Here is a 55,760-nt window from a genome sequence, read left to right on the forward strand (position 1 = left end):
CCGAGCCTCATTGGCAAACGCGCCACGCTCACGCCTCTCAATTCGGCCAATCTGTTTTTCACCAAGACGATCGCCACTCGCTATGGCCTTGGCGGCGGCGTCAATTATGTCGGCGACCGTTGGGCCGACCCCGCCAATACGACGGTGCTGCCATCCTATGTGACGTTCGACGCGCTTGCCTGGGCGCAGGTCGGTCCAGTCAGGCTCCAGCTCAACGCCTATAACATTACCAACAAGTGTTACATCATCGCGGGACACGGCACCTCGCCGATCCTGAACCTTCCTGGTGCCCCGCGTTCGGTCATCGGGACCGCACGCTTCAGCTTCTGATGATCGCAAAGAGAGAAGATGGCCTTTTCCGATTCTCGCCGTTTCAACTGGGGTTGCCTCGCCTCGGCGATCCTTGGTGTCATCGTACTTCCTACGCTGTTCGGCGGACTGATGATCGGTGGAGGTGGATGCGAAGGCAGGCCGTCACCCTGTGACGGCGATTACACGCATGTCTGGATCATCATGAGCTTGGCGGTCGCCGGTTTGGCCTTGCTGGGCTGGCTCATCAACAAGCTGATCGCAACGGCAAGAAGGCTCTGAGTAGGGGCGATGAGACTGGTAACAGCGGGGACGCAATGCTGATGCATACATGGTGCGGAACACACGGGTTCGCTCAACCGCCGCATTCAGCCAAGAGCGGTCTCACAAAGCACCGAATTGAGGACAGCCAAATCTTGTTCTTCCCTGCCTACATGGCCTCAACCGCATGGGCTTCGAAAGCGACGCCCAATCGCTTGCGTACCGCACCGAAGATTGCGGCGAGATTGTCCATGCTCGGGTTGCCCTTCTCCGACAGCATCCGGTGCAGGCTTTTGCTCGGACGGTTTGTCTCGGTCGCCAATTCCTCGAAACCGACCGACGCATTAACCAGATCGCGCAGGATCAGCCGCGCCACGTGCGGCTCGCCATTGAGGAACGCGGTTGCGGCCTCGTCCAGCATGGCCTTGGCGAAAGCGGGATCGCGCGCGGCGCGCTCCTTCACCGTTTCCTTGAAATCGCGGGTCAGCACCATCTCGTCACTTCCTGTCTTTCCTGGCCGCTGCCTTGCGGGCCTTGTATTCTCTCAACAGCACGCCGGCCCGTTCGATGTCGGACTGCTGCCGCTTCTTCGTCCCGCCCACGAACAGGATGATCAGTTCATCCCCATCCTGGGCGAGGTAGAGCCGGTAGCCCGGTCCCCAATCGATCCGGTATTCCCCGAGCCCGCCGCCGATCCATTTGACGTTCGACAGATTGCCCAGTTCCATCCGGACGATGGCTGTCGCCACCTTGGCCGAAGCCTGGGAAGCGAGATCATCGAACCATGATCGGAACGGGCTGGAGCCGTCCTCGCGAATATACTCCTGAACGATCAACTCATCCCCTTTCAAGTAACATATACGTTACCAAATGTCCAGTGGGTAGATCAGGCGACCAGACGCAGCCGATCGAGCCTAGCCGCGCCCTGTGCGAGCAGGCGGGCAATCTCGTCCGATGTGCGCCGGACGGCGAGCTTCAAGGCTTCGTCGATATGGATGTAGTCCTGCGTTACATTCTGCGATGCATGGCCCAGCATCGCCCGGATCGTCAGTTCCGAGAATCCGAGTTCGCCGGCGATGCTGCCGAACGTATGTCGCAAGGTATGGGGCGTGACACCGACGAGACCGGCGAGCTGGCAGACTCGCTTGAGACAGGCGCTGACCGCCGTGTACGGACCTTCTGCCGCCGTCGATGGAAACACGTGGGGATTGCCCGCGATCTCCGCTTGCGCGACGACGACCTTGATCGCTTCCGGCCCAATCGCGCGAATCTGTGCATCGCCCTTGGTATCCGGGAAGGCGACGAAGCCGCCCATCGGATTAACCCAGGTCCGTTGCATCGCCTGTGCCTCCTCACGGCGATAGCCTGTGAGAAGGAGCGTGCGGATCACCGCAATCGCGGTGGGATTTTCGCCATTGTGCTCGGCATAGGCCATCGCCTTGCCCAGCGCCTCGATCTCGGCCACGCTGAGGCGCCGCGTTCTCTTCTTCCCCGCCAGCTTCTTCGCACCCTTGGTGGGATGCTCGACGAGAAGCCCTTTGTGCTTGGCATGTCCGAGGATCGCCTGGAGGGTGCCCACGCAGCGCGCCGCCACGCCGGGGCCGCCGGTGGCCTTGCCGCCGCGGCCTCCCGTCCGCGCCTTCTCGGTCTTCCCATTCATGACATCGGTCTGCATCGCCTCGACATCGGCAATCGTCAGATGCCGCGCGATCCGCTTGCCAAGCAGCGGCTTGATGTGCGTCCTGATCCGGCTCTCGTCCATGTCGAGCGATGACCCTTTAATCGGCCGGTTCTTGCGTCCGAGGATTCGGCCGGCCCGTGCTTCGGTCAGATACCAGTCGCAAAGCTCGGCGACATTCATCTCATTGCGGGCGCGGCGCGCTTCTTCCGCCGGATCTTCACCAGCGGCAACCGCCCCGAGCTTGATCTTGGCCAGATCGCGCGCCTGCTCGACCGTGAGGACACCGAAGCGCCCAATCTTGATGCGGCGTAGGCGCCCCTCTGTGTTCGCATATTGGATCACGAAGGTCTTCGCACCCGTGGAGCCGACCCGGACTCCAAAGCCCTTGATCTCGGTGTCCCAGATGAAGTCCTGGCCCGCCTTGGGGGGGACGAGTGCATCAACCGTCCGCTTGTTCAGCTTGGCTTGCGCCATCGGAAGCTCCTCCAATTTATTACGCGGGCTTCGGCCGACCCAAAAGTAATAAGGACGTAATAGAAATGAGCCGTTTCGCAGCGAATTGGAGGATAGGACGTCGCAGATTGAAATCAATATCTATTTGAAATATCGTAGAAAATAGTACAGTCGAAAACGGTGGCGTAGGCGGATGTCAAAGTTGCCAAGGTTGGGGTCGAGGGTTCGAATCCCTTCGCCCGCTCCAGATTTTCGAAGATTTTTAGCAGCATATTTCGCGGTAATGCTCGGGTTCGAATGTCCCGGAATTGCCGTCAAGGATATCCGTGCGCCGGATGTGAAAGAAGCCAGCCGCAGATTCCTCCGCGAGGCGCTTCCTTCGGTATTTAGCCTTATGCCTTCCCGCCCGACGGGGTTTTCTCCACGTGCAAGGTTTTGACTGGCGAAGAACGCCGTCCCGGGACCTGCGCTGATCGCTTGCCTGGGCCGGTAAGCGCCTCCCGTCTGTGTGGGAGGAGGACGCTACCCTATGCAAATACTATGAAGATCGCCACTTCTCGATCTCGATAAGAAATGGCGGACAGTCATATCTGCAACCCCTCACGAATCGCCGCAGCCGGGTGGCGCGTATTTGGGGAAGATCGGACATGACCCGAACCGCAGCATTTGAGTGCCTGCCCCGTCGTTCGGCCGCGCCAGCGCCCGGGGAAGGAGCGTGACGATGCAGGACCTGCTCTGGATTAGCGCACTGGCCGGGCTGTTGGCGGCTACGCTGGCTTATGTCCGGCTTTGCGATCAGGCGTGAGGGAGGCGGGGATGACGCTTGACCTCACTCTCGCGGCGATCACGGCGATCGGCCTTCTTCTGTATCTGGTGGCGGTGCTCATCCGTCCTGAACGCTTCTGACGAAGAGCCCGGACCATGACTATTCAGGGCTGGATCCTGATATTCGCCTTCATGGGCATATTGCTGGCGCTGACCAAGCCGATGGGCGTCTGGCTGTTCGCGCTCTATGAAGGACGCCGGACGCCGCTTCATGCCGTGCTCGGGCCGATCGAAACGGGCTTCTACGAGCTGTCCGGCATCAATCCCGACGAAGAGCAGAGCTGGCGCCGTTATGCGGCCCATATGCTGCTGTTCAACTTCGCCGGGTTGATCTTCACCTATGCCGTGTTGCGGTTGCAGGGGGTGCTGCCACTCAACGACCTAGGCTACGCAGGGATTGGCGCCGACGGCGCGTTCAACACCGCGATCAGCTTTACCACCAACACCAACTGGCAATGGTATTCGGGCGAGGCGGCCATGTCCAACCTCTCCCAGATGCTGGGGCTGACGCTGCACAATTTCCTGTCAGCGGCGACGGGCATCGCGCTTGCCTTTGCCTTCTTCCGCGGGTTCGCCCGGCGCGAGGCGGCGAGCATCGGCAATTTCTGGGCGGACGTGACCCGCGTCACCCTCTACCTGCTGCTGCCGATCAGCCTGGTTTACGGCGTTTACTTGATCGCTTCGGGCGTGCCACAAACGCTAGCCGCTTCAGTCAATGTGACCACGCTGGAAGGCGCCAAACAGGTTATCGCGCTTGGCCCGGTCGCCTCCCAGGAAGCGATCAAGATGCTAGGCACCAATGGCGGCGGCTTCTTCAACGCGAATTCGGCGCACCCGTTCGAAAATCCGACCGCGCTCACCAACCTGATCCAGATGCTGTCCATATTCGTGATCGGCTTCGGCCTTACCTGGTGCTTCGGCAAGGCCGTGGGGAATACCCGGCAGGGCTGGGCGATATTGTCGGCCATGACGTTTTTGTTCCTCCTGGGCGTGGCCGTCACTTACTGGCAGGAGGCGGCGGGCAATCCCGTTCTTCACAATCTTGGTGTTGCCGGTGGCAATATGGAGGGCAAGGAAGTCCGGTTCGGCATCCCCGCCTCCGCCCTTTTCTCGGTCGTCACTACGGCGGCGAGTTGCGGCGCGGTCAACGCCATGCATGACAGCTTCACCGCGCTGGGCGGCATGATCCCCTTGTTCAACATACAGCTGGGTGAAGTCGTCATCGGCGGCGTCGGCGCGGGCATATACGGGTTCCTGCTGTTCGCCATCCTTGCCGTGTTCGTCGCAGGGCTGATGGTCGGCAGGACACCGGAATATGTCGGCAAGAAGATCGAGGCGCGGGAGGTGAAGCTGGCGGTGCTCGCCATCGCCATCCTGCCGCTATGCATCCTTGGCCTGACGGCGGTCAGCGCGGTGTTGCCTGCCGGGCTGGCCGGGCCGCTCAACAAGGGACCGCACGGATTTAGCGAAATCCTCTACGCCTACACTTCGGCCACCGGCAATAACGGGTCCGCCTTTGCCGGGCTGACGGCGGGCACGCCCTTTTATAACGCGCTGCTGGGCGTGGCGATGTGGCTGGGACGCTTCTTCGTCATCGTGCCGATGCTGGCGATCGCGGGCAGCCTCGCCGCGAAGAGGCATACGCCCGAGAGCGCCGGGTCTTTCCCCACGACCGGCGGCCTTTGGGTCGGGCTGCTCGTCGGGATCATCCTGATCGTGGGCGGTCTCACCTTCCTGCCGAGCCTCGCGCTTGGTCCCATCGCCGATCATCTCGCCATGATCCGCGAGCAACTTTTCTAGAAGGGGGGCGCCCAATGGCTCGCGCAACCAGCAAATCCCTGTTCACGGCCGAATTGATCGCACCCGCGATCCGCGACGCCTTTTTCAAGCTTCATCCCAGGCAACTGATCCGCAACCCGGTAATGTTCGTGACGGCAAGCGTGGCTTTACTGCTGACGATCCTGCTCGTCATCGGCACCGATACGCTGGGCGTTGGTTTCAAGCTTCAACTGGTCATCTGGCTGTGGCTGACGGTGTTGTTCGGCACCTTTGCCGAGGCGCTGGCCGAAGGGCGTGGCAAGGCGCAGGCCGCGTCTCTCCGCGCCACCAAGGCGGAGTTGGTCGCCCGCCGCGAGAAGAACGGCCGGGTCGAGGAGATCCCCGCCAGCCAGCTGCGCGCAGGCGACATCGTGCTGGTCACCACCGGAGACCTGATCCCCGCAGACGGCGAAGTGGTCGAGGGCGTGGCTTCCGTCAACGAATCCGCGATCACGGGAGAATCCGCGCCAGTGATCCGCGAGGCGGGCGGCGATCGCTCGGCCGTAACGGCGGGCACCCGCGTCATTTCCGACGAGATCAGGGTCAGGGTGACCGTCGATCCAGGCCAGGGCTTTCTCGACCGGATGATCGCCCTGGTCGAGGGCGCGGAGCGGCAGAAGACGCCGAACGAGATCGCGCTCACCATCCTTCTGGTCGGCCTCACCATCATATTCCTGATCGCGGTCGGCACTGTTCCGGGCTTTGCCAGCTATGCCGGTGGGGCAATCCCCGTCGCCATTCTCGCGGCCCTGCTCATCACGCTCATTCCCACGACTATCGCTGCCCTGCTGTCGGCCATCGGCATTGCGGGCATGGATCGGCTGGTGCGCTTCAATGTACTGGCCAAGTCGGGCCGGGCGGTGGAGGCCGCTGGGGACATCGACGTGCTGCTGCTCGACAAGACGGGGACGATCACCATTGGCGACCGGCAGGCGTCGGAGTTCCGGACGGTGGGTGGCGCACAGCCAGGCCAGCTGGCTGAAGCCGCCCTGCTCGCCAGCCTGGCCGACGAAACGCCGGAGGGTCGCTCCATCGTGGTGCTGGCCCGCGGGAAATTCGGCGTCGGGACAACGTCCCTGCCCGAGGGCGCGGAGGTTATCTCCTTCACCGCCCAGAACCGCATCTCCGGCGTCAGGGTGGGCGGAACGCTGATCCAGAAGGGGGCGGTGGACTCGATCCTGAAGGCCAATCCCGGTCTGGACGAGACCGCCGCAGCGACCGAACTGCGGCGCATCACCGACGAGATCGCCCGGGCGGGCATGACCCCGCTGGCAGTCGCGCAGGACGGCAGGCTGCTGGGCGCCATCGCGCTCAAGGACATTGTTAAGGCTGGCATCCGGGAGCGGTTCGCGGAGCTTCGCCGCATGGGCATCCGCACCGTGATGATCACCGGCGACAATCCGCTGACCGCCGCCGCCATCGCGGCCGAGGCGGGCGTGGACGATTTCCTTGCGCAGGCGACGCCGGAGGACAAGCTGGGCCTCATCCGCAGGGAGCAGCAAGGCGGGAAGCTGGTGGCGATGTGTGGCGACGGCACCAACGACGCGCCCGCGCTGGCGCAGGCCGATGTGGGCGTTGCGATGAACACCGGCACGCAGGCCGCGCGCGAGGCAGGCAATATGGTAGACCTGGACAGCGATCCGACCAAGCTGATCGAGGTAGTGGGTCTGGGCAAGCAGATGCTGATGACGCGCGGGGCGCTCACAACCTTCTCCGTCGCCAATGACGTCGCCAAATATTTCGCGATCATCCCGGCGATGTTCGTTACGCTCTATCCGGGCCTCGGCGTCCTCAACGTCATGGGCCTATCTACGCCGCAAAGCGCGATACTGTCCGCCATCATCTTCAACGCGCTCATCATCCCGCTGCTCGTGCCTCTGGCGCTGAAAGGCGTAACGTACCGCCCCATGGGTGCTGGGCCGCTGCTGGCGCGCAACCTTGCGATCTACGGCCTTGGCGGGCTGGTGGCGCCGTTCATCGGCATCAAGATCATCGACATGATCGTCGGCGGCCTCGGCCTCGCGTAAAGGAACATTTGATGGGCAAGGACATCCTCTCTTCACTGCGTCCGGCAATCGTCATGACGATCCTGTTCGCCATTCTGCTCGGGATCGCCTATCCTCTCGCCATGACGGGTATTGGACAAGCGATCTTCCTCCGCGCCGCCAATGGCAGCCTGATCCGCGATGACAGGGGCCAGGTGATCGGATCGGACGTGATCGGCCAAGCCTTCACCGCCGACCGCTATTTCCAGACGCGTCCTTCGGCGGCGGGCAAGGGCTATGATGGCCTCGCCTCCGCTGGTTCCAACCTTGGCCCGACCTCCCGGGCGCTGGCGGATCGCGTGAAGGCCGATGTCGAAAAGCGGCGCGCCGAGGGTGTTGCCGGACCAGTTCCGGCCGACCTCGTCACGACCAGCGGTTCCGGCCTGGACCCCGACCTGTCGCCTGCGTCCGCCATGGCGCAGGTGTCCCGTGTCGCCCGCGTTCGCGCGCTTGACGAACGGCGGGTGCGCGATCTTGTCAGCCGCAATGTCGAACGCCCGTTGCTGGGCTTTCTGGGTGAGGCGCGCGTCAATGTGCTGGCGCTGAACCGACAGCTTGACCAGCTTGGCGGCAGCACGCGTTGAACCAACGGGATCGGCCTACCCCGGAAGCCTTTCTGCGCGCCGCAGCGCAGGAGGGTCGAGGCAGGCTGAAGATATTTCTCGGCGCGGCGCCCGGCGTCGGCAAGACCTATGAAATGCTGGTGCAGGGCGCGGCCCGGCAGAAAGTGGGGGTCGATGTCGTCGTCGGTGTCGTCGAGACACATGGCCGTGTCGAAACGCAGGCGCTAACGCAGGCATTGGAAATCCTCCCGCGCCGCTCCATCGACTATCAGGGGCACGCCCTGACCGAGATGGACATCGACGGCCTGCTGGACCGCCGACCGGTGCTGGCGCTCGTCGATGAACTGGCCCACACCAATGCACCCGAAAGCCGTCATCCCAAGCGGTGGCAGGATGTCGAGGAACTGCTTGACGCCGGGATCGACGTTTATTCGACACTCAATATCCAGCATGTGGAGAGCCTGAACGACGTCGTGGCCTCCTTCACCCGCGTGCGCGTGCGGGAGACCGTGCCCGACGGCATTCTGGAACAGGCTGAGATCGAGGTCGTGGACATTCCGCCGGCCGAACTGATCGAGCGGCTGAAGGAGGGTAAGGTCTATCTCCCGCAGGAGGCGACCCGCGCCCTTGCCCATTTCTTTTCCAAGACCAATCTGTCGGCGCTGCGCGAACTGGCGCTGCGCCGGGCCGCGCAGGCTGTCGATACGCAGATGCTGGAGGATCTTCGGGCTCAGGCGCTCGGCGGCACATGGGCAGGCAGCGAGCGCATATTGGTTGCCGTCAGCGAATTGCCCGGCGCCGAGGCGCTGGTGCGCGCGGCCAAGCGCATATCCGACGCCGCCCGCGCGCCGTGGAGCGTCGTCCATATCGAAACGCCCCGCGCGCAATATTTCGGCGAGCCGGAAATGCGCCGGATAGCCTCGGCGCTCAACCTGGCCTCCAGTCTGGGCGCGACAGTCGCCACAGTGCCCGCCTCCACGGTGTTCGAAGGCCTCAAAAGCTATGCCGACGAGGCGCGCGCGACCCAGCTGGTTGTCGGTAAATCCATCCGGTCGCGCTGGTTCGAGTTCCGGCACGGCTCGATCGTCGATCGGCTAGTGCGCGAAACGCCGGGCGTGGCGGTCCATGTCTTGCCGCTGGATGAAAGCGCCCCCGCCAGCCCTGCTGGCACACGCCAATTGAACCATTGGGGCAAGCCCGCCGGATATCTCTGGACCGCGCTGCTGGTCGTTGGCGTGACAGCCCTTGGATCGGCTCTTTTCCACATCCTCAACCTGGGCAATGTCGGCCTGCTTTATCTGCTGCCGGTCATGGTCGCCGCCAGCCTGTTCGGCCTGCGCACCGGGCTGTTTGCCGGGATCGCGTCCAGCCTTGCCTATAATTTCTTCTTCCTGCCGCCCACCGGCACGCTGACGATCAGCAATCCGGAAAATGTCATCTCCATCTTCGTCCTGCTGGGCGTGGCGATCGTCACCAGCCAGTTGACCTCCCGCGTTCGATCGCAGGCAGACCTCGCCGCTTCCAGCGCGCGGACCAACGCCGCACTCGCTGGCTATTTGCGGCAACTGACGGCGCTCGGCGACCGGGAGGAAGTAGGGCGAACCGCCTGCCAGGAGATCGGCCGCCTGCTCAAACTCCGCGTGCTTATCCTGGAACGACATCGAACGGGTCTGGTCGTTCAAGCCGCAAGTGAACCGGGCATCAATGTGGAAACGATGGAGCTAGCCGCCGCGCAGTGGGTGCTGGACACCGGCCAACCTGCCGGGCGTGGCACGGGCAGCCTTGCCGCATCGGATTGGCAGTTTCAGCCGCTGCGCGCGGGAGAGCATATTTTGGCCGTCATGGGCCTGGCGCGCGACGATGGCAGCGATCCGATCCGTTCGGACCAGCTTCCGCTGCTCACCAGCCTGCTGGACCAGACCTCGCTCGCGCTGGAACGGCTGCGCCTGGAAAGCGAGATGCGCGATGTCGACAAGGTGCGCGAGCGCGATCGGCTCCGCGCCGCGCTGCTGTCCTCCGTCAGCCATGACCTGCGCACGCCGCTGACGGCGATCCTGGGCGCGGCGGCCGAGTTGCGCCAGCGCAACGGCGATCCCCTGCTCGACACGATCGAGAGCGAGGCCGTGCGGCTCAATCGCTTCGTGGCGAACCTGCTCGACATGGCGCGGGTAGAAGCGGGAGCGCTGCGCCTGCATATCGAGCCGGTGGACCTGACCGACGCAGTGGGCGGGGCAGTCCATGACACGCGCCGATCGCTGGAGGGGCATCCGATCAAGCTTGACGTCCCCCCTGACCTGCCGCTCGTCAATGTCGATGCCCAGCTTTTCCATCATTGCCTGCTCAATCTGCTCGACAATGCCGGCCGCTATGGCGACCCCGGCACAGCGATCACGATCCGCACCGAACTTTCCGGCCGCGAACTCATCCTGTCGGTGCTGGACGAGGGGCCAGGACTTCCCACCGGACAGGAGAAGGAGGTATTCGAGACGTTCAAGCGGCTGGAGGGGTCCGATCGGTCGGTCAGCGGCACGGGCCTTGGGCTTGCCATCGTGAAGGGCTTCGCCGAGGCGATGGGCATGAATGTGGATGCGGGTAATCGGCCAGATGGCAAAGGCGCGCGGTTCAGCCTGCATTTCCCTGAATCCCTCCTCACCCGCGCTACGGAGCAGGACCAGAATATATGAGCAGCCAGCGGATTCTCGTCGTAGACGATGAAGTGCATATCAGGCGTCTGTTGCACGGTACGTTGACGCGCGCAGGCTATGACGTCGCCGAAGCGGTGAACGCGGCACAAGCGCTGGACGAGGCCCGGCGGACCAAACCTGACGCCATCCTCCTGGACCTGGGCTTGCCCGATCGTGATGGTCTGGAGATTGTTCAGTTGCTCAAAGCTGCGGTGGCCGCACCCATCATCGTCGTGTCTGCCCGCGAAGCGACCGAGCAAAAGGTCGCCGCACTCGATCTGGGCGCGCATGACTATGTCACCAAGCCCTTCGATAGCGAGGAAGTGCTCGCCCGCCTTCGTGCCGCGCTGCGCGAGCGCGTGGCGGCGCAGGGCGCCGCACCCGTGGTCCAGTCCGGCCCTGTGGAAATCAATCTTGCCAATCGGCGCATCATGCGTGACGGCGACGAGGTGCATCTGACCCGCAAGGAGTTCGAGGTCCTCACCCAGCTGGCTATGCATCCCGGCCGCGTCGTCACGCATCAGCGGATTCTGGCAGCCGCCTGGCCGCACGATCATGATCGCCGGATAGACTATCTGCGAATCGTCGTGCGCAATTTGAGGCAGAAGCTGGAAAAGGACCCTGCGCGGCCGTCGATGATCGTCAATGAACTCGGCATCGGCTACCGGCTGATGGCGGACTAGGCCCGGCCCGCCCTCCGCCCTCCAAATGCTATGAAAATACTATGGCGATCGGAAATCCGGCCGCTCGAAAGCATATGCGCCGATCCGTAAGTCCCATGCCGCCACGATGGAGGGCGCCATGCAGGCCAGGAAGACAAGCTTACGACAGGATCTGGGCCTGAGACTGGCCGGAATTTCCCTGATTGGCGCGAGCTGGTTCGGCGTCAGGCTCCTGTCCCGAGTGGTGAATCTTCCGCCGGAACATGAGGCGACCATGACAGAAATGGGTGTGGCGGCGGCGAGCTTCCTCGGCGCGACGAGCGGGGTCGCATTGTCGGTGATCGGGGCGCATATCTTCGACCCCGTCCCCCTATCGCCTCTTTGGGTCAGCGCTCCGTATCATGATGTAAAGAATCAGCGACTGCGCGCCGCGCTATTCCCGTCCCGCTCGACGCAGAGACGTACCGATGGCGTCATCTCATCGAAAACGACTTCTGCAAACTCACAGAGTTCACACGCGTTGCCATAGGTCCGGGCAATTCGCGAGAATAAATATTTATTTTCAGTGATTTAGTGGTGCCCGGGGACGGAGTCGAACCGCCGACACTGCGATTTTCAGTCGCATGCTCTACCAACTGAGCTACCCGGGCACGAGCGCCGGGGAGGACCACCGGCGGCGTTGAGAGGCGTGCCTATAGGCATCAATCCGGGGGGTTGTCCACCCCATCATGGTCGCTTTTTTTCATCTCGTCGGCGGCGGGGGTTCCGGGGACGGAATAGCCTTCGGCCAGCCATTGCAGCAGGTCGCGGTCACGGCAGGCCTTTCCGCAGAAAGGCCGCGTGTCGGGATGGGCTGGCTGGCCACAGATCGGGCAGGAGGATGATTTAGGCGACATGGCCCGCCGATATGGCAAGGGCCGGGTCCGCCTTCAAGCTGACGGCGCCGCCACGGCGGCGGGCGAGTTGCTCCAGCCAGTCGGTCGCCTTGTACAGGCGGTCAATGATGGGGGGCGAGGCGGTGATCGTCACCGGCCCGCCATTGCCTTCCCGTTCGGCACGGCGCAGCAATGCGAGAGCCGTCGTTTCGATCGGATCAGCCCGCAACAACTCCATGAGGTTCATCCGCTCGCGGCGGCGGATGACCTGGACGAAGCCGAAGCCGTTCACCGCCGTACGCTCAAAAGGGAGCGGCAGATATTTGTCGATCTGCGCCGAGGCGACAGCGCGCTCATCCTTGTTGTTCATGGTCGGCAGGTCGATACCGATCGACCCGGTCAGACCCATGCGACGGATCGCCTGCGCCGCCAGTTTCGCGCCCTTGGGGCCGAGCTTCGCGGGCGGCAGCGATCCGTCTACGTCGATCAGGATCATCGCGGGCGTCGGGAAGATGCGGAGCGCAGCTTCCTCCGTACCGATCTCGCCGGACACCGCCTCTTCCATCAATTCGCTCCAGCCATGGGCTTCGAAGCGATCCTCGCCATGGGCGGGGTATGGGGTGATGGGCAGGCCAGTGGCGCGCAGGCGCTGGAGGAGGCTGGGGGCCGGATGCACCTTGGAACCCGGCTGGGCGATGCGGGCCTTGGCCAGCTTGGGGCGGCCTTCCTCCGGGATGGCTTCGCGCAGGATTTCGAGAAAGACGGTAGCGCCTTCTGCGGTTTTTGGCGGGATGGGTTCGACCAGCACTTCCTCGCCCGAGATCAGGCGGGCGATGCCGCGCTTCTTGGGGATGATGGTGCGGACGAGCTTGCCCTGCATGACTGCACCGGCGCGGGCGCCATCGCCCTCACGCTCGATCTGCGCCTCGACCAAACGGCCCTTTTCGATCAGCGCGGCGCGGGCTTCGCCAATCCCTTCTTCATAGAGCCATTCGGCCATGTCGGTCAGTCCAGTGGATAGCCCGCTGCCTTGAGCAGCGCGCGGGTTTCGTAAAGGGGCAGGCCCATGATCGCACTATGGCTGCCCTGTATCGCACGGATAAGTCCGGCGGCGCGGCCTTGGATGGCGTAGCCGCCTGCCTTGCCGTGCCATTCTTCACTGGCGATATAGGCATCGATCTCGGCGCGCTCCAGACGTTTGAAGGTGACGATGTTGGTGGAAAGGCGGTGCCTTGCCCTGCCCTCGCCATCGATGAGCGTGATGGCGCTCAGTACGCGGTGGCGGCGGCCGGAGAGCAGCGAAAGACAGGCTCGCGCTTCGTCCTCCGCCTCTGCCTTGGGCAGGATGCGGCGGCCTGCCGCGACGACCGTATCGCCTGAAAGCACTAGTGCGCCGGGATGACGGGTAGCCACCAGCGCAGCCTTTTCAGCGGCCACTCGCGCGGCATAGGCGGCGGGCAATTCGCCTTTCAAAGGGGCTTCATCGAGATTGGCAGGGTCCACAGCATCAGGACGCACGCCGATCTGACCCAGAAGTTCACACCGTCTGGGAGAAGCCGAAGCAAGGATAAGCCGCATCGAAAAAGCGGCTTATTTGAAGCGGTAAGTGATCCGACCCTTGGTCAGGTCGTAGGGGGTCAGTTCGACCAGCACTTCGTCGCCCACCAGCACGCGGATGCGGTTTTTCCGCATCTTGCCCGCCGTGTGGCCAAGGATCTCGTGATCATTTTCAAGCCGGACGCGGAACATGGCGTTGGGGAGAAGCTCCACAACCTGTCCGCGCATTTCAAGCAGTTCTTCTTTTGCCATAATATCCTGGGGAAACCAAAAATCGCGCCGCCATAGCGGCAAAATGCGGAAAATGAAAGTCAGGCTGTTACGCCGAATACATCGCCTGCTTCCGACAAGGCCGCAAAGATGTGATCCAGCTGATCCACATCAGTGCAAAAGGGCGGCATCAGGTAGATGCTGTTGCCCAAAGGACGCAGCAAAATGCCCCGATCAAGGAAGAAGGCGCGGAGGCGGGGAGCGAGGTCGGACAGATAGCCTGCGTCCTGCGCGATGAGGTCGATCGCCACGATCGTGCCAAGCTGCCGGGCATTTTCGAAGGCGGGATGAAGCGCGAGCCTGCCGAGTCGCTCCGTCATATTCTGTTCAAGCGCGGCGATGCGGCCGAGCACATCCTCCTCGCGCCAGATGGCGAGGTTGGCCGCCGCCGCTGCGCAGGAGATGGCATTCGCCGTATAGCTGGACGAATGGTAGAAAAGCCGTGCCCGGTCCTGCGACTTGTGCGCGTCGAATATGCGGGCCGTGGCCAGCGTCGCCGCAAGCGGGACGGAGCCGCCGGTGATCCCTTTTGCAACGGCCATGATGTCCGGCACGACGCCCGCCTGCTCGCAAGCGAAGATGGTGCCAGTACGGCCCCAACCGGTCATCACCTCGTCGGCAATGAAGAGGACATCATGCCGCGCGCAGATTTCCGCCATCTGCCGCAGAATGGCAGGCGAGTAGATCAGCATCCCGCCAGCACCCAGCACCAAAGGTTCAACGATGAAGGCCGCCGGATGCTCCTTGCAAGCCGCTTCCAGCGCGTCGAGCGTCTGTTGCTCAGTACCCGGCGCGGGGAAGGGAATGATGCCGACATCGAACAGCAAAGGCGCCCATGCGGCGTTGTACACGCCGCGCTCGCCAACAGACATCGTGCCGATCGTGTCGCCATGATAGCCATGTTCAAGGACGAGTATGCGATGCCGGGGTGCGGACAAACCATCCAGCGCGCGATTGTGCCAGTAGCCGAGCGCCATCTTCAGCGCGACTTCGACGGAGGTCGATCCGCTGTCGGAATAGAAGACATAGGCGAGTGGGTCGCGTCCTTCCGCGCGGGGGGCGAGTTCGATCAGGCCGCGCGCAACCTCTTCGGCGGGCTCATGCGTGTAATTTGCGAAGATCAGCTGGTCGAGCTGCCCGGCTTGCGCCGCGATGGCCGCAGCGATGCGGGGGTGACAGTGGCCATGCGTCGTCACCCACCAGCTGGAAATGGCGTCGATGAGCGTGCCGCCATCCACCAGATGCAACAACGCACCTTCCGCACGAACGACATGCGGGATGGGCTCGTTAAGGCCGTGCTGGGTGAAGGGGTGCCATATAGGGGAGGTCATGGCGAGACGCTTAGATTAGCCCAAGCTTCAGGCCAAGCACCCTCCCCTATATTATGCGCTCCGCTTACTTGGCCGGGGCGGCCGGAGCAGCAGGGGCGGCTGGCGTCGCCGGTGTCGCAGGCGCGGCGGCCTGGATACGCTGCTGCAACGCCGGGTCGGCGGCTGCGGCCTGGCCGATCTCATTGAACTTTTCCGGTGCGATGCCCGATGCCTGCAATGCGGCGAGCATCTTGGGCTGCTTTTCCGAATCAGCGATGCTCGCGTCGGACTGGATCTTGGTCACTTCGACCGCAGCTGCCGCAAACAGCTTGATGTCAGCATCGCTGAATTTGCCCGCAGCTGCCGAAGGGGCCGCCGGAGTGGCGGGCGTCGCGGGCGTAGCCGGGGCGGCGCCCTGAGCCAGAACTGGAGCCGCTGCCAACAGAGCGACCGATGCCATTGCCGTCTTCAAAACCAGTGATGAACGAAAACCCGTCAACATGCTTCTCCTTGCGATTTGATGTCTCAAAGCTGTGGAAGAGCGCACGAGGTTTAAAGAGTGTTCCGGCGAAGCGTGAGATTTGAGGGATGACGGCGTGGGGCGGCGCAGCTCATCCCTCTCATCATCACGGCTCATCGCAGGACAGAATCGTTACTGATCCTCATCGTTCACCAGATTCTCACCCGATCCTGAGGCGCGAGATAGAGCTTGCTGCCGGGCGCAGGGTTGAAGGCGGCGTACCATTGATCGAAATTCCGCACGGTATCCGCCCGATATTGCGACGGCGAATGCGGGTCGGTCACCAGCCGCTGCCGCAGGTTGGGTTCGCGATAGTTGCGCCGCCATACCTGCGCCCAGCCGAGGAAGAAGCGCTGGTCCCCGGTGGTGCCGTCGATCACCGGCGCGGGCTCGCCGCCGAGCGACGCATGATAGGCGTCTAGCGCCACCGCAACGCCTGCCAGATCGCCGATATTCTCGCCCAGGGTAAAGTCGCCCTTCACATGCGCGCCGGGGAACGGTTCATACGCGTCATATTGCTTTACGAGCTTGCCGGTCAGAGCCTTGAAGGCAGCGACATCAGCATCGCTCCACCACTGGTTGAGCTTGCCGTTTTCATCATATTTGGCGCCCTGATCGTCGAAATGGTGGCTGAGTTCATGGCCGATCACCGCACCGATGCCGCCATAATTCACTGCCGGATCGGCATGGGGGTCGAAGAAGGGCGGCTGGAGGATGGCGGCCGGGAAGACGATCTCCACCATGGAGAAGTCCGCATAGGCGTTGATCTCCATCGGCGTCATCTGCCATTCCCAGCGATAAATGGGTTTGCCGAGCTTCCCCATCTGATAGTCGAACTCATATTGGTTCGCGCGCAGCGCATTGCCGAACAGGTCGCCCGGCTTCGTCTGGAGCCCGCTGTAATCCCGCCATTTTTCAGGATAGCCGATCTTTGGCGTGAAGGCGGCCAGCTTCTTGTGCGCCCGTGCCTTCGCGCCATCGCTCATCCAGCCGAGGCCGTCGATGCGGCGGCCCATGGCGGCGATCACATTTTGGACGAGCTGGTCCATTGCCGCCTTGGTTTCCGGCGGGAAATATCGGGCGACATAGATTTTGCCGACTTCCTCGCCCATCGCCTCTTTCACGAAACCGACGGCGCGCTTCCACCGCTCTTCGCGCTGCGGCGTGCCGGATAGAGTGGTGCCATAGAAGGCGAAGTCGGCGTCGGCGATCCGGTCGGGGAGGTAAGTGGCGTAGCTGTGCAGGCTGCGCAGGAGCAAGGCGTCCTTCAGCACGCCTATCGGTGTCCGCGCGATCAGTGCTGCTTCGCCCGTGATCGCCGTCGGCTGCGCGACGATCAGCGCCTGCGGCTTCAGGCCGTTGGCGGCGAAATAGGCCGGGAAGTCGAAGCCGGGCGCGGCTTTCTGCAAATCGGCGAGTGTCATGCGGTTGTAGGTCTTGTCCGCGTCCCGGCTATCGACCTGGGTCCAGTGGACCTTTGCCACTTCCGTTTCGAACGCCATCAGGGCAGTGGCGCGCGCCTTTGCGTCGCTCGCGCCCGCCAGTGTCAGCATCTGTTCGAGATGCGCAGCATAGGCGGTACGGATGGCCGCCATCTTCTCGTCAGGTTGCAGATAGAAGTCACGATCCGGCAGGCCGAGGCCCGATTGGCGGAGGTTCAGGATGTAGGTGTCGGGCGCCTTGTCATCCTGTCCCACATGGAAGGCGAAGGGTCCGGCGATACCGGCCCGCGCAGCCTCTGCCGCCACTCGGGCATACCCTACCTTATCCTTTACCGCCGCGATCTTCGCGAGCCAGGGCTTGATGGGGGTCAGGCCCTTCGCTTCGACGGTGGGGGCGTCCAGATAGCTGGCATAGGCGATGCCGATCCGGCTGGCGGGGTCGTTCCTCCCCTCCTCCAATATGCTTCGGGTGCGTTCGCGCGACAGGTCGTCAAGGACGTTGAACGCGCCATAATTGGACTTGTCGGCCGGGATCGGCGTGGCCCTGGCCCAGCCGCCATTGGCGTGAAGGTAGAAATCATCGCCCGGCTTGATGGCGGGGTCCATGCCCTTTTCGTCAAAGCCGTAACTGCCATAGGTCGGCTTGGCAGGCGGCGCCTGGTCTGCCTGCGCGGCGTTGGTCGCGAGCAGCAGAGCGCCAATCGCGGCGCTCATCAGAAGATTTTTCATCGAAGCATCCCTTGCTTGATCCGATCATGGCAATTGACCCGGCGCAGGGCGACAAGTCCATGTCATTTGTCGAAAATCGCGCAAAATCGGCTGCGGCCGTCTTCAGGGCAGACGGATATTCTCGGCGAAAGCGGCCTTCAGGCTGGCGGCGTCCAGCGGGTCGAGGCGCGGGAGACGGCCGAGGCTTGGCACTTTGGCAAGCAGAGGGATGATCCGCTCATTCTCCTCATGAGGATCGCCGATGAACGCGATGCCCGCGAGGGACACGCCCCGGTTGCGCAATGCCTCGATGCTCAGCAGACTGTGGTTGATCGTGCCGAGCGCGGTGCGGGCGCAAAGGATGACCGGCAGCTGCCAATGGGCGAAGAGATCGGCCATCAGCAAGGTTTCGCTGACGGGCACCAGCACGCCGCCTGCGCCTTCCACGACCAGCGGCCCGTCCACCTGGGGCAAGGCGAGCTTGTCGAGACGCACTTCAACCCCGTCGACCCGCGCCGCGAGATGGGGCGAAGCGGGGGTGGTGAGCCGGTAGGCTTCCGGCAGGATGTGCGCATTGGGGATGCCGCTTAGCCGTGCGACCGTTTCCTTGTCTCCTTCGGGATCGACGCCCGCTTGCACCGGTTTCCAATAATGCGCGCCGAGGGCTTCCGCGAGCCCGGCAGCGAAGACTGTTTTGCCGATGTCCGTATCGGTCCCGGTGACGACGAAGCGCGTCATGCCATCACCCTTTGCAGCTCTTCGCCAAGAGCCGCCACATCGGCGCGGCCAACATTCAATGTCAGGGAGATGCGCAGACGGCTGGTGCCCGGCGGCACCGTCGGGGGTCGGATGCCGCGCACGTCGAAGCCTGCCTCCTGCAGCGCGGTGGCGGCGGCCATGGTGCGTCGGTCTTCGCCCAGCAGCACGGGGACGATGTGGGTGCGCGGCGCAGGCAAGCCCAGTGGCGCGCAGATGACTTCGGCGGCATCGACGCACAGGGTCTTCAGCCGCGCGCGCAAGTCATCCGCCTGCTCGATCCGATCGAGCGCGGCCGACGCCGCCACCGCCATCAGCGGCGAGGGCGCTGTGGAGAAAATGAAGGGGCGCGCTCGGTTGATCAGATAGTCGATGATGATCTGCGGCCCGCAAATCAGTGCGCCTTCCACGCCCATGGCTTTGCCGCAGGTGTGAAGCGTCACGACATTATGCAGCCCGTCCAACCCGGCGGACAGGCCCCGGCCGCTGGGACCAAACACGCCCGTTCCATGCGCTTCATCCAGGATCAGCATCGCGTCATGCTGCGCGGCCAGTTTTGCGAGATCGGCCAGAGGAGCCGTGTCGCCGTCCATCGAATAAAGCGTTTCAACCGCGATCCATATGCGGCCCTTGCCACCTTCCTCGCGCCAGGCGGTGATCAGGTCGGCGAAGCTCTGCACATCATTATGCCGGGCAAAGATAGTGGCGGCCTTGGACAAACGGATGCCGTCATGGACGCTGGCGTGGATCAACTCGTCCGCGACGATCAGGTCGCCGCGCTGCGGCAATGTCGAAAACAAGGCGCAGTTGGCGGCAAAGCCATTGGCGAGAAACAGCGCCGCCTGCGTCCGGAAAAAGGCAGCCGCCTTCGCCTCCAGCCCTTCATGCTCGGGCGCATTGCCGCGCAGCAGGCGGGAGCCGCCCGATCCTACAGGCACGCCACGCGCCACCGCGTCCGCCACGGCCTGCCCGATCAGCGGATCGGACGCGAGGCCCAGATAGTCGTTGGAGGCAAAGTCACGCCCGGCGCGCGGCACCAGACGGCGCAGGCGGCCGCGCTTTTCAAGGGCCGCCAGTTGCGATCGGAAGGGTTCGCTGGTCATGGCGCGCCCTATAGGCCCGCGAGGGGCAGAGGGGCAAGCTGGAGCGCCGCCGCTTCATCCGTCGGGCGGGGAAAGGCACCGCCCTCCCCCGCTCCGGTGCGAAAATCAGAAGGAAAAGCTCAGCGAAAGCGACGCCACATTGTCGTTGGCGTCGTCGGCATGCGGACGGAAGCCATGCTGATGCAGATAGCCGATTTCCGCATTCACATTCTTCGCGATCGGGGTCGTGATGGCGATCATGTTCCGCATCCGCTCCTCACCCTCGACCCGCTGAAAATTGGTGGTGTTAAGGTCGATGAAGCTTTCATGGCTCAGCACCAGCGCGGTCTTGCCGCCTTCCTTGAAGGGCAGCACATATTTGACATAGGGGCGGAAGCGCCAGGCCGTGCCATCGACGCCTTCGCGCCAGCGCTCTTCAAGGCGCAGGCGGGCGCTGAGCTGGCCGGGACCGATCTTCACGATATTGTCGAACGTCACCTGCTGGCGGCCGCGATGTTCCATCACCGAGAAGTCACCGGCATTGTAATTCGGATCATGGGTATAACCCGCCCAAACCGTCACCTTCTTGCTGACCTTGTAGCCGATAAACGAGTTCATCTCGACCTCGTACAGACCGTCGCGGTCGTTGCTGAACCGGGCGATCACCTCCTGCGAGAAGCGCCATTTGTCGCTCAGTTTCACAGTGGCGCTAACGCCGGTCCAAAGCTGGTCATCCTCCGTGGCATGCGCCACAGCCGGAATGGCCAAAGCCACCAGCGCAGGCGCCAGTTTCAAAATCGGTCGCATCATAGTCTCCCTCCGCCCCATGGCGTCGGGGCGCGACTATGACCTTTATGTGACAACGTCATTTCTCTTTTATGTAATATTTGTGACTATTGTTTCTGTAGCGTGACCGATAGCGGCAACCGTCAAAGCCGATTTGATCGGCCTTCCGACTTCGCATAAAAAATGACCCCGCCCCATGACAGGGCGGGGTCATTATCCTTTTCCTTGCGAAATGCCGTCAGACGCCGTGCGCCAGCGCGGCGAGCAAGAGCAACGCGACGATGTTCGTGATCTTGATCATCGGATTGACCGCAGGCCCGGCGGTGTCCTTGTAGGGATCACCCACGGTATCGCCGGTCACCGCTGCCTTGTGCGCCTCCGACCCTTTACCGCCATGGTTGCCATCTTCGATATATTTCTTGGCATTGTCCCATGCGCCGCCGCCCGATGTCATGGAAAGGGCGACAAACAGTCCCGACACGATCACGCCCAGCAGCAATGCGCCCAGCGCCGCAAAGCCATTGGGTGTTCCGGCAACGGCAGAGATCGCGAAATAGACGACGATCGGAGCCAGCACCGGCAACAGGCTGGGGATGATCATCTCCTTGATCGCCGCGCGGGTGACAAGGTCGACAGTGCGGGCATAGTCGGGCCGTGAGGTCCCTTCCATGATGCCGCTGTTGGTGGCGAACTGGTCGCGAACGTCCTTCACCACGTCGCCCGCCGCGCGGCCGACTGCGGTCATGCCCATTGCGCCAAACAGATAGGGTAGCAGCGCGCCCAGCAGCAGGCCGACGATGACATAGGGATTGGACAGGCTGAAATCGACCGGCTCGGTCAGGCCGAGGGCCGAGTTGTAGAATTTCAGATCTTCCGTGTAGGCGCCGAACAGCACCAGCGCGGCAAGCCCGGCTGACCCGATGGCATAGCCCTTCGTCACCGCCTTGGTCGTATTGCCCACAGCGTCCAGCGCATCGGTCTTGCCCCGCACGCTGTCGTCGAGATGCGCCATCTCTGCGATGCCGCCCGCATTGTCGGTGACGGGGCCATAGGCGTCGAGCGCCACGACCATGCCCGCCAGCGCCAGCATCGCTGTCGCCGCAAAAGCAATGCCGATCAGGCCCGCCAGCTGATGCGCCACGATGATCCCGGCGACGATCACCAGCGTCGGCAGCGCGGTCGCTTCCAGACTGACTGCCAGCCCCTGGATCACGTTGGTGCCATGACCGGTCTCGGACGCGCGAGCGATGCTGCGCACCGGACGATAGTTGGTGCTGGTATAATATTCCGTGATCCAGACGATCAGGCCCGTAACGGCAAGGCCCACCATCATCGACCAGAACAGCGCCATGCCGGTGTAGCCGCCCGCCCCGTCCAGATCGGTGCCAAAACGCACGTTGAGGTCGCCCAGCGTGAACTGCGTGACGAAATACAGCGCGGGGATCGAAAGGATCGCCGTTGTCCAGAAGCCTTTGTAGAGCGCCCCCATGATCGACTGGTTGGAACCAAGGCGCACCATATAGGTGCCTATGATCGACGTGATGATGCACACCCCGCCGACGATCAGCGGCAGCGCCATCAGCCGTTGCAGGAAGATGTTATCGACCCCACTCACCAGCAGTGCCGTCAGCACCATGGTCGCGCCAACGGTGACGACGTAGGTTTCGAACAGGTCGGCCGCCATACCGGCGCAGTCGCCGACATTGTCGCCCACATTGTCGGCGATCACGGCGGGATTACGTGGGTCATCCTCGGGTATACCTGCTTCCACCTTGCCCACGAGGTCGGCGCCGACGTCCGCCGCCTTGGTAAAGATGCCACCGCCCAGGCGCGCAAAGATAGAGATAAGGCTAGCACCGAAGGCCAACGCGACCAGAGAGTCAATCACCAGACGATCGTCAGGCGCATGACCTGCGGGTCCGGTCAGATACCAGAAGAAGACACTGATCGCGAGCAGCGCCAGACCCGCCACCAGCATGCCGGTGATCGCGCCAGCACGAAAGGCGACGGTGAGGCCGCTCTGCAGCGTCGTGCGTGCCGCTTCGGCGGTGCGGACATTGGCGCGCACCGAAATGTTCATGCCGATGAAGCCAGCCGATCCGGACAGGATCGCCCCGATCAGGAAGCCGATTGCGGACGTTGCGCCCAAAAAGAAGAAGACGATCGCCGCAACCACGACCCCGACCATGCCGATGGTCATATATTGGCGGCTGAGATAGGCCTTTGCCCCTTCCTGGATCGCCCCCGCGATAGCTTGCATGGTTTCATTACCGACGGAGGCCGCCAATACCTGACGACTGGTTATCAGGCCGTAGAGCAGGGCTAATAGCCCGCACCCTATGGCGATATAGACAATCTGCATGGATGTTCCTCTCCCCCTGTTTTTGCTGTCATCGGCCGCTCCGCAGGGAAAAACGGGCGGGCGAAAGGCATAAGCGCGCGCGGCCGGAATTCACGCATCCGGCATCAGGCACCGCGTCAATCAGCATCAAGGTTACGCGCATCATGGGCGTCCAACCGGGCTGAGAAAAGGATGGACGGAAGCTACAGACAGGACGGGCGACGTCAAGCCGTTACGAAACGCATCCGAATCAGGGCCTTGCGGCGTCCCGGCTTAGCCATGTTCCCAGCCAAGCCGGTCGGGCAACGGCATATCTGCGCCGTCGATGATCAGCTTCAGCCCCGACCCCGATGAGAAACGACCCACCGGAATGGCCCGTACTGGCGGCTTTGTCGTGGGCGACAGTGCGAACAGCAGTTCATAGTCATCGCCCGCCCGCGCCGCTGCGATCTGAGCGGCAGTGCTGCCGCCGCTCACCAGCTCCAGCGCCGGGGAAAGCGGAACATGATCGATGGTGACAGCCAATCCGCTAGCCTGCGCCATGCGGGCGGCATCGATCAGCAGGCCGTCGGACACATCCATCATCGCATGGACTTGGCCTGCAAGCAGCGCGCCTTCGGTGAGCCGGGGCCGGGGGCGGCAATAAGCCTCCACCAACGGCCCTGATGCGGCGGCGTTCGCGCGGAGCAGTTCAAGCCCCGCTCCGGCATCGCCAACGGGACCCGTCAGATAGAGACGATCACCTGCGCACGCGCCGCTACGGGCGGGCACGGCACCGCTTGTCTCACCAATCGCCGTCAGACTGTAGCTGCGCGGACTGCCGTGCGGCATCTGCACCGTGTCGCCGCCCAATAGCGGCATGGCATGACGGCTGAGCGCCTCGCCCAGCCCCTCAAGAAAGGCCGCGTCCCAGCCATCGTCGCCCGACAGCGCGTAATTGAGCAGGCAACCCACGGGCCGCGCACCCTTGGCGGCAAGGTCGGAGAGGTTCACGGCGGCAAGCTTCCAGCCAATGTCCGCAGGGGGATCGCCGGGGAGATAATGCACCCCCTCCACCATCGTGTCGCTGGTGAGTATCAGGCGGGCGCCGCCCACGTCCAACACCGCCACATCGTCCTGCAAGCCGCGCGCGGCGGGATCATTGGCCAGCAGGCGCAGGAGGGTCAGGAAGCGGGTTTCAGCGGACATAATTGACCGTTACTGGCGCACATCCTTCGCCACGCCATCCAGCAGGCCGTTGACGAAACCCGCCTCGCGCTTGTCGTAAAACGCATGAGCGACATCGACATATTCGCTGATGACCGTGCCGGTCGGTACGTCCTTGCGCGCGATCAGTTCATAGGTGCCTGCCCGCAAGATCTGGCGCATCGGCTTGTCGAGCCGCTCAAGGCTCCAGCCCTTGGACAGGCGGGCGGTGATCATGGCGTCAATTTCGCCGCGCCGCTTGTCCACGCCGGTCACGACATCGTCGAAAAAGCTCTCTTCCGCATCAGCATAGGTCACGTCTTCGATGGTCGCGCCCAGCCGGTGCTGATGGAATTCATGCAGCAGGGTGGCGAGGGGCGTCCCTTCCATTTCCAGCTGGTACAGCGCCTGCACTGCGGCAAGCCGGGCTGCGGAGCGGGATTTGGAGCGTTCGGTCATCGGGATTCCATATAGCCGTGCGGGCTGGGCCTGTCGAAGCCCTGCCCTTCTTGAAGAAAATACTGCCCTTCGACAAGCTTGGGGCGAACGGAAGTTATTTAGAGCGGTTTTCGATCTGATAGGATCAGATCGAAAACCGCTCTAACCCTTTGTTTGCCGCGATTTCTTAACCAGCGATCGATTCCGATCGCTTGGCAATCGCTCTAAGCCGCACCGCCACCGAGGCGGCATGGGCAGGAAGCCCCTCCGCCTCCGCCAGCGCGACTGCCGCCGGGCCGATGGCGTCGATCGCAGCCTGATCAAGGCTGAGGAAGCTGGTGCGTTTCATGAAGTCGAGCACTGAGAGTCCTGAGGAAAAGCGCGCGCGCCGTCCCGTGGGCAGCACATGGTTGGGGCCTGCGACGTAATCGCCGACGGCTTCGGGCGTCATGCGGCCCAGAAACACCGACCCGGCATGGCGGACCTGCGTAAACAGGGCGTCGGGATCATCCACCGCCAGTTCCAGATGCTCGGCAGCGAGACGGTTTACCAGCGGCATTGCTTCTTCCAGATCGCGCACGAGGATGATTGCGCCGTTTGCCGCCCAGCTGGTCGTGGCGACTGCCTGCGTCGACAATAGCGGCAGTCGCTTTTCGACGGCCACCGCCACCGCATCGGCGAAAGCGGCATCGTCTGTAAACAGGATCGACTGGCTGGTCGGATCATGTTCGGATTGGCTCAGCAGGTCAGCGGCGATCCAGTCCGGATCATTTTTCCCATCGGCGACGACGACGATCTCTGACGGTCCTGCGACCATATCGATGCCGACTACGCCATAAAGCTGACGCTTGGCTTCGGCGACCCAAGCGTTACCGGGGCCTGTGATGACATCGACCGGATTTATCCGATCCGTGCCATAGGCGAGCGCAGCCACGGCCTGCGCGCCGCCCACGCGCCAGATTTCCTCTATTCCCGCAATGCTGGCAGCGGCGAGGACGAGCGGGTTGATCACGCCATTGGGCGTCGGCGTCACCATGGCAATGCGTGACACGCCAGCCACCTTGGCGGGAATGGCGTTCATCAAAAGCGAGCTGGGATAGGCCGCCCGGCCGCCCGGCACATAAAGCCCGGCCGCATCCACCGGCTGCCAGCGCGCGCCCAGCCGTACGCCAGCGCTGTCGGTGCCGTCGCTGTCCTGCGGCCGCTGCTTTTCGTGATAGGTGGTGATCCGCGCCGCTGCCAGTTCCAGCGCATCGCGCAACTCAGGCGAGATGCCATCCAGCGCGGCGCGGCACTCGGCAGGGGTAACCGCCCAGCCGCTTGCCTCCAGATCGTGCCGGTCGAACCGGCTGGTGTAATCGGCCAGCGCGGCGTCGCCTTCTGCGCGGACGCGCTTCAGGATTGCCGCGACGTCGCGCGACACATCTTCATCCGCCTCGCGCCGGGCATCGACCAGCGCCTTGAAGGCGGCGGGGAAATCAGCGTCGCGGCTGTCGAGCCTAAGCGGCATCGCGCTTCCCCACGGCCTTGCGGAAGCTTTCCACCAGCGGCGCCAGTTCCGCCGATCGCATCTTGTAGGCAGCGCGATTGACGACAAGGCGCGCCGACACCTGCATGATGACATGGGTTTCGACCAGCCCGTTTGCCTTGAGCGTCGCGCCTGATGATACCAGATCAACGATCCGACGTGACAGGCCGAGCGAGGGCGCGAGTTCCATCGCGCCGTTCAGCTTGACGCATTCGGCCTGAATGCCGCGCGCCTCATAATAGCGGCGCGTGAGGTAAGGATATTTGGTGGCAACCCGCACATGGCTCATCGCCGCCTCATCCTCGCCCGCAAGGTCAACGGGTTCAGCGACCGACAGACGGCAATGACCAATGTCGAGGTCGACCGGCGCATAGAGTTCCGAATAGTCGAACTCATCGACCACGTCCGACCCGACGATGCCGATCTGCGCCGCGCCATGGGCGACGAAAGTCGCGACGTCGAAGGCGCGCACGCGAATGATCGAGATATCGGGCCGGTTGGTGGCGAAACGTAACGCCCGGCTTTTCTTGTCATGAAATTCCGCTTCAGGCTCGATACCGACGCGCGCGAGCATCGGCAGCGCTTCATCGAGGATGCGGCCCTTGGGAATGGCGAGTGTGAGCGGACGAGTCATGACCGGCGGGCCTTAGCCGCGCGCGCCACAAAGGACAATATTCATGCAGCTTGCGCCAGTGCAGCCTCGGTGGCCTCGATCCAGCCACCGCCCAGCACCCGGTCGCCCGCGTAGAGCACGGCGGCCTGACCCGGCGCCACGCCATATTCGGGTGCGTCGAACATCAGGCGATCACCCTCCAGCCTTGCCGGAACAGGCTTTGCCATCGACCGCACCTTGGCCGTCAGCGGCCCGCTGAAGTCGCCGCCAAGCCAGTTGATGTCGCTCAGCCGCGCCGCTGACACCGCGAGCGCCGCTTTGGGTCCGACGATCACCCGCCGAGCATCGGCGTCCAGACGGACGACATAGAGCGGCTCGGCCTGCCCGCCGATCTCCAGCCCCTTACGCTGGCCTACGGTGTAGTGGATCAGCCCCTTGTGCGTGCCCATGATGCGGCCGTCGATATGGACGATCTCGCCACCTTCGTCCGCATCCGGGCGCAGCTTGCGAACCACGCCAGCATAATCGCCATCGGGTACGAAGCAGATGTCCTGGCTGTCCGGCTTCAGCGCCACCGACAGGCCAAGTTCTGCGGCGATTTCCCGCACCTGCGGCTTGGGGAGGCCGCCCAGCGGAAAGCGCAGATAATCAAGCTGTGCCTGCGTCGTGGCGAAAAGGAAATAGCTCTGGTCCCGCGCGGGATCGGCCGCGCGGTGTAGTTCGGCGCCCTGCGCGCCTTCGACGCGGCGGACATAATGGCCGGTCGCCAGACAATCGGCGCCCAAATCGCGCGCGATCTGGAACAGGTCGGTGAACTTCACCCCCATATTGCATTTGACGCAGGGTATGGGCGTCCGTCCGGCCATATATTCATCGGCAAAACCGGCGATCACTGAATCCCGGAAACGACTTTCATAATCGAAGACATAATGGGCGATGCCGATACGGTCGGCGACAGCACGCGCGTCGCGTATATCCTGCCCCGCGCAGCAGCTGCCGGTGCGGCCGACAGCCGCGCCGTGATCGTAAAGCTGTAGCGTAACGCCGATGGTTTCGGCGCCCGTGCGCGCGGCAAGGGCGGCGACGACGCTCGAATCGACGCCGCCAGACATGGCAACGACGATTCGCCGCTTCGCAAGCGGTTCAGGCAACTGGAACTGAGGCTGCATGGCCGGGCATATAATCGTCCGCGCCGTTGCATTCCAGCGGGATTCCACGCCGCGCGCTGTAAAGCGTCGTTTCGGCCGTGCGAGTTTACCGGACCTTATCCTTTTTTCGCTACCTCCCTTCACATGGATTTTGGTTTCCTTCGGGCAGGCGGGCTCAAACCCGCCAATGCCAGACCCGTCAGTCGGCCGCATGCGCCGGTCTGGCCGCTGCTGCGCGCCGCTTCGGCGGCGGAGCAGGCGGCCAGCCCGACCGCGCGGGCGGTGGCCGGGGTCCTGCGGGGGCAGGACGAGACGAGCGACTGGATCCAGGATTTGGCCGAAGTGTTCGCGCCACGTCCGGGCGGCATGATCGAGGCCGCACGCCCAACGGGAAGTTTCAACCCGTTGATCGCGCAGCATTTAAGAGTGGGACAAGGATGATGAAGGGGGCGTTTACCGTGGCGCTTTAGCTGATCTTCAGGGCTGACGCGCATACCGGTTGCCGCTGCTGAATTCGGCAACGCCAGTGCCGCTTTTTGAGGGTGAGAATGATAGAAAATCAGAAAATCCGACCTGCTCAGGTCGTCGGGCCGCTCGGGGAACCCTTGACTCTGGAGAGCTTGCCTCCCGCGAATACGACGCGCTGGGTCGTCCGTCGCAAGGCCGAGGTGGTCGCCGCCGTCAATGGTGGTTTGTTGACCGTCGATGAAGCCTGCGCGCGCTATTCGTTGACGCTTGAGGAATTTGCGGGCTGGCAGCGCGCTGTCGATCGATCGGGCATGCACGGCCTGCGCGTTACGCGGATCCAATATTACAAGTCGCTCTACGAACGGCAGCAGAAATACTGATCCTCCTTGTCCGGCTCAACGCCGGATAGCGAAGGATGCAGGCACATCAAGGGCCGCCGGATGCAAATCCGGCGGCCCTTTCGCTTGGATCGCGCACCGATTCACCAGCCATTGTCAAGCCAGAAACATTTCCCAGGGAACGCGAAGCCGACTTCGCCGTTAAATACATCAGCCAACCCGCTGGGGGCGGTGGTCCAAGGAGAGTGTGAAATGGGTATCATTTTGTGGCTTGTTGTCGGCGGTATCATCGGCTGGCTTGCCAGCATGGTCATGCGCACCGATGCGCAGCAGGGCATCCTTCTAAACATCGTGGTGGGCATAGTCGGCGCCTTTATCGGCGGCCTGATCTTCAGTGGCGGTTCGATCAATGAGGGTCTGACGCTGTACAGCTTCCTCGTGTCCCTCGTGGGTGCGATCGTGCTGCTTGCCATCGTCAACCTGGTCCGTCGCGGATCAATGCGTTAACCACCCCGGAAGCTACGCTGGCGGGTATGAAGGGCTGCGTTTCGACGCGGCCCTTTTTGCCGTTCGTTCAGCCGCGTCCCGCAAACCAGCGATAGATGGCCAGAACGGCTATCGAGCCCAATAAGGCCGCGAGAAAGCTTGCCTGTTCATCCGCTTCATAAACACCCAACAGTCGGCCGACATAAGCGGCGAATAATGCTCCAGCTATTCCCAGCAGGATCGTAACCACGCATCCACCGGGATTTCTGCCCGGCATCACGAACCGCGCAATCGCTCCTGCGAACAGGCCGACGATGATCCAACCTAGTAATTCCATCCTAGCCTCCCATCCACTTCATGCCGCATAGCGCCATAGGCGCATGAATTTGGCAAGCAAAGGCGGCCCGCCCGCGTTGCTCCGCCGGTGCGCAAAGTGTATTGAGGGTTGAGCCGGGTGATGTATTTATATAACACAGCGCCGGTCGGCCCGTCGGCCGAATGATGGAATCAGGATGAATTACGAAACTCAGGTGGCCGGAGATGTTCCGGCGCGCGTCTTTGGCGAAGAACCGCGCCCTTCAAGGCGGCGGGCGCTGACGATTGGCGCGGTGATTGCGATCATCCTGATTGCCGTTGCAGCCTGGATCAGCATGCATGGCAAGAGCGGGGATGGAGCAGCCCCTGCGGAAGACGCCCCGGTCGTCACCGTCCTCGTGCCAGGCCAGTCCGTCGTGGCCCGCACCGTCAGCGGCACGGGATCACTGGCCGCGCGTGTGGAAATGCCTGTCGGAGTCGTCGGTGAGGGCGGGCAGGTGACGCGCGTACTGGTGCAACCGGGTGATTGGGTTCGCGCCGGGCAGGTGCTTGCGGTGATCGAACGGTCGGTCCAGACCGAGCAGGTTCGCTCGCTCGCGGCGCAGGTAGAGGTGAATCGCGCCGATGCGAAGCTGGCGCAGGCGCAGCTCGACCGTGCCCAGGCCCTTGTGAAGCGCGGCTTCATCAGCCGGGCTGATATCGATCAGCGTACAGCCACGCGTGATGCCGCCAACGCCCGCGTGAATGTCGCGGTCGCACAATTGGCCGAACAGCGCGCCCGGACGGGACGGCTTGATATTCGTGCCCCTGCATCCGGGCTGATCCTGACTCGCGATGTCGAACCCGGCCAGATTGTCGGTTCGGGCAGCGGCGTGCTTTTCCGCATGGCCAAGGATGGCGAGATGGAACTTCTGGCCCAACTGAGCGAGAGCGATCTCGCCACGTTGCGGCCGGGCAACAGCGCGACGGTCACCCCTGTCGGTGGCCAGACGGAGTTCTCCGGGCGCATTTGGCAAGTTTCACCGGTCGTCGATCCACAGACGCGGCAGGGCATCGCGCGCATCTCCATACCCTATAACAAGGCGATCCGCCCGGGCGGATTTGCCGCCGCCCGCATCGTCAGCGGCACGGCAACGGCCCCGCTGCTGCCGGAGTCCGCCGTGCAGACCGATGCCAGGGGACAGTTTGTCTACATCGTCAACGCGCGGGATGAGACCGAACGACGCGGCGTCGAGGTCGGACAGGTCTCTCCGAAGGGCGTTGCGGTTACGCACGGCCTGAATGGCGGCGAACGCATTGTCGCATCGGCAGGCGCCTTTCTGCGGCCCGGGCAGAAGGTGCGGCCGCAAGTTCAAAAGGCCGGGTAAGCCCGCGCAGGCGAGGAAGCCGTCATGAGTTTTCGTAATATGTCGGCCTGGGCCATCCGCAACCCGGTGTCCCCGCTCGTGCTGTTCGTCGCCCTGCTTCTCGCGGGAATGGTCAGCTTTGGCCGCATGGACATCAACCAGCAGCCCGATATCACCTTCCCCATCGCTCAAGTGCTGGTATTGCAGCCAGGCGCCGCGCCGCCGGAACTGGAAACCCAGGTAACGCAGCGCGTCGAGGCCGCCGTGCGCGGCATCAGCGGCGTTGACGAGATCACCTCGACCGTCTCCGAAGGCAATTCGATGACGATCGTGCAGTTCCAGATTGGAACGCCGATCGATCGGGGCGTTGCCGACGTCAAGAACGCTGTCGACCAGATCCGTAGCGAATTGCCAGAAGGCATATTGGAACCGCAGGTGACGCGGCTAGATGCCGATCGTCCGATCGCCTATTTCAGTGCCGAAGCGACCGACATGACGCTGGAACAATTGTCATGGTATGTCGACAATACTGTCGCCAAGCGTCTGCTTGCCGTGCCGGGCATGGCGGCGGTCAGGCGTGGTGGCGGCGTTACCCGCGAAATCCGCGTCATCCTTGACCCCGCCAAGCTGCAGTCGCACGGCGTCACGGCTGCGCAGGTCAATCAGCAGTTACAACAGGTCAACCTGAACGCGGCGGGCGGCCGCACCGAAATCGCGGGAGCCGAGCAGGCGATCCGCGTGCTCGGCAATGCACAGGACGCCTATGCCCTGAGCCAGACCCAGATCGCCATCTCCGGCGGCCGCACCGTTAAGCTGTCCGACCTTGCCGATGTGCGCGACATGTATGGCGAACAACGGTCGCTTTCGCTGATGAATGGCATGCAGGTGACGAGTTTCAGCATGGAAAAGGCGAAGGGATCATCCGACGTCACCGTGTTCGGCAATGCGATCAAGGTGCTGGACCAGCTTAAGAAAGAAAATCCGAAGATCCGTTACAAGGAACTCTTCAACAGCGTCGATTATACCAAGAGCCAATATCATGCGGCGATGCAGTCCATGATCGAGGGCGCTGTGCTGGCGGTCGTCGTCGTGTTCCTGTTCCTGCGTGACTGGCGCGCGACGATCATTGCCGCCACGGCAATCCCGCTGTCAGCCATTCCGACCTTCTGGTTCATGGATATGATGGGCTTCACGCTCAACGTGACCTCCTTGCTGGCACTCAGCCTGGTCGCGGGCGTGCTGGTCGATGATGCTATCGTGGAAATAGAAAATATCGTGCGCCACATGCGCATGGGCAAGACAGCCTATCAGGCATCGATCGACGCGGCCGACGAGATTGGCCTGGCAGTGCTGGCGACGACGATGGCTATTGTCGCCGTGTTCCTGCCAGTTGCGCTGATGCCCGGAGTTTCGGGCCAGTTCTTCATCCAGTTCGGCATGACTGTCGTGGTCGCGGTGCTGCTCAGCCTGGCCGTCGCCCGCCTCATCACGCCCATGGTCGCCGCCTATTTCCTCAAGGCGCACGGCCAGGAAAGCCATGGCGAGGGCTGGCTGATGGACGTCTACATGCGAGTGCTGCACTGGTCGCTCGATGAAAGGCGGGCCAAAGCCTATCGCGCATCAGGCACCCGGCCCCGCTTCGCAGCGTGGCTGCGCGACCACCGTATCTGGACAGTGGGCATCGGGGGACTGGCCTTCATCGCTACGCTGCTCGCCTTCGGGACGCTGCCGATGGCGTTCCAGCCATCAATGAACACCGATTACAGCCAGGTGAAGATCGAAACCGTGCCCGGCAGCACGCTACAGCAAACCACCGCAGTCGCCCGGCGCGTGGCGGACATGTTGACGGCCGACACCAAGTTCGTCAACGCGGCCTTCGCCGACATCCAACCGACCAGCGCCAACATCTATCTTACACTGAAGAAGGACCGGCCTGCGTCCTCGGTCGAGTGGGAACGCAGCATGGCGCCCCGCTTCCAGCAAATTGCGGATGCCCGTGTGAACTTCCAGTCGCAAGCAGGTGGAGGCATGGGCCGTGACGTTACGATCATGCTCGGCAGCGACAATGCCGTGCTGCTGGATCGTGTCGCTAACAAGCTGGTTTCCGAAATGAGCGGCGTGAAGGAAGTCCGGTCGCCCCGGGTCCAGGGCGACATGAATCGGCCCGAGATCATCATCAAACCCCGATTCGACCTGGCCGCGAGCCTGGGGGTCACCACCGCCGCGCTTAGCCAGACCATTCGCGTGGCCACGATCGGCGACATTGACCAGAATACGGCCAAATTCTCGCTATCGGATCGGCAGATTCCCATCCGCGTGGCCGTGGCGGAGGACAGCCGCAGCGACATCGCGACGATCGAGAATATGCCCGTGCCGACCGTCAACGGTGGCTCTGTGCCGCTCAAGGTCGTCGCCGATATCGAATTCGGTGCCGGGCCGACGCAAATCCGTCGCTATAACCAAATCCGCCGGATCGTCGTCGATGCCGACTTCGCGCCCGGCATCGTCAGCAGTCAGGCGATGAAGAAGATCAACGCCCTGCCCACGATGAAGGAAATCAGTGAAGGCCGTATCCCGGGCATTCAGAAGATCAACACCGGCGAGTCGAAATGGCAGGCGGAAATGCTGAAGAATTTCGCCGTCGCGGTTATTTCCGGCATCCTGCTCGTGCTCGCGGTGCTGACACTGCTCTACAAGCGGTTGATGCCGCCGTTCGTCAATCTGGGATCGCTGCTGCTGGCGCCGCTTGGCGGGGCATTGGCGCTGCATCTTACCGGGCACCCCATCTCGATGCCGGTGATGATCGGTATATTGATGCTGCTCGGGATCGTCGCGAAGAACTCCATTCTGGTGATCGACTTCGCGCTGGAGGAAATCCAGAAAGGCGTGCCACGGTTCGACGCGATCATCGATGCGGGGCACAAGCGCGCTCAGCCGATCGTCATGACTACCGTCGCGATGGTTGCGGGCATGGTCCCCACCGCCATCTCGCTGGGAGGCGACAGCGCATGGCGCGCGCCCATGGGCATAACGGTGATCGGCGGTTTGCTGCTCTCCACGCTCCTCACCCTTGTGATCGTGCCCGCGACATTCAGTCTGGCGCTACAGATCGAAGGATGGGCGGGTCCGCGCCTCAGCCGCCGTCTGCTCACATACAAGCCTGGGGACGATGCAAAGCATGAGGGAAATGCACAACCGGCGGAATGATGGCAGTCGGATCGCCTGAAAGAAGCGCATGGCTGAACGAAACGGCGGCGTAACCGTTGGACGGACGATGAAGCAGCTTCCCGTTCCCCCGATCGCCGCCGACTTGCCTGTCCGGGTGCCGCGCGATATGCGGGTGGTTGCGACGGGCATGTTGATCGCGATGGCGCTGCTGTTCCTCGCCGCGCGATCTACCGTCCATCTGCATCCAGCTATCGGTTTCGTTCAGGCATTTGCGGAAGCCGCGATGGTGGGCGGCCTTGCCGACTGGTTCGCCGTCACCGCGCTGTTCCGGCATCCGCTGGGCCTGCCTATCCCGCACACGGCGATCATCCCGCGCAACAAGGATCGGATCGGCGATACGCTGGCCTTCTTCCTGCGCGACAATTTCCTGACCCCCGCTGTCGTTGCGCGCAGAATGCAGCGGCTGGACGTCGCCGCCGCCGCAGGGCGCTTCCTCGCCAGCCCGTCAGGCGGGGACGGCCGTCTGCGTGAAGGCGCGTCGCGGCTGGTGGCAGACATGCTGGAGGCGCTTGATCAGGAACGGCTTGGCGGCATGGTCAAGGGCGCGATCGCGCAGCGGCTGCGGGGCATGAACATCGCGCCGCTGATCGGGCAGGCCATAGAGGCGGCTATGCGCGATGGCCGCCATGCGCCCGTGATGGACGGCATCATCCATTGGGCCGATCGCACGCTGGAGGCCAATGACCACCTTATCCGCCAGATGGTGCATGACCGGGCGGGCAAGATCCTGCGCTGGACGGGATTGGATGAAAATCTGTCCAACACCATCATCGACGGGCTGCGGCGGCTGCTGGCCGAGATGTCAGCTGACCCGCAGCATAGCCTGCGCCTCAAGGCCGAAGAAGGCATGGCGAAGCTGGCAAGCGACCTGCAATTCGATGCCGCCATGCAGGAACGCGTGGCCCGCATCCGCGACGAGATCGTCGAAAATCCCGCAATGCAGCGGTGGATAGACGGCCTTTGGGAACAGGCGCGATCCGGCCTGCTGCGCGCCGTCCGCGATCCGGGCAAGGCGATGGCGGGGCGGCTGGGCGAGGCGCTGCGCCAGCTGGGCACCACGCTTCAGGACAATGCCCGCCTGCGGCTGCTGATCAACCGCTTCGTACGGCGCGCCGCCGTTGGTGCGACGGCCGCCTATGGCGATTCCATCGTGAAGCTGGTGAGCGAAACCGTGCGCGGCTGGGACGCGGGAACCGTGACTAGCCGCCTCGAAAGCGCTGTCGGTCGCGACCTTCAATATATCCGGATCAACGGTACTTTGGTCGGTGGCCTTGTAGGATTGGCCATTCATGCGGCCGACACACTGTTTTGACATCTTGTCGCGAACAGGCTTGAAAGCCTGATCACCGATCCCTAGCTGGCGTCGGCAAGCTTATGAGTTGCAAATTGCAACTGTAATAAGGGGATTTTCATGACCAGCCTCTTCGATCCTGTTCAGTTGGGTGCCATCAAGGCCCGCAATCGCATATTGATGGCGCCGCTAACCCGCGCCCGCGCCAGCCGCGATCATGTGCCCACGCCGATCATGGCGGACTATTATCGCCAGCGCGCCTCGGCCGGCCTGATCATCAGCGAAGGCATAGGCGTGTCGCGTCAGGGGCTTGGATGGCCCTTCGCACCGGGCATCTGGACTGCTGAGCAGACGGAGGCCTGGAAGCCGATCACGAAGGCCGTGCATGATGTTGGAGGCCGCATCTTCGCGCAGCTCTGGCACATGGGTCGCCTCGTCCATTCGAGCGTCAGCGGGCAGCAGCCCGTGTCTTCCAGTCCGATCGCCGCGCCCGGCCACGCCCACAGCTATGAAGGCAACAAGCCCTATGAGCAGCCCCGTGCGTTGGACGCAGAGGAAATCCCGGCCCTGATCGCCACCTATGTCACAGCCGCGCGCAATGCTCGCGAAGCCGGATTTGACGGCGTTCAGGTTCACGCCGCCAACGGCTATCTGCTCGACGAATTTCTTCGCGACGGCGTCAACCAGCGGCAGGATACTTATGGCGGCAGCCCCGAAAACCGCGTCCGGCTACTGCGCGAGATCACGCAGGCCGTAGCGGACGCCGTTGGCGCCGACCGGACGGCGGTGCGGATTTCGATCAATGGCGCCTCGCAGGGTACGGACGACAGCGATCCCGCCAGCCTTGCCATCGCCATCGCCAAGGCGCTGGACCCGATCGGCATCGCCTTTCTGGAGATGCGCGAGTTGCGTCCGGACGGCAGCCGGGGCGCGAGCGACGTTCCGCGTCAGTCGCCGCTCATCCGCCGTCATTTCAGCGGCCCGCTCGTCCTGAACAGCGATTATGACGCGGCTCGGGCGCAGGAGGATTTGGACAGCGGCCTTGCCCAGGCGATCAGCTTTGGCCGTCCGTTCATAGCCAATCCCGACCTGCCCGTTCGCCTATCGCTAGGAGCTCCGCTTAACCCCTTGAGCACCGATACGCTCTACACGCAGGGCCGCGAGGGCTATGTGGATTATCCGGTTCTCGCCAAGGCGGGCTGAGCCTTATGGAGAAAGGGCCGCTCCGAGGATCGGCCCTTTCTCCAAAAAAGAAGTGAAGCCCTTCGACAAGCTCAGGGCGAACGGATTAAGAGGCGGTGCCCATGTAGAGCGAGAAGCGCCTAGGCGCCGAATTTCTCGCGCAGGCCCAGCATGGCGATCGCGGCCTTGGCCGCTTCGCCGCCCTTGTCCTTCTCATCCGGCTTGGCGCGGGTCAGCGCCTGCGCCTCATTCTCGACGGTCAGGATGCCATTGCCGATGGGGATGCCGTCCATGCTGAGCGCCATAAGGCCCCGAGCGCTTTCGTTCGAGACCACTTCGAAATGATAGGTTTCGCCGCGGATCACCACGCCGATCGCCACGAAGCCGTCATAGCGCCCAGACTCCGCCGCCAGCGCAACCGCGCCGGGGATTTCCAGCGCGCCGGGCACCGTCACCACTTCATATTTATGCCCTTCCGCCTCCAGCGCGGCCACCGCGCCTTCGATCAGAAGGTTATTGAGATGTTCGTAGAAGCGGGCTTCAACGATCAGGAATTTCGCCACGGCCGATATCCTTTTTATAGCTCGACGGGTCGATGCCCGACCACGGCGAGGTCATAGCCGTCAAGCGCGATGAGGCTGTGGCTGGAATTGGTGAGCAGGACCATGTCATGCACGCCGAGTTCCGCGAGGATTTGCGCGCCCACGCCATAGTCGCGCAATTCGTCCATGCCGCTAACAGGCTGGCCAGCATGATGGCGCAGAATGCGGGTCAGGAAATCGGCCGGCGAGTTGCTGGTCAGAACGACGATGAGGCCCGCGCCTTCCTTGGCGATGATCTCCATCGACTTGCGCAGGATTTCGCAGCGGGGGCCGCTGGCGCCGTAGACATCGTCGAGCAGCGAGAGCTGATGCACGCGCACCAGTGTCGGTTCGTCCGGCGACACATGGCCCTTTTGCAGCACCAGCTGCTCGCTCTGCGTCGCCTTGTTATAGAAGCTGATCGCCTTCCAATCGCCGCCCCATTTGCTGTTGAAGACGGTTTCGGCACGGCGCTCAACCATATGGTCATGACGGCGGCGATAGGCGATGAGGTCGCGGATCGTGCCGATCTTCATCTTGTGCTTCTGCGCGAAGGGGATGAGGTCGTCGAGGCGCGCCATGGTGCCGTCGTCCTTCATCACTTCACAGATCACGCCCGACGGGTTGAGCCCGGCGAGACGCGCCACATCGACAGCCGCCTCGGTATGGCCAGTGCGCACCAGCACCCCGCCATCCTTGGCGACGAGGGGGAAGACGTGGCCGGGTGTCACGATGTCATCGCGGCCCTTGGAGCCGTCGATCGCCACGGAAATGGTGCGCGCGCGGTCGGCAGCGCTGATCCCGGTGGTTACGCCCTCGCGCGCTTCGATCGACACGGTGAAGGCGGTTTCATGCCGCGTGCCGTTGTTGCGGCTCATAAGGTCGATGCCCAGATGATCGACCCGATCCTTGGTCATCGCGAGGCAGATGAGGCCGCGGCCATGCGTCGCCATGAAGTTGATCGCATCGGGTGTCGCCATCTGCGCCGGGATCACCAGATCACCTTCATTCTCCCGATCTTCATCATCGACCAGGATGAACATGCGGCCGTTACGCGCTTCGTTGATGATCTCTTCCGGGGAGGCAAGCGCAGTGCCGCCCTCGCGCCGTGCCAGATAATTTTCGAGCTTGCCCAGCGTTTCTGCGGTGGGGTTCCAATCCGTTTCGCCCAGCTTCCGCAGGGAATTGGCATGAAGGCCCGCAGCGCGCGCGAGTCCCGACCGGGACATGCCCCCTTCATTGACCAGGGTGCGAACGGTATCGATAAGCGCGGAAGACATGACTGCGACTCCTTGACCAGATCGGCCTCGGGACGCAGTTATCACATTATGATGTGATTATTTCAAGCGCCAATCACATCGATCCGCGAAGGCTCTGCATGCGGTCGAGATAACGGGCCAGCACGTCAATCTCCAGATTGAACGTCCGGCCGGTCGTCAGATCGTCCAGCGTCGTAGCCGCAGCCGTATGCGGTATGATGTTTAGACCGAACTGAACGGACCCGTCCGGCTGATCCTCAACGCTGTTCACGGTCAGAGAGATGCCATCGACCGTGACAGACCCCTTGGCGGCAAGTGCCGACGCCAGCGCCGGGGGCGCGGCGATCACCAGTCGGGTGGAATCCCCTTCCGGCGTGATCGACACCAATGTGCCCACGCCATCAACATGGCCGGTCACGATGTGCCCACCCAGTTCGTCGCCCACTTTGAGTGCACGTTCCAAGTTCAGCCTGCCGCCCTGCGCCCACAGGCCGGACGCGGTACGCTCGACCGTTTCGGCGGACAGATCGACGGCGAACCAGTCCGCGCCCTTTTCCACCACGGTCAGGCACGCCCCCGAACAGGCGATCGAAGCGCCAATCGCGACGCCGTCCATGTCATAGGCGGTGCCGATGACGAGGCGCAGGTCTCCGCGCTGCTCGGCGGAGCGGATGGTGCCGATGTCGGTGATGATGCCGGTGAACATGGGTGTGCGATCCTGCTGGTTCCGTGACGCTCCTAAGCGCCGCGCCGCCGTTCGTAAACCTCCAGCCGGTCCTCGCCCAGCTGACGCTCGTCGGTCAGGGTCCAGCGCTGGTGCGCTTGAGCGAGGTCCGACAGGCCGATGTCGCCGATGCCCGCAAGGCCGTCGCCGATGATGATCGGCGCGCGGTAGAGTAGAAGGCGGTCGACCAGATCGGCGCGCAGGAAGGCTGCCGCCGCCGCCGCGCCGCCCTCCACCATCAGATGGTCCACATGATCGAGCGCAGCGATATCCTCCGGCTTCGCGATGGCTTCCCACCCCTTGGGCGCCCGGCCGCGAGTCAGCAGCAGGCGGCGAGGTGAGCGATCCTCCAATCCCGGTAGCCGGACATCGAGGCGCGGAGCGTCGGCGCGCAATGTGCCGCCGCCGACCAGGATGGCGTCATGCCGCGCCCGCTCCAGATGCGCATGGGCGCGCGCCGCCTCGCCGGTGATCCAGCGGCTCGACCCGTCCTTGAGCGCGATGCAGCCGTCGAGCGACAGGCCAAGCTTCAGGGTGACGGCCGGGCGGCCCAGCGTCTGCCGCAGGACGAAGCCGCGCATGACTGTAGCGGCCTCCTGCGCCATCAGGCCCATTTCGACCTCGATACCCCGCGCGCGCAGATGCCCTGCACCCTGCCCATCGGTGCGCGGATCGGGGTCACGCAGTGCGATCACTACGCGCGCGACGCCTGCTCGCGCCATAAGGTCGGCACAGCGCGGCCCACGAGCGGACAGGTGGAAGCAGGGCTCCAACGTCACATAAGCGGTCGCTTCGCGCGCTTGATCCTTTGCTTCATCGAGCGCCTGCGCTTCGGCATGGGGGCGGCCACCTTTCTGGGTCCAGCCGCGACCGACCACGGCTCCGTCGCGGACGATCAGGCATCCGACATTGGGATTGGGGGTGGAGAGGCCCCGGCCCCGCTCGGACAGGGCGATCGCCGCTGCCATGAAACGGCGGTCGTCGGCGAGGTCGGCCATCGGGAAATTCAATTCTGGCTGGTCTGGGGCGCGGCCTTTTCCGCCGCCTCCGCCTTGGCCAGTCGCGAATCGAGCTGGGCATTGATCTGCTTCAACGCTTCCTTGCGGCGGGCGCTGTTGCGGGCTTCTTCGGTGCGCCAGTCGATGCCGAATGAGTCAGCCCATCCCTGCATCTGCTTCTGCCGCTTTTGCAGCGCCGCCTCGCTCTTCGCCAGGTCGATTTTCTGTTGCAGGATGATCGCCGCGTCCGACCGGCTCGCGTCCCAGCTCTGGACGTAGATGATCTTGTTGCGGGTCGGCATCGTGTTGGTGTTCGCATCGACCATGAACACCCACATGATCACCCAGGTGATCGCCATCGACAGCCCGAGCAGCGGCCATTTATGCGGCCGGTTCTCTCGAAAATAGCTCCACAGGTCGCCTAGCGCGCTTCTGGGAGAGACAGGACGGGGGAAGATCGCCATCGCCGCTATATAGGATAGGGCGCCGCCGGATGCAAAGCCGGGCCTTGCATCCGGCAAGGCGGCATTCATCGGTCGGTCAGCTTGAAATGGACGGTCAGCACCTTGGTGCCGGGCACGGCCACGCCGTCCCGAGTCGCGGGGCGGAAGCGCCATTTGCGCATCGCGTGCCGCTGGGTGGCGATCCAGAAGGCTTCGTCCGTGGCGGACAACCGTTCGATGGCCGTCACCTTGCCATCCGTGCCGATGCTGACGCGGACGGTGACTGAGCCTTCCATCCCCTGGCGGATCATCGATCCGGGATAGTCGGGCTGGAACGCGGACATGGCGCGCGGGTCAATGCCGGGTTCGACGAGGACGGGCTCCTGCGGCGGCTCAAAGGGTTGCAGGATGACGCCGCCGCCCGTGTCAGTACCAGTGCCACCGGCGGGCACGATTGGTCCCGTTCCGCTGTCAGGCAGCTTCACCAGATCATCGGGATTTGTCGGGGTCGGGTCGGTCGTCGGTCGCACCGGCATCCTGCTTTCGGGGGGCTGCGGTTGCGCTTCCGGCGGCGGCGGGTCGATCGGAATCTGCTTGCCGATCAGGATCTGCGGCACATAGGGAGCGATCACCTCCTTAGGTATAAGGATGAACGCTCCCACCACCAGCGCGTGGACGGCGATGGTTGCTCCGATCGCGACGGGCGATCCGCCCCCGCCAGCATATCCGGGCTGCCGACCTCCAGTTGCATGCATTGCCATTACTGCCATCGCATCCTCCATCCTAAATCTGTGCGACCTTCTGGCCGTCACAAACATGATGTTACATCATATCTAATGATATGTTGCAACATCATGTTTGAATATCGTCTGGCGCTTGTGTGCGGGCGTGCCGCGCCCTACCATAGGGGACATGACGACCTTGCCAGAAGACCCGACCCTTGATGAAGTGCGGGCGTTTCTCGCGCCGATCCTGCCGCGTCATGCCGCATTTGACGGCTGGCGCGCCGAAGCGGTCACCATGGCTGCATCGGAGGGCGGTGTGGATGCCGACATCGCGCATCTCGCTTTTTCGGCGGGCGCCATGGACATGATCGATGCCTGGTTCGCCAGCATCGACACGCGCATGCTGGAGACGCTGACGCCAGAGAAGCTCGTCACCATGTCTATCCGCCAGCGCATCATCGCGCTGGTCACGGCACGGCTGACACTGCTGGCGCGCGACCGGGAAGCATTGCGCCGGGCGCTCGCCATCATGGCGCTTCCGCAGAACAGCGTCCGCGCTGCCCGGTTGGGCTGGCGATCGGCCGACGTGATGTGGCGCGCGGCTGGCGACAGCGCGACCGACCTCAATCATTATAGCAAGCGCCTGACGCTCGCGGCGGTCTATGCCGCGACGCTGCTGGTGTTCGTGGACGATGAAAGCGAAGATTGGGCGGATAGCCGCGCCTTCCTCGATCGGCGCATCGAAGGCGTGATGCGCTTCGAACGGGCCAAGGCGAGGTGGAAAGGCATAGGCGGCGGCGAGCGGTTGAGCCTTGCTCGCTTCGTGGGCCGGCTCCGCTACCCCGCAATCTGACTGCCCGCGAAAGGCCGCGATTCCGGCTGGCCTTTTCCTATCTATATTGATAGTCACTCGCAGGTGATCTCAGCGAGTTTTACTTCCTTGCGCCTGTCCGAACTGCCGTTGCGCCAGCCAGCCTCTGTGGACCTGATCGACTGGGACGCGCTTTCCGCGTCGGACGGCCAGCGTTTGCGCGAATTCGGCCTGTGCGAAGGCGCCAGCGTCGAAGCGCTGCATCATGGCGGTTTGCTCGGCCGTGGTCCGATCGCCTGCAAGGTCGGGCGCATGACCATTGCGATGCGCCGCAACCATGCGGCCGCGATTACCGTCCGGACGGGTCCGGCGGAGGCGGCATGAGTGGCCTGCCACTGGTCGCGCTGGTCGGCAATCCCAATGCAGGCAAGAGCGCCCTGTTCAACGCGCTGACCGGCGCGCGACAGAAGCTGGGCAACTATCCCGGCGTCACGGTGGAGCGCAAGGCAGGCAGGCTGTCGCTGTCCGATGGCCGTCCGCTCGAACTGGTCGACCTGCCCGGCACGTACAGCCTCAATCCTACCAGCCCCGATGAGCAGGTGACCCGCGACGTGGTCCTTGGCAAGCAGCATGGCGAGCGGCTGCCGGACGCGCTCGTGGTGGTGGTCGATGCCTCCAACCTCGACAATCACCTGCGGTTCGCGCTTGAGTTGATCGCCCTTGGCCTGCCGACGGTGGTGGCGCTCAACATGGTGGACCTTGCCACCCGCGACGGGCTGGAACTGGACGCGAATATCCTCTCGCGCGAGCTGGGGGTGCCGGTCATTTCGACCGTGGCGGTTCGCAAACGCGGGCTCGACCATCTCCGCACCGAACTGGACACGCTTTTCGACGGCAGCGCCAAGGACCGGTCTACCGCCGCGGCTCTCGACTTCGATGCGTTGCGCAGCGAGGCGCGGAGGATCGCACGCGCGGCAGTGGTTCGCGAAACGCCCTCGCGCCGCCTGACGGCTGCGGTCGACCGGGTTGCGCTCCACCCCGTGGCGGGTCTGCTCTTGCTGCTCGCGCTGCTCTTCATCATGTTCCAGGCGGTCTATGCCTGGTCGGCAGCGCCGATCGCCATGATCGAGGGGCTGGCCGAAACGGCAAGCACGATCGTCACCAACACGTTGCCGGATGGCCTGCTACGATCTTTCCTGGTTGACGGGGTCATCAACGGCGTCGGATCGGTGGTCGTCTTCCTCCCGCAGATCCTCATCCTCTTCTTCTTCATCCTGATGCTGGAAGCGACGGGCTATATGGTCCGCGCAGCATTCCTGATGGACGGGCTGATGGCCCGCGTCGGCCTGTCGGGCCGCGCCTTCATCCCGCTGTTGTCCTCCTTCGCCTGCGCCGTGCCAGGCATCATGGCGACGCGCACCATCGCCGATCCGAAGGACCGGCTGACGACCATATTGATCGCGCCGCTCATGACTTGCTCGGCCCGCTTGCCGGTCTATGCGGTGATCATCGGCGCCTTCATCCCGGCACGCAACGTGGGGCTGGGCATCGGCCTTCAGGGACTCGTCCTTTTCTGCCTCTACATCGCCGGGATTGTCGGCGCGATGCTGGTCGCGCTGATCCTGCGCGCCACCGTCACCAAGGGCGCAAGCGGCAGCTTCCTGATGGAAATGCCCAAATATCAATGGCCGCGCCCGCAGGACATATTGCTCGGCCTATGGCAGCGTGCCGTCATCTTCCTGAAACGCGCAGGCACCATCATCTTTACATCGACCGTGATCCTGTGGGTGCTGCTCAGCTTTCCCAAGGCGCCCGAGAACAGCAGCGTCAGCCAGGTCAATTATTCGGTCGCCGGACGGATTGCCAACGGGCTCAACGTCGTGCTGGAGCCGATCGGCTTCAACCGCGACATTTCCCTCGCGCTGATCCCGGCAATGGCCGCGCGGGAAGTAGCGGTGTCGGCGCTCGCGACCGTCTATTCGCTCGATGCGGATCAAGAGGAGACCAAGCTGGAACGGAGCCTGGGCGATCGGCTGAAGGATAACTGGCCGCTGCCCACTGCGCTCGCCTTCCTCGCCTGGTTCGTGTTCGCGCCGCAGTGCATATCGACGATCGCCGTGACGAAGCGGGAAACCAACGGTTGGAAATGGCCGCTCTTCATGATCGGCTATCTGTTCGCGCTCGCTTATGCGGCTGCCGGGGTGACTTTCTGGACCGCAACGGCCCTAGGTTTAGGGTAGCGCCCGCAGGCCAGCCGACTATAAGAACCTCCAAAGCATCGGAGGAAATATGGCGGGTTCGGTCAACAAGGTCATTCTGGTAGGCAATCTGGGCGCTGACCCGGAAGTGAAGAGCTTCCAGAATGGCGGCAAGGTGTGCAATCTTCGCATCGCCACTTCCGAAAGCTGGAAGGACCGCAATTCCGGCGAGCGCAAGGAGCGCACCGAATGGCATAGCGTCTCGATCTTTTCCGAAGGTCTGGCGGGCGTCGCCGAGCGGTTCCTGCGCAAGGGATCGAAGGTCTATGTCGAGGGCCAGCTGCGCACGCGTAAGTGGCAGGACCAATCGGGTAACGACCGCTACACCACCGAAGTCGTTTTGCAGGGTCCGGGCGCGGTGCTGACCATGCTCGACGGCGCGCCTGGTGGTGGCCAGGGCGGTGGTCGCTCGCAGGGCGGCGGCAGTGATTGGGGCGCCAGCTCGGGCGGCTTTGGCGGCGATTATGATGATTTCGGCGGTGGCAGCGGCGGTGGCGGCTTTGGCGGCGGCAGCGGTGGACGCTCGTCCGGTGGTGCCCGGGGCGGCGCTGGCGGGCCGAATTTCAACAATGATCTGGACGACGAAGTGCCGTTCTGAGGGTTTTGTTTGGCATGACGTAAAGGGCGGCTCTGGGAGGGCCGCCCTTTTTTTATGCATAGTGGAACCGTAAAACCTTCCCCTCCCGCAAGCGTTCAAACGAGCCACGCGACTCGTTTGAAGGGTTAGGGGTGGGTGTGAGCTGAGCGAGCTTCTGCATTAGCGTCTGCTCAAGAAGGCTGGTGTTGCGCTGGCCCACCCCCCGGCCCCTCCCGCTTGCGGGAGGGGAGATAAAGGAGGGGTTTGCCTTCAGGCGGCAGCGGCGATCGTCGTCGCGCCCAATTCCGCCAGCGCGAACTTGCGGATATGCTCGCCCAGATCTTCGCGCTCCAAAGCCAGCGCCAGGTTCGCTTCGATATAACCCGCCTTTGACCCGCAGTCGAAGCGGCGGCCGTCGAAGGTCACGCCGTGGAAGGGCTGCTGCCCGATCATTGACGCCATGGCGTCCGTCAGCTGGATCTCGCCCCCCGCGCCCTTTTCCTGGGTCGCGAGAATCTTCATGACCTCGGGTTGCAGGATGTAACGGCCAGGCAGGATGAGGTTGGAAGGCGCGGTGCCGGGCGCGGGCTTTTCCACCAGCCCCTTTACCTCGGTCAGCGCGCCATCGCGCTGGCCCGGATCGATCACACCATAGCTCGGCGTATCGGCCATCGGCACTTCAAGCGCGCAGACCAGGTTGCCGCCGACCTGATTATAAGCATCGACCATCTGCTTGAGGCAGCCCCGTCCCGGCGCACCCTTCATGAACTCGTCGGGCAACAGGATAGCGAAGGGCTCGTCCCCAACGATGTCGCGCGCGCACCAGATCGCGTGGCCGAGGCCCAGCGGCTCCTGCTGACGCAAGAACACCGCATTACCGGGCGCAAGGCGCGTGCCGTCCAGGGCTGACAGGTCCTTGCCGCGCTCGCGCTGGGTGGCTTCGCTTTCATAGGCGATGTCGAAATAATCTTCGATCGCGCCTTTGCCGCGCCCGGTCACGAAGATCATCTGCTCGATCCCGGCTTCGCGCGCCTCATCGACGGCATATTGGATCAGCGGGCGATCGACGACCGGCAGCAGTTCCTTGGGCACCGATTTGGTGGCAGGCAGGAAGCGCGTGCCGAGGCCTGCGACAGGAAACACGGCTTTGCGGATAGGCTTGTAAGGCATGATATTCCATTCTCGCTAGACGCGCGGACAGGCTTCGCCCCCCACGCGTCAAAGGTCAAGCATAGCGGGAGGATTACCTCGCCCGGTCAGACGGCCAGCAAGCGCTGCGCCACCGTTTCGAGCGAAGATATCTCCGCATCGAGATGATCAAGTGAGACATGCGTGTGATTGTTCCGAGCATCGCGGCACGTAAAACCGCCAGGCGCGGGCTGCTGAAAGCCGCCAATGATGAGCGATCGGAAGCGATCGATCCTCTGCATGTGTCGCTCGATATCCGAAATCTCCTTGAGCGCGCTGGCGTTGCGCTTGTCGCGCATCGCCACCATGGTCCGAAGTTCGGTCATCAGTTTCGCCATGCCGGGGCGCATCCGGGTGCCGACGGTTCGCACGTCACCCATCGCTTCCCGCATCATGGCGATTTTCGCCTCCAGACTCTGTTCCAGCATTGTCCAGGCACAGACCAGACGACCCACGGCACAGAGCAGCGCCGCATCCTCCGGCGCATATTCAGACACCGCCCTCACCTTTATCTCGGCTATATGATTCACGACCCACCCCGGCTTTGTTTTCTTCCTTTGCCCCGCTGAATCCTGCACGCAAGCGGGTAGCAAAGGCTAGAGGAACGCGCCGCGCCGCTCGCAGCGAGGGCACAGGCCAGCGGAAGACGTGCATAATCAGCGATGAACCGATCAAGGGGCAGTCGCCGACATTCAAAAATCGATAGCGATTCCCTTGCGTTCCCAGTCTCCGTAGCGGACGGGACTCAATTCTTCCTCATGGCGTGAGGGGGTATCGATCGGGTCGGGCGCAGGCACTGGCGGGCTCTTCGAAAGATGCGCGGGCGGCTTCACATGCGCGGGACGCTTGCCGTTATATGTTCCCATGTCCAAAGCCTTTCGATTGTGGCGCCGCACCGGCAACCCCATATTCATGCATGGTCCGCTATCTGGGCTGCAAAGGAGTGGAAGACAAGTGAGCGGTTTGAAGACGGTGATGCTGTTGTCGGCGATGACGGCGCTGTTCATGGCGCTGGGCTATACGCTGGGCGGCAGCGGCGGGGCGATGATCGCGCTGGTCGTGGCGGCGGGCATGAACCTGTTCACCTTCTGGAACGCCGACAAGATCGTGCTGTCGATGCACAACGCCCAAGAAGTGGATGCCCAGAGTGCGCCCGAATATTACGGGCTTGTGCGCGACCTTGCCCAGCGGGCGGGTCTTCCCATGCCGCGCGTCTATCTGATCGACCAGCCGCATCCCAACGCCTTTGCCACTGGCCGCAATCCCGAACATGCCGCCGTCGCCGCGACGACTGGCCTTCTCTCGATGCTCAGCCGTGACGAGCTGGCGGGCGTGATGGCGCATGAACTGGCCCATGTGAAGAATCGCGATACGCTGATCATGACCATGGTCGCGACGATCGCGGGCGCCATTTCGATGCTCGCCAATTTCGGCCTCTTCTTCCGTGGCGGCAATCAGGAGAATGGTCATGGCAACATCCTCGCCACGCTGATGGCGGTGATCGTTGCGCCCTTTGCCGCGATGATCGTGCAGATGGCGATCAGCCGCACGCGCGAATATGGCGCCGACGCCGCCGGAGCGCAGATCAGCGGCAATCCCCGCGCACTCGCATCCGCGCTCGCCAAGATTTCCGGTAAGGCCGAGATGATCCCGAACCATGTGGCCGAGCGCAATCCCGCCGCCGCCCAGCTCTACATCGTCCCCGTGCATGTGAGCGAACTCTTCTCCACCCACCCCGCGACCGAAAAGCGCATCGCGGCGCTGGAGGAAATGGCGGGGGATATGGGCGTGCCGATGGCTACCGCGGCGCGGGCCTCGGCGTTGAGCCCGATGGCAGCGTCAGCGCGTCGACGGTCGAGCGCGCTTGATCCGTTGGGACGGAACTGAGATCCGCCTTCTACCGTCATCCCAGCGGAAGCTGGGATGACGAATGTTGTGGCGGGGTGCCGAACGGTGATTACTTTTCCCGCCAATTGGCCTAGGCGCAGGCGATGGCGAAACCTTCCCAACCTACAGATATTCCCGGCCTCCCCGCCCGTCGCGCCGCCTTGCGCCTGCTCGACGCCGTCCTGCGCCGGGGCGATCCGCTGGAGCTGGCGCTGCATGGTGCTGCGCAGGGCCTGCCCGCTCCCGACCGGGCGCTCGCTCATGCTATCGCAGCCGAGACGCTGCGCCACCTGCCCGATCTCGATGCGCTGATCGATGGCGCTACCCGCCAGCCGCTGCCCTCCGATGCCAAGGCCCGCATGGTCCTGCGCATCGCCCTTATTCAGGTGCTGGCGCTCGGCACCGCGCCCCATGCCGCCATTGCAACCGCGCTGCCCCTGGTCGATGGCGGCCCGCGCAAGCTGGTCCATGGCGTCTTCGGCACGGTCACGCGCGCTACACCCACCCTTCCCGATCCACCCAAATTGCCGGACGAAGTCGTGGCGCGCTGGGAAAGCCAGTGGGGCAGCGGCATGACCGCCGCCGCCGCGCGCGCCTATGCCGTGCGCCCGCCGGTCGATGTCACCCTGCGCGACCCGGCAGAGACCGCCAGCTGGATCGAGAAGCTTGGCGGCGAAAGTTTCGCGCCCGGCCATGTCCGCTTGCCCGATCACGGATCGGTGACGGAACTTCCCGGCTTCACGGAGGGCGCTTGGTGGGTGCAGGATCTCGCTGCCTCCTGCCCCGCACGCCTTTTTGGCCAGGGCAAGGGCCGCACGGTGCTGGACCTTTGCGCGGCACCCGGTGGCAAGACGATGCAGCTCGCCGCCGCAGGATGGCAGGTGACGGCCATCGACCAGTCGAAGAAGCGGCTGGAACGGCTGAGCGAAAACCTGTCACGCACGGGCCTTTCCGCCACGATCGTTCAGGCCGACCTGCGCCAGTGGGAGCCCGCCACCCCAGCGGACGCCATCCTGCTCGACGCCCCCTGCACTGCCACCGGCATCTATCGCCGCCATCCCGACGTGCTGCATCGCATCGGCCCGCGCCAGATCGCCGAACTTGCCGAGTTGCAGGCGGAGCTGCTCAACCGGGCGGCCCAATGGCTTAAGCCCGGCGGCACTCTGATCTACGCCACCTGTTCGCTTGAACAGGCGGAGGGTGAAGATCAGGTGAAAGCATTTCTCCACGCCCGCCCCGATTTCAGCATCCAGAATGCCAGCGGAGCCGAATTGCCGCAGGGCATGGCGGCTCATCCGGAAGGCTGGCTACGCACCCTGCCGGAAACATTGGCGGAGCGGGGCGGAACGGACGGCTTTTTCATTGCCCGCCTTGCTCGCGCGTCACAATGAATTAAGATCGGTGAATTAAGATCAGAGCAACGTCAGAAAGGCCCCGCTTGCGCCCGACCGAGCCTCTTGCCCTGCACCATAGCTGGCCATTGTACGATCTGCATGAGCACCTCGCCTCAGTGTCGCTCGACGAATACACTGCGCGCGATGATCAGGCGCTGGCGGAGCGTGGCATCGGCCTGTGGCATTGCGACCTCAGCGATAATGGCCTGTCCTGGACCAGCGGCGTCTATGATCTGTTCGGGGTAGAGCGTGGCACGGCGGTGCCACGTTCGCTCGCCGTGTCGCTTTACCGACCGGACTCTCGCGAGGCGATGGAACAACTGCGCGCCTATGCCATACGCCATCGCCGGGGCTTTACCATCGATATCGATATCCGGCCACTCGACGGCGGCGAGTGTACCATGCGCCTCATCGCCGCCCCGATATTGGAGGGCGCGCATGTCGTCGCGCTGCACGGTGTGAAGCAGTTTCTGCCGCGCGGCTCGGCGGCTTCGCGCGGCCTTGATCCGACCATTTTCATCCTCCCCTGATCCGGCGGCCGCCAGCGCCGAAAAAGCCTGTGGATAAGGTTCAAATGCGGCGTTGCCCTTGACCCAAGGCGCGGCTAGAGCCGACTGTTGATGACCAGCCCGATCCTTATCTCGCCCTCCATCCTCTCCGCCGACTTCGCCCGCCTGGGCGAGGAGGTGCGCGCGATTGACGAGGCGGGTTGCGATTGGATCCATATCGATGTGATGGACGGCCATTTCGTCCCGAACATCACGATCGGCCCCGCCGTGGTGAAGGCGCTGCGTCCCCACAGTAAAAAGCCCTTCGACGTACATCTGATGATTTCTCCGGTGGACCAATATCTCGACGCCTTCGCTCAGGCAGGCGCCGATATCCTAACCGTTCATCCCGAAGCCGGGCCGCACATTCACCGCTCCATCCAGTATATCAAGTCGCTGGGCGTGCAGGCGGGCGTGGTGCTGAACCCCGGCACCCCGGCCAAGATGCTCGATTACCTGATCGATGATGTCGACCTGATCCTGGTGATGAGCGTCAATCCCGGCTTTGGGGGGCAAAGCTTCATCGAAAACCAGCTGCGCAAGATCGAGGCGATCCGCAAGATGATCGACAAGAGCGGGCGCGACATTCGCCTGCAGGTCGATGGCGGCATCGATTTCACCACTGCCCCGCGCGCGATCGAAGCGGGCGCAGACGTGCTGGTCGCTGGCACCGCAACCTTCCGTGGCGGACCTTCGGCCTATGCCGACAATATCCGGAAGCTCAAGGGCGGGTGAGCGACAGGCGGCGCATCCCCAGCCCATCGCTTGCGGATACGGCGGAATCAGAACCAGCCGAAAACGGAATCGAACAGGGCAAGCGCCTCATCCGCGTCGCGGATGACAAGGGCCTGTCGCTGGCTCAACGGGTCGCCAACCGCTTTTACCTGATGAGCTGGAAAACGCCGATCCACGGACGGCGGCTCAAGGGGAAATATCCGCTCAAATTACTCGCTGTGCCCGATGACGAAATTGCGGGCGATGGCAAGGCTGGTCAGGCGATCCGCGCCGGTTACTTCCAGTTTCGTGGGTTGAAGCAGCCGGTCAACACGCTGGATTTCGATCGTTTGACCGTCATCCCCGCCTTCGCCGACTATCTGCACAGCTTTGCATGGCTGCGCGACCTGTCATCGGCGGCGACGCGGGAACAGGGCGCGCCCATTGCCGAAGCCGTGCTGCGCAAATGGCTGGACGTGCATGCCGAAACGCCAAGCGAGCCAGCGTGGCGTGCCGACAATGCCGGTTGGCGGCTGCTCTTCTGGTCGGCCCACGCGCCGCTTATCCTGTCATCCAGCGATCTGGTCTATCGCTCGCTGGTACTGAACTGCATCGCCCGCACGGCCCGACATCTGGATCGCGGCGCGGACAAGGCACCCCTTGGCCTGCCGCGTCTGGTGGCTTGGGGCGGAATCGTCGCGGCTTCGATGCTGCTGCCGGGCGGCGCTGCCCGGAAGATTTTCGGTGAAGCGGGTCTCAAGCGCGCCATCGAAAACACGGTTCATGGCGATGGCGGCATTGTCTCGCGCTCGCCGCTGGACCAACTGGACGCCATCATGCTGCTGGCGATGGTTCGGGCCGTCTACGATGTTCGCCGCGAACAGGTGCCGCCTTTCCTCGCCGAAGCGCAGGGGCGAATGGTTCCCGCGCTGCTGGGCCTCACCCATGGCGATGGCGGGCTTGGCAGTTGGCAGGGCACGGGCGCGATCGACCCCGCCATCATAGAAGACGTGATCCGGGCGAGCCGCGTGCGGGCGCGTCCGCTGCGGCAGGCGAGCGACTGGGGCTATCAGCGGCTTGTCGCGGGCACGACCATCGTCCAGATCGATGCCGCGCCGCCCCCGGTCGCTCGCCTGGCCGAGGCGGGATGCGCCTCCACCACCGCGATCGAGATCAGTGACGGGCCGCAGCGGCTGATCGTCAATTGCGGCGGCGCGGCGCTTGAGGGCGCATGGATGCCCGGCGGCCTCGCACAGGGCCTGCGCACCACGGCGGCGCACAGCACGCTGGTGCTGAACAACAGCAATTCCACCGCCCTGCTCCCCGACGGCACTCTGGGACGCGGCGTGACCGAAGTCGAATTTCACCGGCAGGAGCAGGAAAGCGGTAGCCGGATAGAGATCAGCCATGACGGCTATGTGCGACGCATGGGCTATGTCCATCGGCGCCTGCTGCTCGTCAGCATCGATGGCCGCGAAATCCGGGGCGAAGACATGCTGACGCCCGCCGCGCGCCGCCGTCGGCCGGTAAAGCTGCCCGCCGAGTTACGCTTCCACCTCGCGCCCGGAGTGGAACCCACCGCCACGGCGGACGGCATGGGCGCGTTGTTGCGCATCGAGATGGGGCCTATCTGGCAGTTCCGCGCCAATGCCGGCAAGCTCGCCATCGAGGAAAGCCTCTGGGTGGATGGAGAGGGCCGCCCGCATGAGACCCGCCAGCTTGTCATCACCGCCGAAGCACTGCCCGGCGGGTCGACCATCGGCTGGCTCTTCAAGCGGATGAGCTAAGGCCCCTTACCCCCAATCCTATCCTTGCCGCATCGGCCCGGCAGGACTAGAGGCCTGCGGCAAGCCTGAGCGGCAACCCGAACAGCAGGAAGCATCATGTCAGACGTCACCATCAAACGCGCCCTTCTTTCCGTGTCGGACAAGTCCGGCCTCATCGAACTGGGCCAGGCGCTGGGCAAACATGGCGTCGAACTGGTGTCCACAGGCGGCACGGCCAAGGCGCTGCGCGATGCCGGGCTGGACGTGAAGGATATTTCCGACCTCACCGGCTTTCCGGAAATGATGGACGGCCGGGTCAAGACCCTGCATCCCAAGGTTCATGGCGGCCTGCTCGCTGTCCGTAACAATGCCGACCATGTCGCCTCGATGAACGAACATGAGATCGGCGCCATCGACCTTGTCGTCGTCAACCTCTACCCCTTTGCCGCCACGGTCGCGAAGGGTGCCGAGCGCGAGGAGATCATCGAGAATATCGATATTGGTGGCCCCTCGATGGTCCGCTCCGCCGCGAAAAATCATGAGAGCGTCGCCATCGTCACCGATCCGGCCGACTATGCCCGCCTGATCGCGGAGATGGAAGAAAAGGGCGGCGCGACCAGCTACGATTTCCGCCGCATGCTGGCGGCCAAGGCCTATGCCGCCACCGCCGCCTATGATTCGATGATCGCCAGCTGGTTCGCCTTTGCCGATCAGGGCGTCGATTTCCCCGAAACGCTGGCGGTGTCGAGCAAGCTGGGCGCGACCCTGCGCTATGGTGAGAACCCGCACCAGTCGGCCGCGCTCTATCTCCCGGTCGGTCCTTCCGCCAACGGCATTGCCCAGGCCAAGCAGATCCAGGGCAAGGAACTGAGCTACAATAATTACAATGACGCCGACGCCGCGCTGGAGCTGGTCAGCGAGTTCCGCGACGGCCCGCCGACCGTCGTGATCGTCAAGCATGCCAATCCTTGCGGGGTCGCCACCGGCGATACGCTGATCGAAGCCTATGAAGCCGCCCTCGCCTGTGACAGCGTGTCTGCCTTTGGCGGCATCATCGCCGTCAACCGTCCGCTCGACGGCCCGACCGCCGAAGCGATCAGCGGCATCTTCACCGAAGTCGTCGCCGCGCCCGACGCTAACGAAGAAGCCAAGGCGATCTTCGCGAAGAAGAAGAACCTCCGGCTGCTGTTGACCGGCGAACTCCCCGACCCGGCGCGCACTGGCCTGATGATGAAGAGCATCGCTGGCGGCATGCTGGTGCAGAGCCGCGACAATGGCCGCGTCTCCCGCGATCAACTGAAGGTCGTGACCAAGCGTGCGCCGACGGAACAGGAACTTGCCGATTGCCTGTTCGCCTGGACCGTCGCCAAGCATGTGAAGTCGAACGCCATCGTCTATGCCAAGGACAACAGCACCGCTGGCATCGGCGCGGGACAGATGAACCGTCTCGAATCCGCGCGCATCGCCGCGTGGAAGGCGAAGGACGCCGCTGAAAAAGCAGGCTGGGGCGAAGCCCGCACCATCGGCTCTGCGGTGGCCTCCGACGCCTTCTTCCCCTTCGCCGACGGTCTGCTGACGGCGGTCGAAGCAGGCGCGACGGCGGTGATCCAGCCGGGCGGATCGATCCGCGACGAGGAAGTCATCGCGGCGGCGGATGAAGCGGGCCTCGCCATGGTGTTCACTGGCATGCGGCATTTTCGCCACTAAGACAGGCTGGCGGGGCGGTCCACCTGCCCCGCCATGCTTACCTGATCGTTAACCATTCCTTAGATGATTTCCGCCAATTCCGATGATAGAAGTTAGCCTATCGGGGGGCATTGCATGCCGGAAATCGACCAGAATGTGGATGTCGCCATCATTGGCGCGGGTCCGGCAGGCCTGACTGCGGCCTATTTGCTCACCAAAAAGGGCTATTCGGTCACCGTTATCGAAAAGGACCCCCGCTATGTCGGCGGGATCAGCCGTACCGTTGAACTGAACGGATTCCGCTTCGACATTGGCGGCCACCGCTTCTTTTCCAAGTCGAAAGAGGTGGTCGATCTCTGGAACGAGATTTTGCCCAATGATTTCATCCAGCGTCCCCGGATGAGCCGCATCTATTATGAGGGCAAATTCTACAGCTATCCGCTGCGTGCCTTTGAGGCGTTGTGGAACCTTGGCGTGTGGCGATCGACGTTATGCATGGCGAGTTTCGCGAAGGCCAGGCTGCGGCCGAACCGCAATGTCCGATCCTTTCAGGACTGGACGGTGAATGCCTTCGGTCACAAGCTATTCTCCATCTTCTTCAAGACCTATACCGAAAAGGTCTGGGGCATGCCCTGCAACGAAATGTCGGCTGATTGGGCGGCGCAGCGGATCAAGGGCCTGTCGCTCTGGGGCGCGGTAAAGGATGGGCTGAAGCGCTCGCTGGGTCTTAACAAGCGGCCCAATGACGGCATGGCGACCAAGACCTTGCTGGAAAGCTTTCGCTATCCACGGCTTGGCCCCGGCATGATGTGGGAAGCCGCGCGGGACTTCGTCGTCAAGGGCGGCAACAAAGTGCTGATGGCGCATAGCCTCAAGCAGCTGTCGCACGACCAGGGCTCCGGCCAATGGCACATGGTCGCGCAGGGTCCCGAGGGCGAGGTGCTGCTGAAGGCGCGTCATGTGATCAGCTCCGCGCCTATGCGTGAGCTGGCGGGACGCATTCATCCTTTGCCCGCGACGCTCGGCAATGCGATGGAGCTTAAGTATCGCGACTTCCTGACCGTGGCGCTGATGATCAAGTCGGAAGACCTGTTTCCCGACAACTGGATTTATATCCATGATTCGAAGGTTCAGGTCGGCCGCATCCAGAATTTCCGCAGCTGGTCTCCGGAAATGGTGCCCGATCCGTCGCTCGCCTGCGTCGGCCTTGAATATTTCTGCTTCGAGGGCGACGGCCTGTGGTCATCGAATGACGATGCTCTGGTCGAGCTTGCCAAGCGCGAAATGGCGATCCTGGGACTGTGCGATCCTGCCGATGTGGTCGGAGGAGCGGTTGTCCGTCAGGAGAAGGCCTACCCGGTCTATGACGATGATTATGCCGCCAATGTGCTGAAGATGCGGACGGAACTGGAGCAGCTCTACCCGACGCTGCATCTGGTGGGCCGCAACGGCATGCACCGCTATAATAATCAGGATCATGCCATGATGACCGCCATGCTGACGGTGCGGAACATCGAAGCTGACGAACGGCAGTTCGACATCTGGGCGGTCAACGAGGATGCCGAATATCATGAAGCTGGTGAGGAAGGCGAAGAAGCCATGGGGCAGAATGCGGCGCTGGGGAGCGTGCGACGGGTGCCCGGCCGCCTGAAGGCCGCGTAAACCGGCAGTCATGGCATTGATGAAC

56 protein-coding genes, 1 tRNA gene and 1 pseudogene (2 of these 58 only partly in view) are annotated in these 55,760 nt (G+C 63.4%); 28 read left to right on the top strand and 30 right to left on the bottom strand.

What is annotated here, in order from left to right; genetic code table 11:
* Together ACZ5YV_RS10755 and ACZ5YV_RS10760 are read left to right on the top strand one after the other, a co-directional pair.
* Positions 1 to 330: the final stretch of a TonB-dependent receptor gene (locus tag ACZ5YV_RS10755; protein WP_464787613.1), read on the top strand. The gene continues 1,716 nt to the left of window position 1, outside the view; only the last 330 of its 2,046 coding nucleotides appear in the window; its start codon lies off the left edge, out of view; it ends in the stop codon at positions 328 to 330.
* 18 nt (positions 331 to 348) lie between these two features.
* Positions 349 to 591: a hypothetical protein gene (locus ACZ5YV_RS10760; RefSeq protein WP_464787614.1), complete on the top strand. Its 243-nt coding sequence runs from the start codon at positions 349 to 351 to the stop codon at positions 589 to 591.
* A 148-nt stretch (positions 592 to 739) separates the two neighbouring features.
* Here the strand turns inward: ACZ5YV_RS10760 and ACZ5YV_RS10765 are convergent, their stop codons facing one another.
* From ACZ5YV_RS10765 to ACZ5YV_RS10775, 3 genes are read right to left on the bottom strand one after another with little or no spacing between them, the layout of a single operon-like run.
* Positions 740 to 1,063, bottom strand: coding sequence for a helix-turn-helix domain-containing transcriptional regulator (locus tag ACZ5YV_RS10765; protein WP_464787615.1), 324 nt, complete (start codon positions 1,061 to 1,063; stop codon positions 740 to 742).
* Between the two features lie 4 nt (positions 1,064 to 1,067).
* Positions 1,068 to 1,406, bottom strand: a complete 339-nt coding sequence (locus ACZ5YV_RS10770) for a type II toxin-antitoxin system RelE/ParE family toxin (protein WP_464787616.1) — start codon at positions 1,404 to 1,406, stop codon at positions 1,068 to 1,070.
* Between the two features lie 50 nt (positions 1,407 to 1,456).
* Positions 1,457 to 2,725, bottom strand: coding sequence for a tyrosine-type recombinase/integrase (locus tag ACZ5YV_RS10775; protein WP_464787617.1), 1,269 nt, complete (start codon positions 2,723 to 2,725; stop codon positions 1,457 to 1,459).
* A gap of 795 nt (positions 2,726 to 3,520) precedes the next feature.
* On the opposite strand from ACZ5YV_RS10775, the gene kdpF reads away from it, so the two are divergent.
* From kdpF to ACZ5YV_RS10810, 7 genes and pseudogenes are all read left to right on the top strand, one after another.
* Positions 3,521 to 3,610: a K(+)-transporting ATPase subunit F gene (gene kdpF / locus ACZ5YV_RS10780; protein WP_449474375.1), complete on the top strand. Its 90-nt coding sequence runs from the start codon at positions 3,521 to 3,523 to the stop codon at positions 3,608 to 3,610.
* Positions 3,611 to 3,625: 15 nt separating this feature from the next.
* Positions 3,626 to 5,329 (top strand): potassium-transporting ATPase subunit KdpA, encoded by a 1,704-nt coding sequence (gene kdpA / locus ACZ5YV_RS10785; RefSeq protein ID WP_464787618.1) that lies wholly within the window; start codon positions 3,626 to 3,628, stop codon positions 5,327 to 5,329.
* Positions 5,330 to 5,343: 14 nt separating this feature from the next.
* Positions 5,344 to 7,374, top strand: a complete 2,031-nt coding sequence (kdpB, locus tag ACZ5YV_RS10790) for a potassium-transporting ATPase subunit KdpB (RefSeq protein ID WP_464787619.1) — start codon at positions 5,344 to 5,346, stop codon at positions 7,372 to 7,374.
* 11 nt (positions 7,375 to 7,385) lie between these two features.
* On the top strand, positions 7,386 to 7,976 hold the full coding sequence (gene kdpC / locus ACZ5YV_RS10795) for a potassium-transporting ATPase subunit KdpC (RefSeq protein WP_464787620.1): 591 nt from the start codon (positions 7,386 to 7,388) through the stop codon (positions 7,974 to 7,976).
* Entirely contained in the window at positions 7,973 to 10,639 is a 2,667-nt protein-coding gene (locus ACZ5YV_RS10800; RefSeq protein WP_464787621.1) for a DUF4118 domain-containing protein, read from the top strand. Before kdpC ends, ACZ5YV_RS10800 begins: the two co-directional genes overlap by 4 nt.
* Positions 10,636 to 11,322: a response regulator gene (locus tag ACZ5YV_RS10805; RefSeq protein WP_464787622.1), complete on the top strand. Its 687-nt coding sequence runs from the start codon at positions 10,636 to 10,638 to the stop codon at positions 11,320 to 11,322. The genes ACZ5YV_RS10800 and ACZ5YV_RS10805 overlap by 4 nt, the downstream gene beginning before the upstream one ends.
* Before the next feature lie 408 nt (positions 11,323 to 11,730).
* Positions 11,731 to 11,826, top strand: a pseudogene (locus ACZ5YV_RS10810) (IS5/IS1182 family transposase); the annotation flags it as partial.
* Between the two features lie 49 nt (positions 11,827 to 11,875).
* Here the strand turns inward: ACZ5YV_RS10810 and ACZ5YV_RS10815 are convergent.
* The 17 genes from ACZ5YV_RS10815 to mnmA form a co-directional block, all read right to left on the bottom strand.
* Positions 11,876 to 11,951: transfer RNA gene (locus ACZ5YV_RS10815), tRNA-Phe, on the bottom strand.
* A 51-nt stretch (positions 11,952 to 12,002) separates the two neighbouring features.
* Positions 12,003 to 12,197: a DNA gyrase inhibitor YacG gene (locus ACZ5YV_RS10820; protein ID WP_464787623.1), complete on the bottom strand. Its 195-nt coding sequence runs from the start codon at positions 12,195 to 12,197 to the stop codon at positions 12,003 to 12,005.
* Positions 12,187 to 13,176, bottom strand: coding sequence for a ribonuclease (locus ACZ5YV_RS10825; protein ID WP_464787624.1), 990 nt, complete (start codon positions 13,174 to 13,176; stop codon positions 12,187 to 12,189). Before ACZ5YV_RS10825 ends, ACZ5YV_RS10820 begins: the two co-directional genes overlap by 11 nt.
* Before the next feature lie 5 nt (positions 13,177 to 13,181).
* Positions 13,182 to 13,754: a Maf family protein gene (locus tag ACZ5YV_RS10830; RefSeq protein WP_464787625.1), complete on the bottom strand. Its 573-nt coding sequence runs from the start codon at positions 13,752 to 13,754 to the stop codon at positions 13,182 to 13,184.
* Positions 13,755 to 13,766: 12 nt separating this feature from the next.
* A complete protein-coding gene (gene infA, locus ACZ5YV_RS10835) occupies positions 13,767 to 13,985 on the bottom strand; it encodes a translation initiation factor IF-1 (RefSeq protein WP_003049127.1) in 219 nt (72 codons plus the stop codon).
* A 59-nt stretch (positions 13,986 to 14,044) separates the two neighbouring features.
* Positions 14,045 to 15,334: an adenosylmethionine--8-amino-7-oxononanoate transaminase gene (locus tag ACZ5YV_RS10840; protein WP_464787626.1), complete on the bottom strand. Its 1,290-nt coding sequence runs from the start codon at positions 15,332 to 15,334 to the stop codon at positions 14,045 to 14,047.
* A 64-nt stretch (positions 15,335 to 15,398) separates the two neighbouring features.
* Positions 15,399 to 15,815: a DUF4168 domain-containing protein gene (locus ACZ5YV_RS10845; protein WP_464787627.1), complete on the bottom strand. Its 417-nt coding sequence runs from the start codon at positions 15,813 to 15,815 to the stop codon at positions 15,399 to 15,401.
* Positions 15,816 to 15,982: 167 nt separating this feature from the next.
* Positions 15,983 to 18,004: a M13 family metallopeptidase gene (locus ACZ5YV_RS10850; RefSeq protein ID WP_464787628.1), complete on the bottom strand. Its 2,022-nt coding sequence runs from the start codon at positions 18,002 to 18,004 to the stop codon at positions 15,983 to 15,985.
* Between the two features lie 102 nt (positions 18,005 to 18,106).
* Positions 18,107 to 18,721 (bottom strand): dethiobiotin synthase, encoded by a 615-nt coding sequence (bioD, locus tag ACZ5YV_RS10855; protein WP_464787629.1) that lies wholly within the window; start codon positions 18,719 to 18,721, stop codon positions 18,107 to 18,109.
* A complete protein-coding gene (locus ACZ5YV_RS10860; RefSeq protein ID WP_464787630.1) occupies positions 18,718 to 19,842 on the bottom strand; it encodes an 8-amino-7-oxononanoate synthase in 1,125 nt (374 codons plus the stop codon). The genes bioD and ACZ5YV_RS10860 overlap by 4 nt, the downstream gene beginning before the upstream one ends.
* Positions 19,843 to 19,947: 105 nt before the next feature.
* A complete protein-coding gene (locus ACZ5YV_RS10865) occupies positions 19,948 to 20,628 on the bottom strand; it encodes a DUF2490 domain-containing protein (protein WP_464789205.1) in 681 nt (226 codons plus the stop codon).
* Positions 20,629 to 20,845: 217 nt separating this feature from the next.
* Positions 20,846 to 22,969 carry a sodium-translocating pyrophosphatase gene (locus ACZ5YV_RS10870; protein WP_464787631.1) on the bottom strand — a complete coding sequence of 708 codons (2,124 nt, stop codon included), beginning with the start codon at positions 22,967 to 22,969 and terminating at the stop codon, positions 20,846 to 20,848.
* Between the two features lie 252 nt (positions 22,970 to 23,221).
* The gene (thiL, locus tag ACZ5YV_RS10875; protein WP_464787632.1) at positions 23,222 to 24,136 is read right to left on the bottom strand and encodes a thiamine-phosphate kinase; all 915 of its coding nucleotides are present in this window, start codon (positions 24,134 to 24,136) and stop codon (positions 23,222 to 23,224) included.
* Positions 24,137 to 24,145: 9 nt separating this feature from the next.
* Positions 24,146 to 24,592 carry a transcription antitermination factor NusB gene (gene nusB / locus ACZ5YV_RS10880; protein ID WP_464787633.1) on the bottom strand — a complete coding sequence of 149 codons (447 nt, stop codon included), beginning with the start codon at positions 24,590 to 24,592 and terminating at the stop codon, positions 24,146 to 24,148.
* Positions 24,593 to 24,758: 166 nt separating this feature from the next.
* Positions 24,759 to 26,081, bottom strand: coding sequence for a histidinol dehydrogenase (hisD, locus tag ACZ5YV_RS10885; RefSeq protein ID WP_464787634.1), 1,323 nt, complete (start codon positions 26,079 to 26,081; stop codon positions 24,759 to 24,761).
* Positions 26,071 to 26,733: an ATP phosphoribosyltransferase gene (gene hisG / locus ACZ5YV_RS10890; protein ID WP_449474392.1), complete on the bottom strand. Its 663-nt coding sequence runs from the start codon at positions 26,731 to 26,733 to the stop codon at positions 26,071 to 26,073. Before hisG ends, hisD begins: the two co-directional genes overlap by 11 nt.
* Before the next feature lie 41 nt (positions 26,734 to 26,774).
* Positions 26,775 to 27,881: a tRNA 2-thiouridine(34) synthase MnmA gene (gene mnmA / locus ACZ5YV_RS10895; protein ID WP_464787635.1), complete on the bottom strand. Its 1,107-nt coding sequence runs from the start codon at positions 27,879 to 27,881 to the stop codon at positions 26,775 to 26,777.
* Positions 27,882 to 28,004: 123 nt separating this feature from the next.
* Between mnmA and ACZ5YV_RS10900 the strand changes: the two genes are divergently transcribed.
* The 3 genes from ACZ5YV_RS10900 (at position 28,005) to ACZ5YV_RS10910 (ending at position 29,173) form a co-directional block, all read left to right on the top strand.
* Positions 28,005 to 28,301 (top strand): hypothetical protein, encoded by a 297-nt coding sequence (locus ACZ5YV_RS10900; RefSeq protein WP_196224785.1) that lies wholly within the window; start codon positions 28,005 to 28,007, stop codon positions 28,299 to 28,301.
* A gap of 107 nt (positions 28,302 to 28,408) precedes the next feature.
* Positions 28,409 to 28,708: a CtrA inhibitor SciP gene (gene sciP, locus ACZ5YV_RS10905; RefSeq protein WP_097092542.1), complete on the top strand. Its 300-nt coding sequence runs from the start codon at positions 28,409 to 28,411 to the stop codon at positions 28,706 to 28,708.
* Between the two features lie 210 nt (positions 28,709 to 28,918).
* Entirely contained in the window at positions 28,919 to 29,173 is a 255-nt protein-coding gene (locus ACZ5YV_RS10910; protein WP_449474394.1) for a GlsB/YeaQ/YmgE family stress response membrane protein, read from the top strand.
* Between the two features lie 67 nt (positions 29,174 to 29,240).
* Here the strand turns inward: ACZ5YV_RS10910 and ACZ5YV_RS10915 are convergent, their stop codons facing one another.
* Positions 29,241 to 29,489, bottom strand: coding sequence for a GlsB/YeaQ/YmgE family stress response membrane protein (locus ACZ5YV_RS10915; RefSeq protein ID WP_464787636.1), 249 nt, complete (start codon positions 29,487 to 29,489; stop codon positions 29,241 to 29,243).
* Between the two features lie 175 nt (positions 29,490 to 29,664).
* Between ACZ5YV_RS10915 and ACZ5YV_RS10920 the strand changes: the two genes are divergently transcribed.
* The 4 genes from ACZ5YV_RS10920 to ACZ5YV_RS10935 all read left to right on the top strand — a co-directional run bounded on the left by ACZ5YV_RS10920 (position 29,665) and on the right by ACZ5YV_RS10935 (position 36,535).
* Positions 29,665 to 30,834: an efflux RND transporter periplasmic adaptor subunit gene (locus ACZ5YV_RS10920; protein WP_464787637.1), complete on the top strand. Its 1,170-nt coding sequence runs from the start codon at positions 29,665 to 29,667 to the stop codon at positions 30,832 to 30,834.
* A 24-nt stretch (positions 30,835 to 30,858) separates the two neighbouring features.
* Positions 30,859 to 34,020 (top strand): efflux RND transporter permease subunit, encoded by a 3,162-nt coding sequence (locus ACZ5YV_RS10925; protein WP_464787638.1) that lies wholly within the window; start codon positions 30,859 to 30,861, stop codon positions 34,018 to 34,020.
* 67 nt (positions 34,021 to 34,087) lie between these two features.
* Positions 34,088 to 35,353, top strand: coding sequence for a DUF445 domain-containing protein (locus ACZ5YV_RS10930; protein ID WP_464789206.1), 1,266 nt, complete (start codon positions 34,088 to 34,090; stop codon positions 35,351 to 35,353).
* 99 nt (positions 35,354 to 35,452) lie between these two features.
* Complete coding sequence (locus tag ACZ5YV_RS10935; protein WP_464787639.1) at positions 35,453 to 36,535, top strand: alkene reductase; 1,083 nt, start codon at positions 35,453 to 35,455, stop codon at positions 36,533 to 36,535.
* 119 nt (positions 36,536 to 36,654) lie between these two features.
* Here ACZ5YV_RS10935 and ribH read toward each other — a convergent pair whose 3' ends face one another.
* The 6 genes from ribH to ACZ5YV_RS10965 all read right to left on the bottom strand — a co-directional run bounded on the left by ribH (position 36,655) and on the right by ACZ5YV_RS10965 (position 41,280).
* Entirely contained in the window at positions 36,655 to 37,077 is a 423-nt protein-coding gene (ribH, locus tag ACZ5YV_RS10940) for a 6,7-dimethyl-8-ribityllumazine synthase (protein ID WP_464787640.1), read from the bottom strand.
* 14 nt (positions 37,078 to 37,091) lie between these two features.
* Positions 37,092 to 38,375 carry a 3,4-dihydroxy-2-butanone-4-phosphate synthase gene (gene ribB / locus ACZ5YV_RS10945; protein WP_464787641.1) on the bottom strand — a complete coding sequence of 428 codons (1,284 nt, stop codon included), beginning with the start codon at positions 38,373 to 38,375 and terminating at the stop codon, positions 37,092 to 37,094.
* Between the two features lie 73 nt (positions 38,376 to 38,448).
* Entirely contained in the window at positions 38,449 to 39,060 is a 612-nt protein-coding gene (locus ACZ5YV_RS10950) for a riboflavin synthase (protein WP_464787642.1), read from the bottom strand.
* A gap of 32 nt (positions 39,061 to 39,092) precedes the next feature.
* Entirely contained in the window at positions 39,093 to 40,076 is a 984-nt protein-coding gene (gene ribD, locus ACZ5YV_RS10955; protein WP_464787643.1) for a bifunctional diaminohydroxyphosphoribosylaminopyrimidine deaminase/5-amino-6-(5-phosphoribosylamino)uracil reductase RibD, read from the bottom strand.
* A gap of 8 nt (positions 40,077 to 40,084) precedes the next feature.
* Entirely contained in the window at positions 40,085 to 40,540 is a 456-nt protein-coding gene (locus ACZ5YV_RS10960) for a hypothetical protein (RefSeq protein WP_464787644.1), read from the bottom strand.
* 65 nt (positions 40,541 to 40,605) lie between these two features.
* On the bottom strand, positions 40,606 to 41,280 hold the full coding sequence (locus ACZ5YV_RS10965; protein ID WP_464787645.1) for an energy transducer TonB: 675 nt from the start codon (positions 41,278 to 41,280) through the stop codon (positions 40,606 to 40,608).
* Positions 41,281 to 41,431: 151 nt separating this feature from the next.
* On the opposite strand from ACZ5YV_RS10965, the gene ACZ5YV_RS10970 reads away from it, so the two are divergent.
* The 4 genes from ACZ5YV_RS10970 to ssb all read left to right on the top strand — a co-directional run bounded on the left by ACZ5YV_RS10970 (position 41,432) and on the right by ssb (position 44,911).
* Positions 41,432 to 42,097, top strand: coding sequence for a COQ9 family protein (locus ACZ5YV_RS10970; protein WP_464787646.1), 666 nt, complete (start codon positions 41,432 to 41,434; stop codon positions 42,095 to 42,097).
* Positions 42,098 to 42,184: 87 nt separating this feature from the next.
* Entirely contained in the window at positions 42,185 to 42,439 is a 255-nt protein-coding gene (locus ACZ5YV_RS10975; RefSeq protein WP_464787647.1) for a FeoA family protein, read from the top strand.
* Positions 42,436 to 44,295, top strand: coding sequence for a ferrous iron transporter B (gene feoB, locus ACZ5YV_RS10980; protein ID WP_464787648.1), 1,860 nt, complete (start codon positions 42,436 to 42,438; stop codon positions 44,293 to 44,295). The genes ACZ5YV_RS10975 and feoB overlap by 4 nt, the downstream gene beginning before the upstream one ends.
* Before the next feature lie 49 nt (positions 44,296 to 44,344).
* Positions 44,345 to 44,911 (top strand): single-stranded DNA-binding protein, encoded by a 567-nt coding sequence (ssb, locus tag ACZ5YV_RS10985; RefSeq protein WP_464787649.1) that lies wholly within the window; start codon positions 44,345 to 44,347, stop codon positions 44,909 to 44,911.
* A gap of 249 nt (positions 44,912 to 45,160) precedes the next feature.
* Here the strand turns inward: ssb and ACZ5YV_RS10990 are convergent, their stop codons facing one another.
* The 3 genes from ACZ5YV_RS10990 to ACZ5YV_RS11000 form a co-directional block, all read right to left on the bottom strand.
* Complete coding sequence (locus ACZ5YV_RS10990; protein ID WP_464787650.1) at positions 45,161 to 46,060, bottom strand: UTP--glucose-1-phosphate uridylyltransferase; 900 nt, start codon at positions 46,058 to 46,060, stop codon at positions 45,161 to 45,163.
* An 86-nt stretch (positions 46,061 to 46,146) separates the two neighbouring features.
* Positions 46,147 to 46,575, bottom strand: coding sequence for a hypothetical protein (locus ACZ5YV_RS10995; protein ID WP_196224798.1), 429 nt, complete (start codon positions 46,573 to 46,575; stop codon positions 46,147 to 46,149).
* 195 nt (positions 46,576 to 46,770) lie between these two features.
* On the bottom strand, positions 46,771 to 46,944 hold the full coding sequence (locus ACZ5YV_RS11000) for a DUF1674 domain-containing protein (protein ID WP_449474410.1): 174 nt from the start codon (positions 46,942 to 46,944) through the stop codon (positions 46,771 to 46,773).
* Between the two features lie 46 nt (positions 46,945 to 46,990).
* Here ACZ5YV_RS11000 and htpX point away from each other — a divergent pair, with 46 nt between their 5' ends.
* The 8 genes from htpX to ACZ5YV_RS11040 all read left to right on the top strand — a co-directional run.
* Positions 46,991 to 47,965 (top strand): zinc metalloprotease HtpX, encoded by a 975-nt coding sequence (gene htpX / locus ACZ5YV_RS11005; protein ID WP_464789207.1) that lies wholly within the window; start codon positions 46,991 to 46,993, stop codon positions 47,963 to 47,965.
* A 104-nt stretch (positions 47,966 to 48,069) separates the two neighbouring features.
* Complete coding sequence (locus tag ACZ5YV_RS11010) at positions 48,070 to 49,356, top strand: RsmB/NOP family class I SAM-dependent RNA methyltransferase (RefSeq protein WP_464787651.1); 1,287 nt, start codon at positions 48,070 to 48,072, stop codon at positions 49,354 to 49,356.
* Positions 49,357 to 49,403: 47 nt separating this feature from the next.
* The gene (locus ACZ5YV_RS11015) at positions 49,404 to 49,889 is read left to right on the top strand and encodes a diguanylate cyclase (RefSeq protein WP_464787652.1); all 486 of its coding nucleotides are present in this window, start codon (positions 49,404 to 49,406) and stop codon (positions 49,887 to 49,889) included.
* A 90-nt stretch (positions 49,890 to 49,979) separates the two neighbouring features.
* Positions 49,980 to 50,642: a ribulose-phosphate 3-epimerase gene (gene rpe / locus ACZ5YV_RS11020; protein WP_464787653.1), complete on the top strand. Its 663-nt coding sequence runs from the start codon at positions 49,980 to 49,982 to the stop codon at positions 50,640 to 50,642.
* Complete coding sequence (locus ACZ5YV_RS11025) at positions 50,639 to 52,408, top strand: heparinase II/III family protein (protein WP_464787654.1); 1,770 nt, start codon at positions 50,639 to 50,641, stop codon at positions 52,406 to 52,408. Before rpe ends, ACZ5YV_RS11025 begins: the two co-directional genes overlap by 4 nt.
* A 96-nt stretch (positions 52,409 to 52,504) precedes the next feature.
* On the top strand, positions 52,505 to 54,094 hold the full coding sequence (purH, locus tag ACZ5YV_RS11030; RefSeq protein WP_464787655.1) for a bifunctional phosphoribosylaminoimidazolecarboxamide formyltransferase/IMP cyclohydrolase: 1,590 nt from the start codon (positions 52,505 to 52,507) through the stop codon (positions 54,092 to 54,094).
* 114 nt (positions 54,095 to 54,208) lie between these two features.
* Positions 54,209 to 55,735 (top strand): NAD(P)/FAD-dependent oxidoreductase, encoded by a 1,527-nt coding sequence (locus ACZ5YV_RS11035; RefSeq protein WP_464787656.1) that lies wholly within the window; start codon positions 54,209 to 54,211, stop codon positions 55,733 to 55,735.
* 10 nt (positions 55,736 to 55,745) lie between these two features.
* Positions 55,746 to 55,760, top strand: the start of a protein-coding gene (locus tag ACZ5YV_RS11040) for a GtrA family protein (RefSeq protein WP_464787657.1). It continues 399 nt past the right edge of the window; 15 of the gene's 414 nt are visible here — the first part of the coding sequence; the start codon lies at positions 55,746 to 55,748; its stop codon lies beyond the right edge, outside the window.

Source organism: Sphingobium sp. TomTYG46, from assembly GCF_055396345.1.

Excerpts from the sequence above, each read along its gene's own strand:
- ACZ5YV_RS10865 (WP_464789205.1), bottom strand. The coding sequence starts at position 20,628 with ATGCGACCGATTTTGAAACTGGCGCCTGCGCTGGTGGCTTTGGCCATT.
- ACZ5YV_RS10825 (WP_464787624.1), bottom strand. The coding sequence starts at position 13,176 with ATGGCCGAATGGCTCTATGAAGAAGGGATTGGCGAAGCCCGCGCCGCG.
- kdpF (WP_449474375.1), top strand. The coding sequence starts at position 3,521 with ATGACGCTTGACCTCACTCTCGCGGCGATCACGGCGATCGGCCTTCTT.
- htpX (WP_464789207.1), top strand. The coding sequence starts at position 46,991 with ATGCATGGTCCGCTATCTGGGCTGCAAAGGAGTGGAAGACAAGTGAGC.
- ACZ5YV_RS10900 (WP_196224785.1), top strand. The coding sequence starts at position 28,005 with ATGGATTTTGGTTTCCTTCGGGCAGGCGGGCTCAAACCCGCCAATGCC.
- ACZ5YV_RS10805 (WP_464787622.1), top strand. The coding sequence starts at position 10,636 with ATGAGCAGCCAGCGGATTCTCGTCGTAGACGATGAAGTGCATATCAGG.
- nusB (WP_464787633.1), bottom strand. The coding sequence starts at position 24,592 with ATGACCGAACGCTCCAAATCCCGCTCCGCAGCCCGGCTTGCCGCAGTG.
- ACZ5YV_RS10760 (WP_464787614.1), top strand. The coding sequence starts at position 349 with ATGGCCTTTTCCGATTCTCGCCGTTTCAACTGGGGTTGCCTCGCCTCG.
- ACZ5YV_RS10830 (WP_464787625.1), bottom strand. The coding sequence starts at position 13,754 with ATGCGGCTTATCCTTGCTTCGGCTTCTCCCAGACGGTGTGAACTTCTG.
- ACZ5YV_RS10775 (WP_464787617.1), bottom strand. The coding sequence starts at position 2,725 with ATGGCGCAAGCCAAGCTGAACAAGCGGACGGTTGATGCACTCGTCCCC.
- ACZ5YV_RS10820 (WP_464787623.1), bottom strand. The coding sequence starts at position 12,197 with ATGTCGCCTAAATCATCCTCCTGCCCGATCTGTGGCCAGCCAGCCCAT.
- ACZ5YV_RS10925 (WP_464787638.1), top strand. The coding sequence starts at position 30,859 with ATGAGTTTTCGTAATATGTCGGCCTGGGCCATCCGCAACCCGGTGTCC.
- feoB (WP_464787648.1), top strand. The coding sequence starts at position 42,436 with ATGAGTGGCCTGCCACTGGTCGCGCTGGTCGGCAATCCCAATGCAGGC.
- ACZ5YV_RS10845 (WP_464787627.1), bottom strand. The coding sequence starts at position 15,815 with ATGTTGACGGGTTTTCGTTCATCACTGGTTTTGAAGACGGCAATGGCA.
- thiL (WP_464787632.1), bottom strand. The coding sequence starts at position 24,136 with ATGTCCGCTGAAACCCGCTTCCTGACCCTCCTGCGCCTGCTGGCCAAT.
- ACZ5YV_RS10965 (WP_464787645.1), bottom strand. The coding sequence starts at position 41,280 with ATGGCAATGCATGCAACTGGAGGTCGGCAGCCCGGATATGCTGGCGGG.
- ACZ5YV_RS11035 (WP_464787656.1), top strand. The coding sequence starts at position 54,209 with ATGCCGGAAATCGACCAGAATGTGGATGTCGCCATCATTGGCGCGGGT.
- ACZ5YV_RS10960 (WP_464787644.1), bottom strand. The coding sequence starts at position 40,540 with ATGGCGATCTTCCCCCGTCCTGTCTCTCCCAGAAGCGCGCTAGGCGAC.
- ACZ5YV_RS10950 (WP_464787642.1), bottom strand. The coding sequence starts at position 39,060 with ATGTTCACCGGCATCATCACCGACATCGGCACCATCCGCTCCGCCGAG.
- mnmA (WP_464787635.1), bottom strand. The coding sequence starts at position 27,881 with ATGCAGCCTCAGTTCCAGTTGCCTGAACCGCTTGCGAAGCGGCGAATC.
- ACZ5YV_RS11010 (WP_464787651.1), top strand. The coding sequence starts at position 48,070 with ATGGCGAAACCTTCCCAACCTACAGATATTCCCGGCCTCCCCGCCCGT.
- kdpC (WP_464787620.1), top strand. The coding sequence starts at position 7,386 with ATGGGCAAGGACATCCTCTCTTCACTGCGTCCGGCAATCGTCATGACG.
- infA (WP_003049127.1), bottom strand. The coding sequence starts at position 13,985 with ATGGCAAAAGAAGAACTGCTTGAAATGCGCGGACAGGTTGTGGAGCTT.
- ACZ5YV_RS10915 (WP_464787636.1), bottom strand. The coding sequence starts at position 29,489 with ATGGAATTACTAGGTTGGATCATCGTCGGCCTGTTCGCAGGAGCGATT.
- sciP (WP_097092542.1), top strand. The coding sequence starts at position 28,409 with ATGATAGAAAATCAGAAAATCCGACCTGCTCAGGTCGTCGGGCCGCTC.
- ACZ5YV_RS10930 (WP_464789206.1), top strand. The coding sequence starts at position 34,088 with ATGAAGCAGCTTCCCGTTCCCCCGATCGCCGCCGACTTGCCTGTCCGG.
- bioD (WP_464787629.1), bottom strand. The coding sequence starts at position 18,721 with ATGACGCGCTTCGTCGTCACCGGGACCGATACGGACATCGGCAAAACA.
- ACZ5YV_RS10970 (WP_464787646.1), top strand. The coding sequence starts at position 41,432 with ATGACGACCTTGCCAGAAGACCCGACCCTTGATGAAGTGCGGGCGTTT.
- ACZ5YV_RS10910 (WP_449474394.1), top strand. The coding sequence starts at position 28,919 with ATGGGTATCATTTTGTGGCTTGTTGTCGGCGGTATCATCGGCTGGCTT.
- ACZ5YV_RS10990 (WP_464787650.1), bottom strand. The coding sequence starts at position 46,060 with ATGCCTTACAAGCCTATCCGCAAAGCCGTGTTTCCTGTCGCAGGCCTC.
- ribD (WP_464787643.1), bottom strand. The coding sequence starts at position 40,076 with ATGGCCGACCTCGCCGACGACCGCCGTTTCATGGCAGCGGCGATCGCC.
- ACZ5YV_RS11000 (WP_449474410.1), bottom strand. The coding sequence starts at position 46,944 with ATGGGAACATATAACGGCAAGCGTCCCGCGCATGTGAAGCCGCCCGCG.
- purH (WP_464787655.1), top strand. The coding sequence starts at position 52,505 with ATGTCAGACGTCACCATCAAACGCGCCCTTCTTTCCGTGTCGGACAAG.
- hisG (WP_449474392.1), bottom strand. The coding sequence starts at position 26,733 with ATGACTCGTCCGCTCACACTCGCCATTCCCAAGGGCCGCATCCTCGAT.
- hisD (WP_464787634.1), bottom strand. The coding sequence starts at position 26,081 with ATGCCGCTTAGGCTCGACAGCCGCGACGCTGATTTCCCCGCCGCCTTC.
- ACZ5YV_RS10935 (WP_464787639.1), top strand. The coding sequence starts at position 35,453 with ATGACCAGCCTCTTCGATCCTGTTCAGTTGGGTGCCATCAAGGCCCGC.
- ACZ5YV_RS10920 (WP_464787637.1), top strand. The coding sequence starts at position 29,665 with ATGAATTACGAAACTCAGGTGGCCGGAGATGTTCCGGCGCGCGTCTTT.
- rpe (WP_464787653.1), top strand. The coding sequence starts at position 49,980 with ATGACCAGCCCGATCCTTATCTCGCCCTCCATCCTCTCCGCCGACTTC.
- kdpA (WP_464787618.1), top strand. The coding sequence starts at position 3,626 with ATGACTATTCAGGGCTGGATCCTGATATTCGCCTTCATGGGCATATTG.
- ACZ5YV_RS10840 (WP_464787626.1), bottom strand. The coding sequence starts at position 15,334 with ATGACCTCCCCTATATGGCACCCCTTCACCCAGCACGGCCTTAACGAG.
- ACZ5YV_RS10765 (WP_464787615.1), bottom strand. The coding sequence starts at position 1,063 with ATGGTGCTGACCCGCGATTTCAAGGAAACGGTGAAGGAGCGCGCCGCG.
- kdpB (WP_464787619.1), top strand. The coding sequence starts at position 5,344 with ATGGCTCGCGCAACCAGCAAATCCCTGTTCACGGCCGAATTGATCGCA.
- ribB (WP_464787641.1), bottom strand. The coding sequence starts at position 38,375 with ATGTCTTCCGCGCTTATCGATACCGTTCGCACCCTGGTCAATGAAGGG.
- ssb (WP_464787649.1), top strand. The coding sequence starts at position 44,345 with ATGGCGGGTTCGGTCAACAAGGTCATTCTGGTAGGCAATCTGGGCGCT.
- ACZ5YV_RS10860 (WP_464787630.1), bottom strand. The coding sequence starts at position 19,842 with ATGACCAGCGAACCCTTCCGATCGCAACTGGCGGCCCTTGAAAAGCGC.
- ACZ5YV_RS10870 (WP_464787631.1), bottom strand. The coding sequence starts at position 22,969 with ATGCAGATTGTCTATATCGCCATAGGGTGCGGGCTATTAGCCCTGCTC.
- ACZ5YV_RS10850 (WP_464787628.1), bottom strand. The coding sequence starts at position 18,004 with ATGAAAAATCTTCTGATGAGCGCCGCGATTGGCGCTCTGCTGCTCGCG.